Origin of the sequence: Sinorhizobium sojae CCBAU 05684, from assembly GCF_002288525.1 — a bacterium.
Classification (GTDB): Bacteria; Pseudomonadota; Alphaproteobacteria; order Rhizobiales; family Rhizobiaceae; genus Sinorhizobium; species Sinorhizobium sojae.
In genome coordinates this window covers 1,779,135-1,834,559 of the sequence record NZ_CP023068.1, presented here as the reverse complement: position 1 = coordinate 1,834,559, position 55,425 = coordinate 1,779,135, and the positions used below count along the sequence as shown (strand labels likewise).

The following is a 55,425-nucleotide window of genomic DNA, read 5'->3' as shown; positions in this document are numbered from 1 at the left end:
TCAGCAGGAACGGCAGGATGCGCGGAAGGCCAGCCAGCCGCTCCTTGATCGAATAGCGGATGAAACGCGCATCGAATTCGTAGCCCTTCCGTTTGCAATCGACGATCGCCCAGGCCATGAACAAGGTCGTCAGGAGGATGCCTGGGAGGACGCCGGCCATGAAGAGCCGGCCGATGGAGGTCTCGGTCGCAATGCCGTAGACGATCAGTGTCACGGATGGGGGAATGAGAATGCCAAGCGTGCCGCCGGCCGCGATCGAGCCGCTTGCGACCGAGGTCGGATAGCCCCGTCGCAGCATCTCCGGAATGCCCATCTTGCCGATCGCCGCGCAGGTCGCCGGCGAAGAACCGGTCATGCCGGAGAAGATGGCACAGGCGCCGATATTGGACAGGATGAGGCCGCCCGGGATGCGGTTCAGCCACCGGTCCAGGGAGGTGTAGAGGTCCGATCCCGCCGGGGACGAGGCGACCGCCGCGCCCATGAGGACAAACATCGGGATGGACACATAGGCAAGATTGGCGATGCCGGAGAACATCGTGTCCCCGAGCACGTAGAAAATGGCAGCGCCGCTCTGCATGTAGAGCGCCGCGAAGGCGGAAAGCCCCAGGGCAAACGCGATCGGCATGCCCGTTGCGAGCAGTACGAAGAGGCAGGCAACGATCATCAGTCCGGAAATGGTCGGGCTCATTGGATGATCTCCCGGGGATGAGAATTGGCGTTTGGCACCGATTCCGATTCGACATCGCCATGGCTGACTGTTGCCGGCGCTCCCGCAGCGGTCAGGAGGGTCAGGACCTGCGCGACATATTGCAGACAGAGCATGGCAAAGCTGACGGGAAGGGCAGCGAGCGGCACCCAAAGGGGCGGCGCCCAGACGCTGGAGTGTTTCCAGTTGCCTGCCCATGCGTCGTGAAACTGAATCCAGGTCGCTATGAGCATGATGATGCAGAAGAGGAGACCGAGCAGGCTTGCAACGACGCGCAAGGCCGATCGCGTGCGGTCGCCGACCATCACCTCGACGACATCCACCCCGACATGGCCTCCCTTGAGCAACACGTAAGGCGCGCCGAGAAACATGGCTGCGGTTGCGGAAAACACGACGAAGTCCGTTTGCCAGATCGTTGCCTGGCGAAACACATAGCGCATCAGGATCATCTGGCAGACGACGAGCATCGACGCGATGATCAGGGCCGTCGCAACGATCGCGAGCCCGCGCGAAGCATTGCCGACAGCCTGGATATAGGCCTTGAGCATGCACTTATCCTCAGGTTGCGGGACAGACGGCACGGCGCGCCAAAGCGCGCCGGTTTCAGTTCGCCTCACTCGACAGCCAGCGCCTTTTCGATCAGCTTGTCTCCGCCGCGTACGTTGGCGGCAAAGTTCTTGTAGGACGACTCCTTTGCGACCTCGAGCCAGGCGTCGTAGTCTTCCTTCGTCATCTCGACCACTTCGACGCCGGCCTTCTTGTAGGTGTCGATCATGACCTGGTCACCCTTGCGGACCTCCTTGTTGAAATAGGCCTCCGCCTTCTCGCCCGCGGCCAGGATCGCCTTTTGCTGTTCTTCCGTCAGGCCTTCAAAGATGCGCTTCGACACCAGCACCGGCTCGTACATGAACCAGAGGGCGTTTTCGCCCGGCGCGGTCAGGCACTTGGCCTGCTCGAAAAGGCGGTAGGAGACGAAGCTCGCCGATGAGGTATTGGCCGCGTCGAGCACGCCGGTCTGCATGCCCGTATAGATTTCCGACGAGGGCATGGACGAAATCGAAGCGCCCGCTTCCACCAACATCTCCTCGAAGGCGGGCCCGGCGGCGCGGATCACCTGACCCTTGATCGTCTCGGGCGAGGTGATGCAATGCGTCTTGGAAGCGAAGGCGCCGGACAGCCAGGCGTCGGCGATCACGATTGCGCCGGCATCCTCGATGACCTTTTTGATGTCCTGCATGAATTCTGAATCGTTGAGCCGCATGGCGCGGTCGAAATTGCCGACGAGCCCCGGCATCAGCGTGGCGGAGAATTCCGGATGGCGACCCGAAGCATAGTCGAGCGGAAACGACGTCATGTCGAGCAGGCCGCGCGTGACCGCATTCCACTGGTCGTTCGGCTTGTAGAGCGAGGCACCGGGGAAAACCTGGATTTCGAGGCCGACATTCGCCGCGCTGACTTCGCGGGCGATCAACTGCACCATCTCGTCGCGAATGTCGCCCTTGCCGCCCGGGAACTGATGCGAAGCCTTCAAGATAGTCTGGGCGGCCGCCGTCGAGACGATCAAGCTGCCGAGGGCTGCGACAGCGCAAGCTCCCAGCTTCCGTCGAAAACTGCTCATTTCTTCCTCCCTGATATTCCGGCCCTCCCGCCGGTCAGGTATATTAGTGTCGTTATCTTGCGCACAGTGTCAAGAGTTTTGTATACAAGATGAGATGACCTGCATATCGGGAATGGAAGCAATGACCGAGAACATTTTCCACAAGCTCCGCGATGACATCGAAAACGGCATCGTGACGGGCGAGTTCGAGCCGGGTGAACGCCTGGATGAGACGCAGTTGGCCAAGCGCTTCGGCGTGTCCCGAACGCCCATCCGCGAGGCCTTGATGCAGTTGAGCGCGACCGGGCTGGTCGAAATCAGGCCACGGCGCGGTGCCGTCGTCGTCGATCCGGCGCCGCAGCGCGTCTTCGAGATGTTCGAGGTGATGGCCGAACTGGAGGGCATGGCCGGCGCTCTTGCCGCCCGCCGGCATACGGAGGAAGACCGGTCCGCGCTCATCTCCGCCCACGAGAAGTGCAAGGAGGCGGTCGCCAGCGAGGACACCGACCGCTACTATTACGAGAACGAAATCTTCCACCGCGCGATCTACGCGGCGAGCCATAGCGGCTTCCTCGAGGACCAATGCACGGCGCTGCATCGCCGCCTTCGTCCCTATCGCCGCCTGCAGCTCAGGGTTCGCAACCGGATGAAGGTGTCCTTCAAGGAGCATGGAGAAATTGTCGAGGCCATTCTCGCCGGCGACGCGGAGGGGGCGCGGGAGCGCCTGCGCGGTCACGTCGCCGTTCAAGGCGATCGCTTCGGCGACCTCATCGCCAATCTTTCGAATCGCGAGCGCCGACTTGGCTAGGAGGTCGGCCCCCGCCAATGGAAGTCTAAAAATGACGACAAAGCGGGAGCTATGCTCCCGCCCGCCTATGGCAAGGCCGTGGTCGGATATCCAACCGTCACTGGAGCTCCAAGGGAACCGCAACACCGCGCCTGAAGGCCTCCTCTGCAAGGCGGCTTTTCGTCCCTGCGGCTATTGGAATACCTTCTTGAAGCCGCCTCTCAGCCAGCAGCAACCCGCGCTCCCCTGGCAGGAGCACGTGATCGCTGCCTGCGGCCGGGGGCAAGGACCTGATGGCACGGGCGAGCTGATCGACCTCCGCCTCGAACCTGCCCTTTAGCCCGAATGCTTGCGGGCTGAGCGCGATCACCAGGCCGTTGAAGCCGGCATCCCTGTTTTCCGTGAGCGCGGCCGAAATGAGCGGATTGCCGGCGAGGACGCTCACCAGAACTTCGATCATCAACGAAAGTCCGGAGCCCTTCGGGCCTGCCATGGGCAACACCGCCTTGACCTTTGCCGGGTCGGTTGTCGCAACGCCGTCGGCATCGACGCCCCAATCGGCGGGAATCGATCTCCCGGCATCCTTGGCCGCCATGACCTTGCCGAGCGCGACGGCCGCCGTCGACATGTCGAGCACGATGGGGTGGTTCGCGTCCTTGCCCGGCGCCGCGATCGACAGCGGATTGGTTGAAACGCCTTCGCTCCGGGATCCGTGATAGACCATCAGCGGTTTCGAGGCCGACATGGCGATGCCGATCATGCCGGCTTTCGCAACCTTCTCGGTGAAATAGCCGATTGCCCCGCAATGGCTCGTCCTGACGATCGAACACAGGCCGATGCCGAACGTCTCGGCCAGCGCCACGGCCTTGTCCGCCGCCATGGACATGCCGGTTGCCCCCGGCACCCGGTCGCCTTCGATGACGGCAACGGCTCCGAATTCTCTCGAAAGTTCCGGTCTTGCGTCTCCGTTGACGATGCCGAGCTCGGTCATCTCGATGTAGCGGGGGATGCGCAAGACACCGTGCGAGTCCGCGCCGCGCAGATTGGCCCAGACCAGAAGCTCCGCGGACTGCCGGGCATAGTCGCGCTTGAAACCGCCCGCCTCGAGGAGAGACGCGGAAAAGGCCTCCAGCGTTTCCTTCGCGATCACTCTCTTTTCCGCGATCCCATTCATGAAACGGCTCCGAGAGGGGAGGGGAAGAACTTGTCGAGCCAGCTCTTCACCATCATTTTCGTGCGCGTTGCATCATTGGGCGCCAGCGGGAAGTGGGCGGTCGTATCGACGAGCATCAGTTCCGTCGGCTGGCCTGCCTTTTCGAACATACGGATGGATTCGACCGTCGGCGTGATGATGTCGTTTGCCGTGTGGAACAGGAGCAGCGGCCGCGGCGCGATGTTGGCGACCACGTCGTCGGCGCGGAAGTTATACATCGACCAGGCCGTTTCCACGGGGATCTCCATGATCGCTTTCGGGGAGAGATTCTTGCGCAGCGGCTCCGGGATCGGCACGGCGTCGAAGCGCGACATCCACAGGCTCTCACCGGTCTCCTGCTTGTGCTTGCGGCCCTTCTCCAGGATGCCGATGAACTTCTCCCAGGATTCGGGCGTCGGATGCTGACCGCGGAACTTGCGTTCGCCATTGCCCCAGCCGCAGGAGGAGAGGCAGCAGGCAAAACGGTCGTCGATGCCGGCCGTGTAGACGGAGACGGCGGCGCCGAAGCTGTGGCCGGTGACGCCGATGCGCTGCGGGTCGACTTCCTCGCGCCCTGCCAGGAACGTCAGCGCGTTCTTGGCGTCGGCGACCTGATCGAAGCAGCGCACCTGGGCCCGCTCGCCTTCGCTTTCGCCGCAGCAGCGGAAGTCGAAGCGCAGCGCGACATAGCCGAAGGCTTCCATCATCTCGGCCTGGATCTGCGCGTGGCTCTCGTCTTTGGAGCCGACGAAGCCATGGCAGACGATGAAGGCCGGCAGCCTCTGGCCGGGCTTGCGGTTGTCAGGAACGTGCAGAACGGCGGAAAGCCTCAGCCCGTCGGACATGAAGGTCAGTTTTTCCTGCATCTTGATATCCTTTGCTTCAGGCGACCTTGGCGAAGGGGAAGTGATATTCGCGCCACTCCAGCGGCGCGGGTGTGCCCCAGACATTCATGGCGCGGACGTTGCCGGGGCGGTCGAGATTGGTGATGACATTCGGCGTGAAGTCGGCGTCGTCGGCGATATGGGCCATAACGCCGGAGCATTCGATCATCATGCCGCTCGCATCGGTGTAATAGGCGTAGGTATTGTCGCCGGGCCGATGACGGCCGGGCCCCCAGAGCATCTGCTTGTCGAACCGGTCGAGGATATCGCCGAGTCGCAGATACTGATTGAATTCGAGGAATTCGAAGGAGACGTGATGTAGCCCGACCTCGCCCTTGACTACGCCGATGATGTGGTGCTGGCGGTTGCCGCCATACATCCAGCTCAGGCTGTCATTGACCATGCGTTCGGAAAGTTTCAGGCCGCCGATGGCAGTCAATTGTTCGCGCGTGGCGGCCGGATCTGGTGATTTCAGGTTGATGTGGTCGATGCGGTTTGCGCCGACGCCGGTCGTCGGATAACGCCGGCCATAGGTGACGTTACGGACCGGCGTGTGGATCTCGAAACGCAGTCCTTCAGGCGTGGCGAAGGTTACGCCGTTCTGGATGCAATCGAGGCTCGGCTCTTCCGAAACGATGCGGCAGCCCGCCGCTTCGACGCGCGAGGCGGCTTCGGCGACCAGTTCGGGCGTCAGTGCCTCGAGTCCGATCGTATGGGCGGAGTTCTCGTCGGCGTGGATGAGCACCAGCTCCGCGGCCCGACCGTTGGAGCTCAGCCATGTCTGCCGGCCGTCCCGACTTGTGACTTGCAGGCCGAGAATCTCGGTCGCATCGCGGACAACGGCCTCTGGGTCAGTGACATTGACCTTCATGTGCCCGACGGCATGCACGATGTGCGTCATGAGTTCCTCCCTCGAATTCGCTCTGGACATCCATCCTTGATGTTTTGATACGCCAAATAACTGACGATCGCAAGATATTTCGAAATTTTTATGTTTATCGAAAATTGTCCTGGTTCTGGCTTTCATCTGCAACGACGTTGCGCAGGGTCCCGACCCTTTCGATCTCGATTTCGACTGTGTCGCCGATCTTGAGAAACTCGGGTGGCTGCCTTGACGACCCAAAGCCGGAGGGCGTGCCGGTGACGATGACGTCGCCGGGCTCCAGTACGGTGAACTGGCTGAAATAGGAAATCAGCCAGGCGATCGGAAAGATCATACGGCTGGTGTTGTTGCGTTGCCTCGTTTCGCCATTCACGCGTGTGACGAGGTCCAGTGCGCCCGGGTCCGGCAGTTCATCGCTGGTGACCATCCACGGACCGAAACCTGCAGTCCTGGCGAAGTTCTTTCCGGGCGTGAACTGGGACGAGTGCTTCTGCCAGTCACGCACGCTGCCGTCATTGAAACAGGAGTAGCCTGCCACATAGGTCATCGCCTCGGCCTCGGCGATCCTTCGCCCGGTCTTGCCGATGATGACCGCGAGTTCGCCCTCATAGTCGAATTTTTCGGAAACTTCCGGCTTCGGCAGCGGTTCCTCATGGCCGGTCTGCGAGATTCCGAAGCGGCTAAAGACCAGCGGATATTCCGGCCTCGCGGCGCCGTCGTCGCCCGGCTCCCGATAATTGGTCGCGACGCAGAGCACCTTGCGGGGATCTGGAATAACCGGCAGGTAGCGGATTGCCGAAAGGGAATAGTCCGGTGCGAGGTCCGCTTCCCATCCGAGAGTAGGAAACCGATCGGCAATATGGCTGGCAAGATCCGGCAGGCCGGTGCGCCTCCCGAGATCGCACACCGCCTGATCGACAATGCAGCCGTAGCTCACCCGTCCCTCATACGAAAAGCTCAGATACCTCATGGTGGCTCCAACGTTATTTCGAAAATATTATGTAATATCGTAAACAGGCAGGTAGTGCGCATTGCAAGTCCCCTCCGCCATTCCAGGCGGCTGAATTTTCAACAAGATTGATTTTTTTCGAAATTTTTTGTATTCAAAAACCTAAGTCGGCCTTCGCGCAGAGTGCTTCGCGACAGGCCCGTATCGGGAGGATTGTCTTTTGGAACAGCAGAAAGCGGGCAGCGAAACGAGAGCCGGCGACGTGCTGCAGCGCATGCGGCTCGACATCATCAATTGCGTGTTGAAGCCCGGCGAGAAGCTGCGCTTCGAGTCGCTGCGCAACAAATATGCGGTCAGTTTCTCGACATTGCGCGAGGCCCTGTCGCGTCTTGCCGCCGAAAACCTCGTCATTTCCGAAGGGCAGCGCGGCTTTATCGTGGCACCGGTCTCGATCGCCGATCTCAACGACCTCACCGATGTCCGGGTACTGATCGAACGGGAGGCGCTCGGCAGGTCAATTCGCTTCGGTGACGACCGCTGGGAAGCGAATATCCTGTCCACCTACCATCGCATGGACCGGCTGCAGCAGCGGCTCGGGCGGGAATACTATCTGTCGGAAGAGTGGAGCGCCGTCCATGGCGAGTTCCATTTCTCGCTCGTCTCGGCCTGCCGGTCTCCGACGCTGCTCGAAATTCGCAGCAAACTCTTCGAACGCGCCCATCGCTATCGGCGCATGTCTTCGCAGTTCCGCCCGCAATGGCGAGAAAAGGACGTCGAGCATAAGCAGATCGCCGACGCCGCGCTCGACCGCGACGCTGAAAAGGCGCTCCGCCTCATCGATCGGCATATCCGCGAAACCAGCGAGAATGTCATCGAACATGCCGGTCACCTTTTTGACGACGCTCCTGTAGCCGCCGGCAAAAAGCGCGCGATCACGAGCGCCGCTGAATAGCGGCGACCGACCCTGAACATCCGTCAAAGTCTCTCCTGTCCCGCTGAAATTTCTCCCGTTCAGCGTGTCGGGGCTTGTGCGCAGTAAGGAGCGTTTGTCTGATGACACGGTTGTTTTACGAAAACACTTGAAATTTCGAAAATCATGAGTTACGACTTTCATCAAGGCGGAGGAGCGCCCCACCCGCCTATGGGTGGCCCATTTAGGAAGTGGAGGAGGAATTCATGACCATTCCGCAGACAATGACAGCTGCGCGTATGCACACCGTCGGCGGCGAGCTGAAGATAGAGGAACTGCCCACGCCTGCGCCCGGCGATATGGACGTGCTGGTGCGCGTTCGAGCCTGCGGTATCGTGCCGAATCTCGGCAATATCCTCGCAAACTGGACGACCTGGTTCCCGCATATGCCGCTGCCGCCTTTGCCTGCGGTCTTCGGACTCGACCCCGCCGGCGAGATCGCCGCCGTCGGCAAGGGCGTTCATGCGCTGAAACCCGGCGACCGCGTCTATGTCAATCCGGGCCGCAGCTGCGGAACCTGCAGGCATTGCCGCCGGGGCGATTCCATCTCCTGCAGGCATTATGCCTTCCAGGGCTATTTCGGCTTCTCCGAACATGCGATGCAGACCTTTGCCGATTATCCGATCGGCGGCCTCGGCGAATACATGGTCGCCCCTGCATCGGCGATCGTGAGAATCCCCGACAACATGGCATTCGAACAGGCCGCACGCCTCGGTTACCTTGGGACGGCCTATTCGGCGCTCAAGAAGGTGAATGCCGGCCCGGGCGATACCATTCTCGTCAACGGCATCAGCGGCACGCTTGGCATCGGTGCGGCAATCTTCGGCCTCGCCATGGGCGTGAACAGGATTCTCGGCACCGGACGCGACAGGGGGCTGCTCGAGGAAATCAAGGCGCTCGCGCCGCACCGCATCGAAATCTTCTCGATCAATGACGGCAGCGTCACGGACTTCGCCATGGCTCATACGGATGGCGAGGGCGTCGACGCCTTCATCGATTGCCTTGGGCCGGGCGCTCGCCACGAGACCTTCCTCCAAGGGGTGAAGAGCATTCGCCGCGGCGGCATCATCGTCGATGTCGGCGCAGTCGCCGGCGAGGTGCCGATCGACGTGCACTGGCTGATGGACCGAAACCAGCGTCTCTATGGCTCCGCTTGGTTCACGACGGCTGAAGGTCAGGAAATGGCCGACATGGTCGCCTCGGGCGTCGTCGATCTCTCGCCCTTCGAGACCGAAAGCTATCCATTGTCCGAAGTGAACCACGCGATCTCTGGCATTGCCCAGCGCCATGGCGGCTTCTCGAACTACGTGATCTGCCCGTGATTTCCGGCGCCCGCCCCACACCGGGCGGGCGCTATTCGTTACCGAGGCTCTTGTGACATGGGGAGGATGTCATGACTTTCAGACGTGTGGTTACGGCTAAAAACAAAGACGGCAAATCGGTGGTGGTCAGCGATGGCGCTTCGCCGCGGGAAGTGGCGCTCAAGCACACGCCGGGCTTCGTCTCCGCCCCGATCTGGAGTATCTCCGGCGTGCCGTCGCTGCCCCACGACGGCCGGGACCCGATGGCGAGCGAGGGGACTTTGCTACAGCCGGCCGGCGGCTCGACATTCCTGGTGGTGACCTTTCCGCCGGACGCCGTGATGACGTCCCCGGATTTCCGGCCGGAACTCGCCGGGCCGGAGCATTTCGCGGCCGCGCCGGGTATCGCCGAGACCTTCGAGATGGACAATCCCGGCATGCACACCACGCCGACGCTCGATTACGGCGTCGTCGTCAGCGGCAGGATCACGCTCGAACTCGACGACGGCGCGACCGTGGACCTCAAGGCCGGCGACACTGTCGTCCAGCACGGCGCGCGCCATGCCTGGCGCAACCCGAACGACGAACCGGCCACCGTCGCTTTCGTACTGATCGGCGCCGAGACGCCTTAAGCATCCGCAAGGACCAACTCGTCAGCAGCTACCCGTATTACCGGCTCCGCCACATGGGAGCCGGCAGGGGAGGATTTTGCCTGGAAGATCCGATCTGAAGATCATGTTTACCGAGGGAGGAAGGTCATGGTTGAGATAACGAGACGCAACATGCTTATGGCGGCCGGAACGGCTGCGGCAGCCTTTTCGCTCGGATTGCCGGCGCGCGGCGAGGAACGAAAATCCGTCCGCATCGGCTACATCGTTTCCAAGACCGGCGTGAACGCGCCGGGTGCCGGAACCACCTCAATCCCGAATTACGAACTCTGGGCGGCGGACGTCAAAGCGGCGGGCGGTCTCGCCATGCCGGACGGAAGCAGGCTTCCGCTGGAGATCATCGCCTATGACGACCGGTCGCAAACGGAAGAGGTCGTGCGGGGTATCGAACGGCTCGCCCGGCACGACAAGGTGGATTTCATTCTTCCACCCTGGGGTACGGGCTTCAATCTGGCGATCGCGCCGCTGATGGACCGTTTCGGCTATCCCCAGCTCATCGGAACATCCTTCGTTCCGCACCGCATCGATGCAATTTCGAAATGGAAGCGCACCTTCTGGTTCCTGGGAACGGCCGACGACTACATGGGCGCCTTCACCAAGGTCATCTCCACAGCAGGCAAAGGCGTGACCAACAACAAGGCGGCAATCATCTCCGTTGCGGACGGGTTCGGCATCGAGCTCGTCGAGGAAGCGCGCAAGAAGCTGGAGGCGGCCGGCGTCGAGATCGTGATGGACAAGTCCTATCCCATCGGCACGCAGGATTTTTCCGCTTTGCTCAACGAGGCCTCCGGTTCGGGCGCGGATATCTTCATGGCGCTCTCCTATCCGCCGGATACGTTCGCCATCACCAAACAGGCGCGGCTGACGGGCTACAATCCGAAGGTTTTCTATACGGGTGTCGGCACCAGTTTCCCGATCTATTCCGATATCAATGAAGGCCAAGTGGAAGGCGTCATGAGTCTCGGCGGGATCGACAATTCGCGGCCGGAAATGCAGGCCTATGTCGAGCGCCACGAGAAGCTGATCGGCGCGCCGCCGGATTATTGGGCGAGCTCCCTCATCTATACCAGCCTTCAGATCCTCGAACAGGCGATCGCGCGCCGCGGGCTCGATCGCGACGCAGTGACCGAGGAGATCGCCACGGGCTCCTTCGAGACGATCGTCGGCGCCGTCAAGCTCACCGGCAATCGGATGAGCGATCTCTGGCTGCTGGGGCAGTGGCAACACGGCACTTTCGTCGGGATCGCACCCTCCGAACGGCAGGGCGCGCGCACGCCGCTGCTGCCGAAACCGGCTTGGGCATGAGTGAGACGGGAGGAGCCGTCATGTTGCTTTCGACCCTTATCGTCGGGCTGGTGCTCGGCGGAACATTCGCGCTGATGGCGCTCGGCCTGACGATACAGTACGGTGTCGCCCGCGTCATGAATCTCGCCTATGGCGAGCTGGTCATCGGCGGATCCTTCCTGACCTATCTCACGATAATGGCCTTCGGCCTCGATCCGTTTTCGGCACTCGCGATCGTGGTGCCGTTCGGCTATGCGGCATCCTACATGCTTTATGCCACCGTCATGCGGCCCCTGGAAAGGCGCTCCGGCGGCTCGGGGCGGCTTGAGGTGGATTCCATTCTCGTCACTTTCGGACTGATGTTTCTGCTGCAGGGCATCTATGCGCTGAGCTTCGGCAGCGGCTTCACCGGATACAGTTGGCTAGAACTGCCGGTCGACATCCTTGGAACCAAGGTTGCCGCCAGCCGTCTCATCGGCGCTTTGTTGGCGCTCGCAGTCGGCAGCGCTCTCTTCTTCGCCATGCAGAAGACCCGCTGGGGCATGGCCATGCGCGCCGTTGCCTCGCGGCCCGGCTTCGCTCCGCTTGTCGGCATCGACAATGAGAGGCACGCCCGCGCGGCCTTCGCAACCGGCGGCGCGCTGGCTGCTGCCGGTGGTGTCATCCTCTCCATGTTTCAACCCTTTACCCCGACCGACGGCGTCTTTGTCACGATGAAAGCGCTGGTCATCATCATCATGGGCGGGGTGGGCAATCTCGCGGGCGCCATTGCCGCGGCGCTGATGCTGGGCCTGATCGAAGCCGGCGTTTCGGCAGCCGTCGACCCCGGACTGACGCTCGCGGCCACCTACGCCATCTTCCTCGCCGTGCTGCTCTGGCGGCCGAACGGCCTGTTCAATCGAGGCTGACCCATGAAAGACCGTGTCTCCCCGCTCCTCATCGTCGTGGTCGTCGCCGTCCTTGCCCTGGTCCCATTGGCGGTCGAGGATTACGGCCTCGGGCTTGCCATCGGCGCGATGGGCTATATCGCGCTCGCCAGCAGCTGGGCGCTCTTCTCGGGGCCTACCCGCTACATCTCGCTCGCGACCGTCGCCTTTTTCGGCTTCGGCTCCTATACGGTGGCCGTGCTCGGTGACTACCTGCCTTTCCTGCTCATCCTCGCCATCGCGGCGCTGATCGGGCTGTTCGCGTCCTTCGTCGTCGGCTTTGCCACCCTGAGGCTCGCAGGGATCTATTTCGTCGTCTTCAGCTTCGGCCTTGCCGAAATGGTCCGGCAATTGCTCACCTGGTACGAGGTCAATGTCACGGGAACGCTGGGCCGATATATCTTCGTCGACGTCGATGGTTTCGACATCTATTACATGTTGCTCGCCGTGGCCGTTGCCGCTCTGGCCATACGCTGGTGGATCGACAGGGGCCGGTTGGGGCTCGCGGTCCGGGCGATCGGCGATGATGAAGCGGTTGCGCGCCATGCCGGGGTCGATGTCACCCGAGTCAAGCTCGCGCTGTTTGCGATGAGCTCGGTATTGATCACGCTGGTCGGTGCGATCCAGGCACCGCGCTGGACCTATGTCGAGCCCAGCATCGTGTTCAACCCGACCATTTCCTTCCTGACGGTAATCATGGCCTTGCTGGGCGGCGCCTCGCGCCTGTGGGGACCCGTCTTCGGCGCCGCGCCGCTCTTCTTCCTGTTCGAGTGGCTATCCGGCCGGTTCCCGGATCACTACTCCATCATTCTCGGCCTGCTGTTCATCGGCATCGTCTTCCTCTTTCCGGAAGGGGTGCTCGCACGGATCGAGGAGTTCCTGAACAGGGTAAGGGCGCAGCGGACAAGGGCCGCCAAGGAGGTGCCGAATGAGCGTCTTGCTTGAAGTGAAGAACCTGAAGAAGCAATTCGGCGGTCTCGTCGCCGTCAATGGCGTCGACATGAGGATCGCCGAGGGCGAAGTGATCGGCCTGCTGGGCCCCAACGGATCCGGCAAGACCACGGTGATGAACCTGATTTCCGGCGCGTTGACCGCGACAAGCGGCGAGGTCTTGCTCCGAGGCAGGCCCGTTCAGGCGATGGCCGCGCATTTGAGGGCGCGGGAGGGCATCTCCCGTACGTTCCAGCTCGTGCGGCTGGCTCCATCACTTTCGGCGGGAGACAATATCATCCTGACGCTCGCTTTCGGCCGGAAACCGATTTGGGGGCGCGCGGCTCGAGAGCGGGCCGAGCAGGTGCTGGCCTCGGTCGGTCTAGCCGGCCAGGGAGGCGCGACGGTCCAAAGCCTCAACTATATCGACCAGAAGCGGCTCGAACTCGCCCGAGCCATTGCACCATTCCCCGATTTGCTTCTGCTCGACGAGTGGCTCGCTGGTCTCAATCCGACCGAACTCAGGACCGGCATCGAACTCATCCGTTCGCTCGAAAGAACCGGGGTCACGATATTGCTGGTGGAGCACATCATGGAAGCCGTGCGCGAACTCTGCCCTCGCGCCATCGTCATGAGCGCCGGTGCCGTCATCGCGGATGGTCCGACGGCAGAGGTGCTTGCCGATCCCCAGGTCGTCGCCGCCTATCTCGGAGATTTCGAACATGCTTGAGGCCCGTCATCTTTCGGTCCGATACGGCAAGCATCTGGCGCTCGACGATGTCTCGATCCACGTCGACCGCGGCGAATGCGTCGTCATTCTCGGCGCGAACGGGGCGGGCAAGTCGACGCTTCTGCGCGGGCTCACCTCCATGGTCCCGCTTGCCGGCCATGGCAAGGTCCACTTCCACGACAGGAACATCACCGGCATCGCCCGGCATCGGGTCGTCGACCACGGCATCGCACATGTGCCGGAGGGGCGAGGGGTGTTCACCGAGATGACGGTCGAGGAGAACCTGCTGCTCGGCTCCAATCCGGCGAGGGCCCGAGCCGATTTCGAGGCGCGCCGCGAAGGCATACTCAAGCTCTTCCCGCGCCTGGCGGAAAGGCGCAAGCAACGCGTCGGCACCATGTCGGGAGGCGAACAGCAGATGGTGGCGGTCGCCCGCGCCATGATGTCGAAACCGGAGCTCCTGCTGCTCGACGAGCCGAGCCTGGGTCTTGCTCCCATCGTGGTCGGCGAACTCTTCCAGTCCCTGCGAAAAATCCGCGACACCGGCATGTCCATCCTTCTCGTCGAGCAGAATGTGCGCGCCAGTCTTTCGCTGGCGAGCCGAGGTTACCTCCTGGAGGCGGGACGGATCGTGGGCGAGGACGCGGCGGAAAATCTGCTGAACGATGCTGGCGTCAAGAAGGCATTCCTTGGGCATTGACGGTCCGCCATCCGATCTGTGCCTGACATTCGCAGAAGTTCAGCAATACAAAGCGACGATGGAAGCGCCATGAGCAATAGCGGTGTGACTGAACTCTCTGACACAGCAGTCGACGTCGTGGTGATTGGGCTCGGCCCAGTCGGCATAACGCTCTGCAACATACTGGGAAGTCTTGGCATCCGAATGCTGGGCATCGATGCGAGGGAAAGCATCTACGCATTGCCGCGGGCCATTGGCATGGATCACGAAGTGATGCGCGTGTTTCAGAACATCGGCGTCGCGGATGATCTTGCCGGCGTGGTCGCCGAATACAGGGATTCCGTCTATCGTGCGGCCGACGGCGCACTGTTGCGGCATTTCACCTCGCCGCCACCGCCTTACAGGCTGGGTTGGCCGGCCTATCTCACTTTCATTCAGCCGGAGTTGGAAAAGACACTTCGAGCAAAGGCCAACGCCTGCGAATGCATCATGCTTCGCACAGGTGTGGAAGCCATCGGCCTGACGCGCCCGGTAGCGCCGCGGCTTACACTCCGAGATACCAGCACCGGCGAGATTGCAGCCTTGGATGCGCGTTTTGTCGTTGGCTGCGACGGCGGAGCGAGCTTCGTCCGCCGAAGTTTGGAGATCAAGTTCGAGGACCTGATATTCGATCAGCCTTGGCTCGTCGTCGACGTGATCTTGGGTGACGCTGCAATCGATCTGCCGGAGACGAATGTACAATACTGCCATCCCGCCCGGCCTCACACTTTCGTTGTCTGCCCCGGCCGGCTACGCCGTTGGGAATTTATGCTGCTTCCCGGCGAGACGGCGGACGAGGTCAATCGCCCGGAGCGCGTCTGGACGCTGCTCTCTCCGTGGATCAAGCCGAGCGAGGCCGAGATCTGGCGCTCGGCAACATACCGTTTCCATGCGCTGGTGGCAGAGAAATGGCGCGTCGGGAATGTATTTCTTGCGGGCGATGCCTGTCACATGACACCGCCATTCCTCGCCCAGGGAATGGTCCAGGGCATAAAGGACGCCGCGAACCTCGGATGGAAGCTTGCTTACGTGTTGAAAGGCGCGCCTGATGCGCTACTCGATAGCTACGAACAGGAGCGACGGCCTCTGGTCCATAAGGTGATCTCCATCACCAAGGAACTCGGCGAAGTCATCTGTGAGATAGACGAGGAAAAGGCAAAGACGCGCGATGAGAAGCTCAAATCCCTGGTCCTCCAAGGAAAGGGCACGCAGGTAAGACAGGAGCTGTTTCCGCCGATTTGCGAAGGCTTGATTGCTCGCAATGCGGCAGGCGAACCGATGCCGGGAGCAGGAGAGTGCTGTCCGCAGCCCCACGTGCGCGTGGACGATCGCTGGGTCCGGCTGGATGATCTCGCCGGCTCCGGTTTCGCTCTGCTGACCTGCGGCTTCACAATCAGCCAGTCGAACAGGGAGCGCGGAAACCAGTTCGGCATTATCGTGCATGAATTCAGCGCGGAAGGCCTAACCGAAGAGGACGGCGTCCTTGGCGACTGGCTCTCCTCGGTCAATGCTCGCGCCGTGCTCATTCGGCCCGACCATGTGGTCTTTGGCGTTGCATTCGACGATGAGGGCCTGGGGGAATTGTTCGAGCAGCTTGAGCAGGGATTGCGGCTATTGTAGTTCGCGAGCAACGGTCGTCGCGACATCCGCCAGGAGCTGCCGTGCCCAGCGGTGCAGGCCCGAGCGGTGCGTCCGTTCGGTCCAGTACATGTCGATCTCGATCGGGATGTGAACCGGAAACGGCCGTACCGCCAGCGTGTCGGCATAGAGGCTTGCAAGCCGGTTCGGGATCGTCGCCACGAGATCGGTGTCGGTGATCATCAGATGCAGGCTGTCATGGCTCGGAAGCGTTAATCGCGTGTCCAGAAGAATGTCGCGCATCCGCAGTGTCTCGAAGTAGAGCGCCTGCCATTGGCCGTTATGGGTCACTGCTACATGTGCCGCGTTCCGGTAGCGGTCGAGCGTCAGCTCGCCCTCTGCCAGCGGATTCGCCAGATCCATCAGGCAGGCATAATGGTCGGAGAAAACATGTCGGCGGAAATAGCCTTCGCCGAGGATCCGAACCGGCCCCAGGACGATATCGGCGAGGTTTTCCTTGAGCTGCTGCTTGCCATTGACCGCTGATTCCAGAAGATTGAACGCCACATGGGGTGCCGCCCGCCGCATGGCCTTGAGAAGGGGAGGCGCAAGCAGAAACCGTTCGTGGTGGTTGCATGAGAGTGTCACGGTGCCCTCGGCCGTCGCCGGATCGAATTCCGCCGGCGCCGCAAGGGCGTGCATGCGGTTGACCGTTTCCCGCGCCTGCGAGATGAGGTTGCGGCACTTGTCGGTTTCGGTGACGCGGTTGCCCTGGCGCACGAAGAGCGGGTCCGCAAAGGCGCGCCGGAGACGGTCGATCGTGTAGCTCACCGTCGACTGGCTGATGTCGAGCTTCGCCGAAGCGGTCGAAAACGAGCCGCAATCGTGTACGGTCACCAGCACCTGCAATGACCGCAGGTCGATCTGCCCCAGTTCATCGGAAAGCAACTTATCCTCCGTCATCGAAAACTTCGATGACCTCGATCGTATCCATCCAATTGGCTGAAGGGAAGCCTTCCGTTAGCCTTCACGAATATCGAGTTGCTTGGGAGGGCAAGATGGCAGGCACATTTGCATTCAAGGCCGGTTCGACCGCGGTGCCGATGATATCGGACGTGGCCTTCGCGGAGCTTCTGAACGACCCCTATCCGACATTCAAGCGCGCCCGCGACATGGCGCCGATCGTTCGCATCGAGGCGGCCAAAATCATGGTTGCCACCCGCTATGACGATATCGTGGCGATGGAGCGCGACCCGGAGACCTTCTCCTCGGAAAACCCGCAGTCGCTCGTCAACAAGGTGATGGGCCATACGATGATGCGCAAGGACGGCGAGGCGCATCAGCGCGAGCGCCGGGCCATCGATCCGTCCTTGCGGCCGGGTGCGGTGAAGTCGTGCTGGGGGCCGAAGCTCGAAGCCGTTTTCGAGGACATCGTCGCCCGTTTCGAAAGGGATGGCGAAGCCGATCTCTTCCAAGCCTTGGCGGCGCCGATGGCCGGCCGTGCTCTCGCCGAAGTGCTCGGATTCCAGGATGTCGACTGGCAGACCATGGCTTTCTGGTCGCAATCGCTGATCGACGGGGCCGGAAACTATTCCGGCGACCCGGAAATCTCCCGGAAGGCCGTGGAGGCCGCCCGCGGCGTGGAGGACGCCATTGATCGCGCCCTGCCGTATCATCGGGCGAATCCGAACACATCGGTGCTTTCCTCAATGATCCACGCCGAGGACCCGCACGAGATCGATCAGATCTACGCCAATATCAAAGTCGCGGTCGGCGGCGGGCTGAACGAGCCGCGCGATTCCATCCTGACGCTGATCCTCGGCCTCCTGCAGAATCCAGATCAGCTCGAGCGCGTGAAAGCGAACCCGAACCTCTGGCCGGTGGCGTTCGAAGAAGCCGTCCGGTGGACATCGCCGATCGGCATGTATCCGCGCCGGGTGACACGGGACATCGTCTTTTCCGGCGTGCAACTGCGCGCAGGCGATCAGGTCGGCCTCTGCGTCGGCGCTGCCAATCGGGACGGCAGCCGTTTCGAAGATCCGGACCGATTCGACGTCTTTCGCGAGAAGAAGTCGCATCTCGCCTTCGGCGCCGGCGCACATTTCTGCGCCGGGACGTGGGTGTCCCGCCACATGGTAGGGCGCCTCGTCGTGCCGAGGCTCTTTGAGAGACTGCCGAATTTGCGTCTCAAGGATCCCGACGCGGTTCGCATCCAGGGCTGGGTCTTCCGGGGGCCGGTGACGCTCCCGGTCGTCTGGGGCGCTTGAGAGGAGAACATCATGCCCAAAATCACATTCGCCCTTCCCGACGGGAAGGAACGGACCTGCTCGGCCAATGAGGGTCTGAGCCTGATGGAGGTGGCGCTGCAGAACGCCTTGCCCGGCATCATCGCCGAATGCAACGGTTCGGCCGCCTGCGCGACCTGCCATGTCATTGTCGAGGATGCGCTCGCCGCAATGCTCGACCCGATCAGCGAGCATGAAAACGACATGCTCGAATTCACCGCCGCAGCGCGGCAGCCGGGCAGCCGCCTGAGCTGCCAGATCCGGGTCGACGACCGACTCGACGGTGCCATTGTCCGCATTCCGGCGGAGGCCTGATCATGCCGCGCCGGATCGTCATCGTCGGGGCCGGGCAGGCCGGCCTCGCGGCGGCCGCGAAGCTGCGCCAGGCGGGCTTTGCCGGTTCGATCACCATGCTCGGCGACGAGGGGCTGATGCCCTATCAGCGCCCGCCGCTGAGCAAGGCCTATCTCCTCGGCAAGTTGGAGGCGGATCGCCTGTCGTATCGAAACGAGGAATTCTATCGTCATGAGGAGATCGAAGTTGCGCCCGGCGAGGCGGCGGTCGAAATCGACAGAGCGGCCGGCGAGGTCGTGACGACGCTAAGGCGCATCTCCTACGATCACCTTGTGCTGGCAACGGGCGCTCGTCCGATCGAACTGCCGGCGCCCATGGCGGCCGGCATCTCCAACATCTTCTATCTGCGCAACAGGGCCGACGCGGACCGATTGCGTCCGAGCCTGAAGCAAGGCGCACGGCTACTGGTCGTCGGTGGCGGCTATGTCGGCCTCGAAGTGGCTGCCGCTGCCCGGCAGGCCGGCGCAAGCGTGACACTCGTCGAAATGGCGCCGCGCATTCTGAACAGGGTGGCCGCCGAGCCGACGGCCGCCTATTTCCGAAACTTGCACAGCGCCAAGGGTGTCGAAATTCGTGAGGGCACCGGGTTGACCGAACTCACGGTCGACGGCGCACGGGTCACGGCCTCATTGGCGGACGGCTCCCGCCATTCGGCCGATGCAGTGGTGGTCGGCATCGGAGTGAGGCCGAATGCAAGCCTTGCAATGCAGGCGGGTTTGGCCGTCGAGGGCGGGATCGTCGTCGACGCCTTCGGCCGTACCACCGACCCCCATATCTGGGCCGCGGGCGATTGCACCACATTCGAGTACGACGGCGAGATGATCCGCATCGAGTCGGTTCCGCATGCGATCGATCAGGCCGAACACGTCGCCCGCAACGTTCTTGGCGCGGGCAGGGCCTATCGTCCGCGGCCGTGGTTCTGGTCGGATCAGTTCGACACGAAATTGCAGATTGCCGGCCTCAATCGCGGCTATGATCGCGTCCAGTCGGCTGGTGGCCCAGCGGAAAGCAGCATGACGATTTCCTACTTCCTGGGCGAAAGGCTGTTGGCGGTCGACTGTCTCAACGACGCCCGTAGTTTCATGCAGGCGAAGCGTCAGCTGGGACTATAGCCGGGCTCTTCCTCAGCGGCTCGGTACCGGCATTTCGCCGCGATAGTCGTAGAAACCCCTGCCGACCTTTCGCCCGAGCCAGCCGGCTTCGACATATTTCACCAGCAGCGGGCACGGCCGGTACTTGGTATCGGCAAGCCCGCTATGCAGGACGTTCATGATGGCGAGGCAGGTGTCGAGGCCGATGAAATCGGCAAGTTCGAGTGGGCCCATCGGATGGTTGGCGCCGAGTTTCATGCTCTGGTCGATGTCGACGATCGAGCCGACCCCCTCATGGAGCGTGTAGATCGCCTCGTTGATCATCGGCATGAGAATGCGGTTGACGATGAAGGCCGGAAAATCCTCGGCCACCACCGCGGTCTTGCCGAGCCTTTGTACGACTACCTGCAGCGCATCGAAGGTTTCCTTGCTGGTGGCGATTCCCCGGATCAGTTCGACGAGTTGCATGACCGGAACCGGATTCATGAAATGCAGTCCCATGAATTGTTCGGGCCGTTTCGTCCGCCCCGCGAGGCGGGTGATCGACAGCGACGACGTGTTGGTGGTGAGGATCGTCTCCGGCTTCAGGCTTGGCGCCAGATCGTCGAATATCTTCTGCTTGACGGCCTCCTTCTCAGTTGCCGCCTCGATGATGAGGTCGCTCGCGCCGAGTTCAGGCAGGCTTACGGTCGTTCGTATGCGGCCGAGCGCGAGGCTCCTGTCCTCATGCTCTATCTTACCGCGCGCCACCTGGCGGTCCAGGTTCGCGCCGATCCTGGCGATCGCGGCCTCAAGTCTTTCCGCATCGACGTCCATCAGAGTGACGTCATATCCCGCAACCGCAAGCACATGGGCGATGCCGTTGCCCATCTGCCCGGCGCCGACCACTCCAATCGTCTCAATCGCCATCTCTATTCTTCCCCGGCGTTTTTCGAGAATCCCCAGCTTCCAGCCCCCAGAACCGGCGCGGCCTTATCAAGCGCCAAGGGGCTGCGTGATAGAATGATAGGCGTCCGTAAGCCAGGCAAGCCCTCGGGATCGATGCGCAGCTCCCGTGCCTGGATTTGCGGCTCGTTGATCGCTTCCGCCACCGTATTGATCGGACCTCCGGGAACGCCTGCCGTCTCGAGTGCGGCAATCAGCTCCGCCTTCGGCCTCAGCCTGGTCTTTTCCGCAATCAGCGCGCTGAGCGCTTCCCGGTTCGCCACGCGGGCCGGATTGGTCGCATAGGTCGGATCGTCCGCGATGCCGTCAAGACCGAGCATGCCGCACAGAGCCGCAAATTGCCGGTCGTTGCCGCAGGCGATGATCAGATGACCGTCGGAGGCGGGAAACACCTGGTAGGGCACGATATTGGGATGCGCATTGCCCATGCGGCGGGGCACCTTGCCGCCCGCAAGATAGTTCATCGCCTGGTTGGCAAGCACCGCAACGCCCACATCGAGTAGTGCCAGGTCGACAAGCTGGCCGAGGCCGGATCGCTCCCGCTCGGCAAGTGCCGCCTGGATGCCGATCACCCCGTAGAGGCCGGTAAACACGTCGATCCAGGCAACGCCCACTTTCTGCGGTTCGCCGTCCGGTTCGCCAGTCAGGTCCATGATGCCGCACATGCCCTGGATCAGGAAATCGTAGCCCGGCTGTTGCGCCCGCGGACCCGCTTGGCCGAAACCCGTCACGGAGGCGTAGACGATGCGGGGGTTGATTGCGGCGATGCTGTCATAGTCGAGGCCGAATTTCTTCAACCCGCCGACCTTGAAATTCTCGATCACGACATCCGCCTCCGCGATCAAGGATTTGACGCGGGCAAGATCCTCGGGGTCGCCGAAATCGCAGGTGACCGACGTCTTGCCGCGATTTGCCGCGTGGAAATAGGCCGCCACCTTTTCGGTGCCGCCCTTGCCGTCCGGCTGTTCGATGAAGGGAGGCCCCCATGTGCGGGTGTCGTCGCCCTGCGGGCTCTCGACCTTGATCACTTCGGCGCCGAGGTCGGCGAGCGTCTGTCCGATCCAGGGGCCGGCCAGGATGCGGGCAAGCTCGACGACCTTCAGGCCGGCGAGTGGGGCGCTGTTTGGAACAGCCATCAGAAGAATGCCTGAATGCCGGTCTGGGCACGGCCGAGAATCAGCGCATGGACGTCATGCGTGCCCTCGTAAGTGTTGACGGTTTCGAGATTCTGCGCGTGGCGCATGACGTGGTACTCGATCTGAATGCCATTGCCGCCATGCATGTCGCGGGCCTGCCTCGCAATGTCAAGCGCCTTGCCGCAATTGTTGCGCTTGACGAGGGAAATCATCTCCGGCGCAAACCTGCCCTCGTCCAACAGCCGCCCGACACGAAGCGAGGCCTGCAGGCCGAGCGTGATCTCCGTCTGCATGTCGGCGAGCTTCTTCTGGTAGAGCTGCGTACCGGCGAGCGGCTTGCCGAACTGGATGCGATCGAGGCCGTATTGTCGCGAACGGAACCAGCAATCCTCCGCGGCGCCGAGCACGCCCCAGGAGATGCCGTAGCGGGCACGGTTGAGGCAGCCGAACGGTCCCTTGAGTCCCGAGACATTCGGCAACAGCGCGTCCTCGCCCACCTCGACGCCTTCGAGCACGATCTCGCCGGTGATCGAGGCACGCAGCGACAGCTTGCCGCCGATCTTCGGCGCCGAGAGGCCCTTCATGCCTTTTTCGAGGATGAAGCCGCGGATCTGCCCGCCATGCGCCTCCGATTTGGCCCAGACCACGAAGACGTCGGCGATCGGCGCGTTGGAGATCCACATCTTCGAGCCCCGCAGGCGATAGCCGCCCTCGATCTTCTCGGCGCGTGTTTTCATCGAACCCGGATCGGATCCGGCATCCGGCTCGGTGAGTCCGAAGCAGCCGATCAACTCGCCCGAGACGAGGCCGGGCAGGTATTTGTCGCGCTGTTCTTCGGAGCCATAGGCGTAGATGGGGTAAATCACCAGCGACGACTGCACGCTCATCATGGAGCGGTAGCCCGAATCGACGCGCTCCACCTCGCGCGCCACGAGACCATAGGAAACGTAATTGGCGCCGGCCGCGCCATATTTTTCCGGCAGGGTCACGCCGAGAAGACCCGCCTGGCCCATCAGCCGGAAGAGGCCCGGATCGGTCTTTTCCTCAAGATAGGCCTCCTCTACGCGCGGCAGCAGTTCTGCTTGCGCGAAGGCGCTGGCCGCATCGCGGATCATGCGTTCGTCCTCGGCAAGCTGGTCGTCCAGGAGAAGGGGATCGTCCCATACGAAGGCGCTGCCTTGGGGTGACTGCATGGCGGGGGCAGTGGACGGGTTTGTGGTCACGGATTCTCTCCCGATAATCTCGAAACGGCCCCGATAATCTCGAAACGGCAAGCCGATTTCCTATGTAGATACCGATTGTTGCCGGGCGTAAAAAGCCGTATTTAGGCGTAATATCATTCATAGAGTGCATAGGTGGAGATGCGCCCGCGCCGGTTCCTTCCCTCGATAAGCCTTTTGTCCGCTTTTGAGGCCGTCCTGAAGACCGGCTCGACGGCGGCGGCTGCGCGCGACCTCAATCTGACGCAGAGCGCGGTGAGCCGCCTTGTCCAGAATCTGGAGCAGCAGCTCGGCCGCCAGCTTTTCGAGCGTCACCGGCAGAAGCTCATCCCCACGCAAGCCGCCCACGCCTATGGCCGGGATGTGACCCGCGCGCTCGATCTCATTCAGCGCGGCAGCATGGAAGTTGCCGCAAATCCGGGCGGCGGCACGCTGTCGCTGGCGATCCTGCCGGCCTTCGGCACGCGATGGCTGGCGCCGCGGCTCGGCACGTTCCTGGTCAAGCATCCCGGCATCACGATCAATCTAGCAACGCGCCTCAAGCGCTTCAACTTTGCCGTCGAAGGCTTCGATGCCGCCATTCATTTCGGCGCCGAGGATTGGCACGACGCCGGCCATATGAAGCTATTCGAGGAACGACTGACCGCCTGCATTTCGCCGGCACTGCTCAACGACCATCCGATCACCGGTGTCGATGACATGTCCGGGCTGCCGCTTCTGCAGCTGGAGACACGGCCGAATGCCTGGCTGATCTGGTTTGCCGCCCATGGCGCGGAACCAACAAGCGTGACCGGAATGCTCTTCGACCAGTTCGCCACCATGACTCAGGCTGCGATCTCCGGGCTCGGCGTCGCTCTTCTTCCGGACTATCTGGCATATGCGGAGATCGCGGAAGGGCGCCTTGTGCCCCTCTTGAAGAGGGGCGTGCCGGGGTCCGGATCCTATTGGCTGGTCTGGCCGCAAGCGCGCGCCAATTACCCGCCGCTCGAAGCCTTCCGCACCTGGCTTGCCGAGGAACTGTCGCCGGAGGCCTCATCGGTTTCCTGACCCGCGAAGCGGGCATGGACCTCCGGTAGGGAAGCAGGGGCCCGCCCTTGACCGGCCCGGGGCAACTATCTATGGAGTCTCTCGACGGTTCCCCGACGATGAAGCGAAGGGGATTAATAGGGAACACGGTGCGGGCGACCCAGTAGGGACCAAGGCCGTGGCTGCCCCCGCAACTGTGAGCGGATTGCCGTCCATCCTCGTGGCGCCTCCAGCGCCATGCCACTGTGCCACCCGGCACGGGAAGGCAGATGGACGACAGACATCCGCAAGCCAGGAGACCTGCCGTCATGTGTTCGCTCCAATGTCCACGGGCGGGGATGCCCGGAACAGGATGTGCCATGACAAATTCTCGCGCCTGGCTGCGCCTTCCTGCCTTCGTTCCTTCCCGCTCGAGCGGCCGCTCGCTCGAAACCGCTGACTGACGCGGCGCGATCATTCCTGCCGTCCGCGCAGTGCGGCCGGTATTTTTCCAATCGGGGAGATCAACCGTGACCATCATTCCCACCATTCGTGGCAGCTTTGTTGCCGTCGCTGCGCTGGTGTCGACTCTCACCGTCGACGCTCGGGCCTCCGAAACCACCTATCCGCTGACCATTACCAATTGCGGCCGCACGGTCACTTTCCAGAAGGCGCCCGAACGCGCCGTCTCGATCGGCCAGAGCAGCACGGAGATCATGTATCTGCTCGGCCTGCAGGACCGGATGGTCGGCACCGCCGTCTGGCTCGGCCCGGTCATCGGGGGTTACGAGGAGGCGAATGCCAGGGTGGAGCGTCTCGCGGACAACGATCCGAGCTTCGAAAGCGTCGTTGCCAAGAAGCCGGACATCGTCACCGCGCAGTTCCAGTGGCACGTCGGGCCCGAAGGCACCGTCGCCAAACCGGAGCAGTTCGAGGAACTCGGCATTCCCGTCTACACCTCGCCCGCCGATTGCGTCGGCAAGGACAATACGGGTGGCGGCGATGGCGTTCGCCATGCGGTTTTCACCATGGACCTGATCTACCAGGAGATCGCTGAACTGGCGCAGATCTTCAACGTCCAGGCTCACGGCGAGGCGCTGATCGCCGAGCTGAAGTCGCGCGAGGATGCGGCGAAGCAGAAGATCGCGTCGGCGAACGGCAGGCTCTCCGCCGTGTTCTGGTTCTCGAGCGCGGAGCTCGACATCGATCCCTTTGTCGCCGGCAAGAACGGTGCTCCCGGCTACATCATGCAGGCGCTCGGCATCCGCAATGTCATCGACAGCGAAGAGGAATGGCCGACCGTCGGCTGGGAAACCATCGCCAAGTCTGGCCCGACGATCATCGTCGCGGGCAGGATGGAGCGTCGCCGTTTCCCCGCAGACGACATCGCCGTCAAGCACCAGTTCCTGAAGTCCGACCCGGTCACGAGCCTCATGCCGGCCGTCAAGGAGGGCCGTGTCGTCGAAATGGACGCCCAGGCGATGAACCCGACGATCCGGACCATCGAAGGTATCGAGGTCCTGGCCGAGGCCATTGAAAAAGCCGGCCTGACCCAGTGATCGGCTTGGTGGGCTCCCTATCGAGGACAAGCGCCACAGTGCTGGCGCTTGTCCTGTTGTTCGCGGCGCTCTGGCTGGGTGCGGCGATCGGCGAGACCGCGATCCCGATGGATGTCGTCGCCCGGGCGGTCGCCAATCGGCTTTGGCATGCGGGCTATCCGCTCGATCCGATCAACGAGGGCATCATCTGGAACTACCGGCTGAGCCGCGCCGTGGTGGCGGCGTGCTGCGGCTCGGCGCTTGCGCTTTCCGGCGTCGTGCTGCAGTCGCTTCTGCGCAACCCGCTGGCCGATCCGTATATTCTCGGGATTTCGGCGGGTGCATCGACCGGCGCGGTCGCCGTTGCCATCCTCGGTTTCGGCGCCGGTCTGTTGACGCTGCCGCTGGGGGCCTTCCTCGGCGCGCTTCTCGCCTTCGGGCTTGTCAGCCTGCTCGCAATGCGCGCGGGCAGGGGGCATGGTGCCATCATTCTCGCCGGTGTCGCCGGCTCGCAGCTCTTCAACGCGCTCACTTCCTTCATCGTCACCAAGGCGGCCAATGCGGAGCAGTCGCGCGCGATCATGTTCTGGCTGCTCGGCAATCTTTCCGGCGTCCGTTGGCCTGATGTCTGGCTCGCGCTGCCGGTGGCGGTGGCGGGCCTCATTGCCTGCCTCTGGCATGCACGCGCCCTCGACGCCTTCACCTTCGGCTCCGAGTCCGCCGCTTCGCTCGGCATTCCCGTGCGCCGCGTCTATGTCGTGCTGATCGGCGCATCGGCCATGATGACGGCGGCGATGGTCAGCGTTGTCGGCTCGATCGGCTTCGTCGGGCTCGTCATCCCGCATGCGGCCCGGATGCTGGTGGGCGTCCGGCACGGGCTGCTGCTGCCGGCATCCGCTCTGATCGGCGCAATATTCATGATCGCCGCGGACGTGGTTTCACGCGTGATCATTCCGGGCCAGGTGCTGCCGATCGGCGTGGTGACGGCACTTGTCGGGGCGCCTGCCTTCGCGATCATTCTTGGCCAGCGGGGGGCGGTTCGATGATGCTTTCGGCGTGCAACGTTTCATGGTCCACGGGCGGAATTTCAATTCTCGAGAATGTCTCGCTCGACGTCGTCCCGGGTGAATTTCTCGGCATTGTCGGACCGAACGGTTCCGGAAAGACGAGCCTGATGTCGCTTCTTGCGGGTCTCCGGCGGCCGAAGTCGGGTCGTGTGCTGCTGGACGGCCGGCCGATCGACGGGCTCGGACGGCGTGAGGTCGCCAGACGCATCGCCCTCGTCGAACAGCAGGCCGAGACGAGCGAGCGCATATCGGCGCGCCAGGCCGTGGAACTCGGCCGCACCCCGCATCTCGGGCCGCTCGCACCATGGTCGGCAGAGGATGACGAGATCGTCGGCGCGGCGATCCGCAATGTCGACATGGAGCCATTAGCGTCGCGGCAGTGGCACACGCTCTCGGGGGGCGAACGCCAGCGCCTGCACATCGCCCGCGCCCTCGCGCAGCAGCCGAAAATCCTGCTTCTGGACGAGCCGACGAACCACCTCGACATCGGCCACCAGATCGGCCTGTTGCATCTCGTCCGCCAGCAGCAGCTGACGGCCGTGGCGGCGCTTCACGATCTCAACCACGCGGCGATGTTCTGCGACCGAATCGCCTTGATGAGCGGCGGCCGCATCGTAGCGTTGGGGCGCCCATCCGAAGTCCTCAGCGCAGAGCGGATCGGCACCGTCTTCGGGGTGGAGGCCGATGTCGAACAGGAGGGCGAGGGGCGCTGTCACATCCGCTACCGGCCACCCGGTTCGCCGGTCGCCGAACGACCCAGGCTGAGGAGGATTTCATGATCGTTGCCAGGCACTTGCTTGCGGCCTTCGTCGCCGCATTTTGCGAGCGCCGAAACCGTTGAGGGCAAGATGTTGAACCCCGGCGCAAAGGGCTCGATGGCCGGACTTCCTGGCATTGCAGCCGGGCACCGCGAGAAAGACGCCCCCCGCCAGGGCTGAAGAGCTGTGCGGCCATCCTCCGCCCGGGAACTGCCTGGCGACCGCGGAGTTAGGCCTTTGACCGCGCGCAACACCGCGTTGCGTGGTCCGCGACAGACGAGGCGAGCGATGACAGCCAAGCAACGCAAAGCCCCGCATGCGGCCTATCCGCTCTGGATTACCGTGCCGTACACGCTGTTCGTTGCCGTGCTTACGCCGGTCTACTGGCTGCGATACGGTCCCGGCAATTTCCTGTGGTTCTCGGACTTAGCGTTGTTCGCCTTGCTGATCGTGCTCTGGACCGGAAACAGGCTCATCCACTCGATGATGGCGGTCGGCGTGCTGCCGTTCGAAGTGGCATGGACTGTCGACTTCTTCACAGGCGGCAGGCTCATGGGACTTGCGGCCTATATGTTCGATCCCGATGAGCCGGCGCATATGCGGGCCTTGTCCGGCTTTCACTTCCTGCTGCCGGTGCTCATCCTGTACATGCTGTTCAGACAAGGCTACGACCGCCGGGCCTTGAAGACGCAGACCGTCTTCGCCTGGATCGTGCTCCTTGCGAGCTACTGGCTCACCCCTCCCGAGAAGAACATCAATTGGGTTCATGGGCTCGGCCCGGGAACGGAGGCGGAAAAGATCTTGTCGCCGCGCGTCTATCTCGGCCTCTACATGGTGTTGTTGCCCGTGGTCGCCTATCTGCCGACCCATCTCATACTGAGGCGGCTGTTTCGATCGTGAGCGCGCAGCCGTCGCTGACTGCCGCGCCACCGGGCCGGACGGCGCTCGCATCCGGGCTATCCCTCCGCAGGTGTGAGACGCAGAATTTTTCCGGATGGCTCGTCCGTCAGCGCGAGCACCGCGCCGTCGGAGGCCTGGAGAACATCGCGAATCCTGACGCCCAGCGAAAGGACTTCCTCTCCGGTCACCTCCTGTGCGTTCGTCTCGACCCGGACGATTCCTTCAGCCGAAAGACCCCCGATCAGGAGATCGCCCTTCCAGTCGGGGAACATGTCGCCGGTATAGAAGGTCATGCCCGAGGGTGAAATCACGGGTGTCCAGCTATGGATGGAGCCGGCAAATTCGGGCCGGGTCGGCGGATCGGGGATCTGCTCGCCCGAATAATGGCGGCCCCAACTGACGACGGGCCAGCCGTGGTTTTCTCCGGTCTCGGGGATGTTCAGCTCGTCTCCACCTCTCGGCCCCATCTCGGCTGACCAGAGCACACCCGTCTCGGGGTGAATGGCCGCGCTCTGAACGTTTCGGTGGCCGTAGGACCAGATTTCGTCGGCACCGTCCCGGTCTACGAACGGATTGTCGCTCGGTACGGACCCATCGGGATTGAGGCGGACGATCGTACCGAGATGGTTCATGGGATCTTGAGCCTGCCGCATGTGGAAGCGCTCTCCGAGCGTCACGAAAAGCGTGCCATCCGGCGCAAAAGCCAGCCGGGATCCGAAATGGTTCTCGCCCGAAACCGCCGGTTCCTGCCGGAAGATCACCTCGAAATCCGAGAGGGCGGTGGCGTCCTCGTTCAAGCGGCCACGCCCGACCGATGTCGCCGCGCCGCCTTCGCGCTCCTCGGCGAAGGAAAGATATATGGTTCGATTGCTCGCGAATTCCGGATCGAGGGCAACATCGAGGAGCCCGCCCTGGCCTTGTGCGAACACGTCCGGTACGCCCCGTACCCGTTCACCGACGGTGCCGTCGTTCGAAACATGGCGCAGCCGGCCGGGACGTTCCGTCACCAGCATGCCGCCGTCCGGCAGGAGGGCGGCGCCCCAGGGATGCTCAAGGCCATCCGCGAAGACCTCCACGCCGACGGGGCCGCTGTCGGTTTCGAGCGTGCGAGGTGAATCTTGCGCCACGACGGTATCGGGTCGCGTCAGGACGATCGCCATGGCAATCAAGAAGAAGGTAAACGCCTGCAACATGGTGAACTCCATCGATGATGTCCGGTGTAATGCCCGCTCTAATCGACCTCGCAGTCCAAGGTTCCGGAAAGATCGATGCTCACTTCCGTCAGACGCCTTCGTGAGCCTGCGCGAGCTGATCAGCAGCGAAAGCGGCGTCGATGAACGACTGAACTTCGCTTCGGCTTGTCATTGAGTATCCCTCGGAGGAAGCCGGGGCCGCTTTCGCGCGGCCCGCTTGCGGTCAGATGTCCTTGAGAAGGCGAAGCGCGTCGTAGATCGCCGCATGCGTGTTGCGCGCCGCCACCGCGTCGCCGATGCGGAAGAGCTGGAACTTGCCGTCCGGATTGCGGACGACAGATTGCCGCTCGCCTGCAATCAGTTGCTCGTGCGAAATCTCCCCGAGATTGCTGGAGATAGGCTTCAGCTCGAAATACAGGTCATCGAGCGGAATGGTGCCATGATTGACGACGATCTGGTCCACCGTCCGCTGCTTGCAAACACCGCCATAATCGCTGCCGACATGGGCAACAATCTCGTTGCCGCTCTTCTCGGCCGCTTCCAGTCGGTATGTGACGGTGAAGGTCACGTCGAGTTTCTGCAGTGAGCGCATGTAGGGAACGAGGTTCATGGCCATCACTTCCGGCGCGAAGGAGCGATCCGGCGTCATGATCTCGACCTTGGCACGGGCCTTGGCGAGGATTTCCGCGGCCTGCAAACCGGCATGATCGCCGGCGTCGTCAAAAATCAGAACATTTGTGCCGGGCTTCACATCGCCGGAGATGATATCCCAGGCGGAGACGACGAGCTCGTTGCCCTTAGACAGGACCTCCGTGTGAGGGTATCCACCGGTCGCGATGATGACGACATCCGGATTTTCCTCCTGAACGGTCTCCGCGTCCGCCCAGGTGTTGAAGTGGAAGGCAACGCCCAGTTTCTCGCACTGGCTCATGCGCCAGTCGATGATGCTGATCATCTCACGGCGACGCTCACTCTGCGCCGTCAGGCGGATCTGCCCGCCCGGGTCGTTCGCGGCTTCGAAGACGACAACGTCGTGGCCGCGCTCGCCTGCGACCCGCGCAGCCTCCAGGCCGGCGGGGCCTGCGCCGACGATGACGACCTTCTTCCGGCGATCCGCCTTCGCGATCGTGTGCGGCATCGTCAGTTCACGTCCGGTTGCCGCATTGTGAATGCAGTAGGCCGCTCCGCCCTGATAGATGCGATCGAGGCAGTAATTCGCGCCGACGCAGGGACGAATGTCGTCCTCGCGCTTCTCCATAATTTTGCGGACGATATGCGGATCGGTCATATGGGCGCGGGTCATCCCGACCATGTCGACCTTGCCGGACGCGATGGCGTGGCGCGCCGTCGCCACGTCCGGGATCTTCGCCGCGTGGAACGTCGGGAAGTCGGTCGCTGCGCGGATTTCGCCCGCGAAATCGAGGTGGGGCGAGTTCGCCATGCCCTGGATCGGGATCACGTCGGTGAGGCCCGCGTCGGTATCGATGTGGCCACGGATGACGTTCAGGTAATCGATGTGCCCGCTTTCCTTTAGGCGCTTCGAGATCTCGATGCCCTCCGCCTTGCCCGTGCCGCCGGGAAGACATTCGTCGGCCGTGTAGCGAACGCCCAGAATAAAATCGTATCCGACACGGGCCCGGATCGCCTTCAGCACATCGAAACAGAAGCGCATGCGGTTGTCGAGCGAGCCGCCGTAAGGACCATCTAGCTCATTCGTCAGTGGCGACGTGAACTGGTCGAGGAGGTGACCGTAGGCCTCCAGTTCGACACCGTCCATGCCGCCGGCCTTCATGCGCTCGGCGGCATCGGCGAAATCCTTGATGATCCTCTCGATGTCCCAGTCCTCGATTTTCTTCGGGAAGGCGCGGTGCGAGGCTTCGCGATGATGGGAGGGAGCGACAACCGGCAGCCACTCACCCTTGTCCCAGCGCGTGCGCCGACCCAGATGGGTCAATTGGATCATGATCGCCGCGCCCTCCTCGTGCACGGCGTCGGTCATCTGCCTGATCCACGGCACGATCTCGTCCTTATAGGCAAGGAGATTGTTGAAAACCGGAGGGCTGTCGTTGGAGACCGCTGCCGAGCCGGCCGTCATCGTCATGGCAACGCCGCCCTTTGCTCTTTCTACCGTGTAGGCGCGGTAGCGCTCCTTCGGCATGCCATCCTCCGGATAGGCCGGCTCGTGTGCGGTCACGATGATGCGGTTGCGTAGCGTGAGGTGCTTGAGCTGAAAAGGCTGGAGGAGGGGATCGTTCGACATGGGGCCGGGCTCCGAATTAGATTTGTTTCGAAGCGTAATCGGAAATGTACACATGTGTCAACTAAGGGGTCATTAAAGTCACTATCCGCGACATGAGTGTACATTATCCTTGCGAGAGCCCTTTTGATTTGATAGGAAAACGATCCATGGAGCAGACGATCAATGAGAGCGGTTGGCGCGGTTCCCCGGATGTCTGGTTGGGGGCGGCTTACGAATCCCTGCTCGAGGGCGGTGTCGACGCGGTGAAGATTCAGCCGCTGGCGAAGAAACTCAATCTGTCGCGGACGAGCTTCTACTGGTTCTTCAAGGATCGTGAGGAGTTGCTTTCGGCCCTGGTATCGCGCTGGCGCGAGAAGAATACGGGCAACCTCATCAGGCAGGCCGGGGCTTATGCCGAAACGGTCGCCGAGGCGATGCTGAACGTCTTCGACTGCTGGCTGAACCCCAAGCTCTTTGACTCGCAGTTCGAGTTTGCGGTGAGAAGCTGGGCTCTCCAATCGCCGGAGATTCTGGCGGAAGTCCAGGGTGCCGACCAGCAGCGTCTCGATGCCTTGTCCCGCATGTTCCTTCGGTTCGGCTTCGAGGCGGCCCACGCCGATGTTCGGGCGCGCACGATCTATCTCGTGCAGATCGGTTACATTTCGATGCAGACGAAGGAAGACATCGCCGTCCGCATGAAACGAATCCCGGAATATGTCGAAATTTTCACCGGACGAGCGCCGGAGCGAAGGGAGCTTGACCGCTTCTTCGCCCGACATGGCTACTCCGGATAGCGGCAAGAACGGGCGAAGATGAGCGATGCGTTGAAAATCGGCGTGATTGGGGGCAACGGATGGTTGGGCGGGGCCATCGTTCAGGCGGTTCTCGACGCCAGGCTCGCCCCGCCTGAAGAGCTCACGCTGTCATATCGAGGCGAACGGCCTGCACGTTTTCAGGGCGTACGCTGGACAACGGACAATCAAGAACTCGCCGACCGGTCGGATCTGATCATCGTTTCGGTGCGCCCGGCTCACTGGCCGTCGGTCGCAATCTCTGCCACTGGCAAGCTCGTCGTGTCCGTGATGGCAGGCATTCCGCTCAGTCGATTGACCGTCCAGCTGAGGACTGACCGTGTCGTCCGTGCTTTGCCGAATGCGGCCGCGGAGGTTGGCAAATCCTACACGCCCTGGGTCGCGTCCCCGGCTGCGAGCGAACGCGATCGCTCCATCGTACGGCGCATATTTGAAGCTTGCGGCAGCACGGACGAAGTGACGAGCGAAGCCGACATCGACTATCTGACCGGCCTGTCGGGTTCCGGGCCGGCCTTCCCCGCCCTCCTCGCGAATGCGATGATGCAGAATGCGCTGACGCACGGGCTGGGCCCGCAGGTCGCCCGTCGTGCTGTCGCGGCCGTCCTGATCGGAACCGGCCGCCTGCTCGAACGTCATGGGGAATCTCCCGTGGAGACGGTCAAAACATTTCTCCGCTATCAGGGCACTACTGCGGCAGCCATCGAAGCAATGCGGGCTGCCGGTTTTGACGCCGCAGTCGCCGGCGGGCTTGCTGCCGCGTTCAAGAAGTCGGTGAGTATGGGACAGAGCTCCTGACCCGCCGTCCGGAGCGGGTTAAGGCGGCACCCTGCTCCTGAAATAAAACGCCGCAAGAAAGAGGGAACGTTAATGAAGAAGCTGTTTGCGTCTACATGCCTGGTGTTTGGCCTCATCGCCGGAGCATCGGTCTCGAACGCCGCGGAGTGCGGGAGCGTCACTATCGCCAGCATGAACTGGCAGAGTGCCGAGGTTCTGTCGAACCTCGACAAGTTCATTCTCAACGAAGGCTACGATTGCAGTGCCGAGATCACCATCGGCGACACCGTGCCGACGATCACCTCCATGGCGGAAAAGGGCCAGCCGGACATCGCACCGGAAGCGTGGGTCGACCTCCTGCCGGATGTGGTGAAAAAGGGAACGGAAGAAGGACGGATCGTTCAGGCCGGGTCTCCGCTGCCAGATGGTGGCGTGCAGGGTTGGTGGATCCCGAAATACATCGCGGACGCTCACCCGGAAATCAAGACGATCCCGGATGTGCTGAAACATCCGGAACTCTTCCCGGATCCGGAAGATCCCAGCAAAGGCGCCATCTATAACGGACCTCAGGGCTGGGGCGGTACCGTGGTGACTTCTCAGCTTTACAAGGCCTACGACGCCGAGAAGGCGGGCTTCACGCTGGTCGACACGGGCTCTGCTGCCGGCCTCGACGGCTCGATCGCCAAGGCTTACGAGCGCCAGCAGGGCTGGGTGGGGTACTATTGGGCGCCGACTGCGCTGCTCGGCAAATATCCGATGGTCAAGCTCGACCACGGCGTGCCCTACGATGCAGCCGAATGGAAGCGCTGCACCACGGTGGCCGATTGCCCCGATCCGAAGCCGAACGCCTGGCCGGTCGACACGGTCGTGACGCTGGTTGCCAAGTCGTTCTCCGAGAAGGTCGGTCCCGAGGTAATGGACTATCTGGAGAAGCGTTCCTGGAGCAACGAGACGGTCAACAACCTGATGGCCTGGATGACCGACAACCAAGCGACCGGTGAAGAAGGCGCGAAACACTTCCTCGAGGAGAACGAGGATACCTGGACGAAGTGGGTTACTCCGGAAGCCGCGGACAAGATCAAGGCGGCGCTCTAAGCGGATTGGCCGGAAAATCTTTCGGAGAGCTCGATGCGCAAGGAGTTATCGCCACCGTCGCGCGTCTGAAAAGACGCGCGGCGCTGTGGCGCGTTGCCTCGCACTCAATGACTCAGCGCTCGCACTCAGCTCTCGCCGGCCTTTTCGCCCGCTGGCGTCACCAGATACCATTCGCCGCCAAAGCTCTCGACATCCTGGCCCTTGGTCTCGCCTGCAGCCGCATCCTGGGCGAAGTAGTAGAGCGGCCAGCCATTATAGGTGACCATCATCTTGCCGGCATGTTCGGCGGTGCCGAGCTTCGCAGCGTCGGCGCCATCGCCGGCTTGCGGTGCGCCCTCGCTGTAAAGAGGGGGCCAGGCTTGAAGGCATTCGCCGGAACAGGAAACGGTGGGTTTCTGGTCCGCTTGTCCCTGCGTGTCGGCGGTGAAGAGATAGAGCGCGCGCCCTTCGCCATCCGTGAGATATTGCCCATGTTGTTCGCTTTCGGCGACCTTGACTGTTGCAGCTTGCTGCGACAGGGCCGAATTGGGCGACAGGGCGACGACACACGCGATCGCGCTCACGAAAACTGCGGTCCTCATCATTGACTCCTTTTAGGCTCGCATCCACCGGGGGGTGATGCACGGATGGCCGAGTAGTGCCCGCGCGGCGCGGGCACTACTGACAACAAAATGGGAGACTTTGTGCTCCGGATACGCGGGAGCAGTGATCCAATCCGCAATTCAGTCACTTGTTCCCCGATTTGCGATTAAAAATGCAAACTCGCTTGCGGGCGCAACGCAGGTAATCGCGGCATGTCTTGCCGCCCTGCGTCCGGATGTCTCTGGAACTTGAATCGCCAGGCGCCAGGCCTAATTAGGCGCAGACCGGATGCAGGCCCAGGCCGTCTCATGATCCCGATTTACGATACCGCTCCGCGTGCCCGCCATCCCGTCATCGTCTACGCGATCATCGGGCTGAATTTCCTGATATTCCTATGGATGATCGGTCTTCCCGAACCGGGCCTCTATTGGGTTCTGACCCGTTTCGCCCTGATCCCGCTTCGCTATTCGGAGCCGCAACTCGCCATGGCCGCGGGGCTGGACCCGGATAGTTATTGGCCGCTGCTCACCAACGCCTTTCTTCATGGCGGCTGGCTGCACATCATTCTGAACATGTGGAGCCTGTGGATATTCGGCCCGGCCATCGAGGCGCGTTGCGGGCGCCTGGGCTTCATCCTCCTCTATCTGGCCGGCGCGGTGGCGGCGAGCGCGGCCCATCTCCTTGCGAACTGGACCTCGCCCGTGCCGGCGCTTGGCGCATCCGGAGCGATCGCTGCAATCATTGCCGCCTATGCGGTGACCTACCCGCGCGCGAAAGTCATCCTGCTGGTCCCGGTATTCTTCCTGCCGCTTTTCATTCCGGTATCGGCGCTGTTTTTCGCGGCATTCTGGTTCCTGATCCAGATCCTGCAGGGAACGCAGGACCTGTTCGCCAGTTCCATGGGCTCGGGCGTCGCCTGGTGGGCGCATATCGGGGGGTTTGTTTTGGGGGCCGTCTTCGCGAAGTTTGCCCATGCATTGGGGCTTGGCCGCGACATCGAAACGCGGCAATGGACGGGATCGGTGCCGAAAATCCCGCGGCGCTAGTAGCCTGTGGCGGCGAGCCAGGCCGCGATGCCGTGGGCCGCGGCGCGGCCGGTGGCAAGGCAGGCGGTCAGCAGATAGCCGCCGGTCGGTGCTTCCCAATCGAGCATTTCGCCGGCAACGAACAGGCCAGGCATTGCGTTCAGCATGAAACCATCGTCCACGGCGCTCAGGTCTATACCGCCGGCCGCAGAGATCGCCTCGGCGATCGGGCGAGGACCAATGAGCGGGACCGCTAGCGCCTTGATTTCGGCCGCAAGGCTTTCGGGGCGGGCCCTTGCCGCCTGCGGTGCGATCTCGCGCAGCAGGGCCGCTTTGGCGCCGTTGATCCCGGCACCCTTGCGTAGGCGATTGGCAAAGCTTGCCTTTCCGTCCTGGCGAGCAAGGTCGCGGGTAAGCCGTTCGATGCTTCGCCCGGGTGCGAGATCGACGAGGAGAGCCGCCTTACCCTCGCGCTCCAGACGATCGCGCAGGACTGCCGCATGGGCATAGACGAGGCTTCCCTCGATGCCGTGACGGCTTAGCACGAACTCGCCGGGAAATGCACCCGCCTCGGAGGAGGCGACGACGGATTTCAGCGCTTCGCCGGCAAAGCGATCGCGAAAGCCCTCGCTCCAGGCGACATCGAAGCCGCAATTGGCAGGGCGGAATTTTTTCACCGTGACGCCTTCGGCGCCTAGCCAAGGCACCCAGGCGGCGTCGGAACCGAGCCTCGGCCAGCTTGCGCCGCCGAGTGCGAGCAGTGCCGCAGCGGGGCGAACGATTTTCCGCCCGTCCGGCGTCTCAAAGACGTAGCCGTCTCCGGCAAAGCCCGACCAGCGGTGGCGGGTGAGGAGGCGGGCGCCTTGCGCTTCCAGCCGCCTGAGCCAGGCCCGCAGCAGCGGCGAGGCCTTCATTGCTTTTGGAAAGACACGGCCCGACGAGCCGACGAATGTTTCCGTTCCGAGTTCCGCCGCCCAGGAACGCAGGTCATCGGGCGTGAACGCGTCGAGCGCCGGGCGCAGCCGGTCGGCGGCGGTTCCGAAGCGGGTGACGAAGCGGCGATAGTCCTCGGCATGAGTGATGTTGAGGCCCGATTTGCCGGCGAGCAGGAACTTGCGGGCAGCGCTCGGCATCGCCTCGTAGATGGTCACCGAATGGCCCTTGGCCGAGAGGACATCGGCCGCCATAAGGCCGGCGGGGCCGCCGCCGATGACCGCGATCTCCTTCGGTTCCAATGCCTGCCCGTTCAAGACCTTGCTTCCGCAGGGGCCGGTCCGGTGGACTCGCGCAGGATGAGTTCGACGGGCCAGAGCTCTTGAATCTCGGCCGCAGCTCTTCCTCCCAGCAATTGCAGCGCGAGGTCTGCCGCTCGCGCCCCGGCGGAGCGCATGGAGGAACGGGTCGCCGACAGCGATGGAACCATGTTGTCGGCCGTCAGATACGGGAAAACATCGTCATGGGCGATAACGGAAATGTCGCGGCCGACAACGAGCCCACGCGAGCGCACCGCCCGATAGACGCCGAGCGCGGTCATCATCGAGCCCGCGACGAAAGCGGTGGGGCGCGGCGACTGCTCGAGCAAAGACCGAGCAAAGCGGAAGCCGAGCTCATCGGTGAAGTGGCCGTGGACTAGAAGGCGCGGGTCGAAGACAATTCCGCGTTCTTCCAGCGCGTCGCGGTAGCCCTTGTCACGATGGATCGAGAAGGTGAAGCCGGCGCCGCCGTTGATCATCGCGATCCGCCGGTGGCCGAGGTCAAGGAGATGCGACGTCGCCCTGCGAATGGCCCCTTCATTGTCGATGTCCAGCCAGGCATGCGGCACCTCAGTTTCCGACCGCCCGTGGACGAGGAACGGAACGCCGAGCTTCTGAAGGAGGCGGATGCGCTCGTCATCCGGCCTCGGTGAATGGACGATGATGGCGTCGACCCGGCCGCTCGTCACAAGCCTGCTGTAGATCTGGATCTCGTCGCGGGTTTCCTGCTCGGCAATGGGGCTGACGAGGATGTCGATGTCCTCGCCGTCTAGCCGCTCGGCCATGCCGCTCATGAATTCCGAAAACTGAAATTCGCCCTTTCGCCCCATGACGACGCCAATGGCGCCGGCCCGGCCCGTGACGAGCCTTACGGCATTGATGTTCGGACGATAGCCGAGCCGCACGGCCTCTTCCACCACCCGTTGGCGGGTCTTCTCGCTCACCTCCGGATAGCCGCTGAGCGCGCGGCTCACCGTCGTCGGCGAAAGACCCAATTGGCGGGCGAACTCCTTGAGCTTCATGTGGGCTTATCTGATCCCTGACCCCTGCTTGCCACGAGGAATATACGGCTTTGGCACGTGGAACAACCGACCGCCGGCCATTCGACATGCAACTGACCAAGCCAAAGCGATTTAAATTATCGCAAGACAACACGAATGCCGTTGTGCACTCGAATAAGCAAAAAACTTGGTAACTAAGGTGTTAAACCATTGTAAGTGAAGAGTAAAAACAGGATCCATGACAATTTTGGCGCTCGCAGCTCCGAGTGTATTGACATTCGGCTTGGCTTCTGAGAGCTTTTTTAGCCAAACCGTTTTCGAATTGTCGAGGAGCTGCCGAGCGGTCTGCGATTTGGAGGAGCCATCGAACATGACATTGCTTCTGAGGACGCTGACGATTTGCGCCGCGCTCGGCATTGCCGATCTCGCCGCTGCCGCCGAGCTCTAATTCAACTGCTACAGCGACCTTTTGTGCGTCTGAAAGACGCATCGCGCTGTAGGGCGAGGAGACGCTCATGCTTTCCCTCGCCCTGCAGCCGTCGCCCGGGATGGCGGTCCACCGCGGCCGCCCTCCCTCCTGTCGAACCGCGAAAGCCGGATGGCAAAGGGGAGCCTTCTTCATGGCCGATCTGACCGGATCCGCCGGCCGCATCCGCGAGCCGCACGCACATCATTCAGACCTCCGCGCGCAGCGCGTGCGCTCCGCCTGGGTGTTCCTGGCGCCGGCGCTCCTGGTTCTGGCACTTGTCGCCAGCTGGCCGCTCATACGGACCGTCTATTTCAGCCTGACAAATGCGTCGTTGACCAATCTCGCAGGCGCCGAGTTCATCGGCTTCGACAATTATCTCACCTGGATCACGCTGAAGAGCGGGCGAACCATCTATTGGGGCCTGCTCGCCGACCCCTCCTGGTGTTGTTTCCGTGAGCGTGGAGACGGTTCTGGGGCTGGTCGTCGCTCTGGTGCTGAACGCGCATTTTCCGGGCCGCGGCCTGGTACGCGCGGCTATCCTCATTTTCTGGGCGATCCCCACCATCGTCTCGGCGAAGATGTGGGCCTGGATGCTCAACGACCAGTTCGGCATCCTCAACGGCCTACTGCATGTCTCCTTAAATCGACCTCGATTCAAGGACAAGACATGCAGCAATTCAAATTTCTACAGCGACCTTTGCGCGTATGCGCGGCGCTGTGGAGCCAGTGAATTGCGGATCATTTCCAACCGCCAAACGTTAGACCGGAATGGGTGCTACGCCAGCCCCAACTCCGCGTCGACAAAGTCAAACAGGGCACCCCGTCGGGTGCCCGAGCCACGAGGAGAACGACCTTGTCCATCAACGCCATCGTGTGGGGCGAGAACGTCCACGAACAGAAGAATGCCACTGTCCAGGAAATCTATCCGGACGGGATGCACAATACGATCGCTGCAGCGCTGAACGCCGATCCCGCCATCGAGGCAGCGACGGCGACTTTGCAGGAGCCGGAACACGGGCTGAGCGAGGAGCGGCTCGCCGCAGCCGACGTGCTCCTGTGGTGGGGCCACGCCGCACACGGAGACGTCGACGACGAGATCGTGGAGCGGGTCGCCCGAAGGGTCTGGGAAGGCATGGGGCTGATTGTGCTCCACTCCGGCCATTTTTCAAAGATCTTCAAGCGTCTCATGGGTACGCCCTGCGCGCTGAAATGGCGCGAGGCGGGCGAGCGCGAGCGGGTCTGGGTGGTCAATCCGCGCCATCCAATCGCCGAGGGTCTCGGCGAAAACTTCGTGATCGAGTACGAGGAGATGTATGGCGAAGCGTTTTCGGTGCCGGAACCGCTCGAGACCGTGTTCATCTCTTGGTTCGCCGGCGGCGAGGTCTTCCGCTCGGGGCTCACCTGGCGGCGCGGCGCGGGCAACATCTTTTATTTCCGCCCCGGGCACGAGACCTATCCGACCTACCACGATGCCACGGTACACAAGGTGCTGCGCAATGCGGTGAAATGGGCCTACAACCCGCAAAGCACCTATAATGCGATCCACGACGCACCGAACGTCCCTGTCGAAAAAGCGCTGGAGCCGATCGTCGAACGCGGGCCGAAGCTGCACCGCGCCGGCGAAGCCGGCTATCGCTAAAAGGGGGTCCCGATGCGTCTCCTGGTACTCGGAACCGGCGGCATGGGAAACAGCCATGCCAATGCCTTTGCCAAGATAGACGGCGTCCAGATGGTGGGCGCCGTCGACGTCGACCCGGCGCGTGCCAGGGCCTTTGCCGCCCGGCACGGCATCGATCACGCCTTTACCTCGCTCGAGGAAGCGATCGCCTGGGGCGAATTCGACGCGGCGACGAACGTCACGCCGGACAAGGCCCACCACCCGACGACGCTGGCGCTGATCGCCGCCGGCAAGCATGTGCTCTGCGAAAAGCCGCTGGCGGAGAATTACGACAAGGCGGCGGAGATGGCCGAAGCCGCCGAGCGCTCCGGCCTCGTCACCATGGTCAATCTCACCTACCGCAATGTCGCGCCGCTGCAGAAGGCACGGGAACTGGTGCTCGCCGGTGAGATCGGCCGGCTTCGGCACCTCGAAGCCTCCTATCTGCAGAGCTGGCTCGTATCCAAGGCCTGGGGTGATTGGGCGAGCGAGTCCACGTGGTTGTGGCGGCTGTCGACCAAGCATGGGTCGAATGGCGTGCTCGGCGATGTTGGCATCCATATTCTCGACTTTGCCGGCTATGGCACGGGCAGTTCGGTGGAGCGGGTGTTCGCACGGCTCAAGTCCTTCGAAAAGGCGCCGGACAACCGGATCGGCGAGTACGACCTCGATGCCAATGACAGCTTTGCCATGACGGTGGAACTGGAAAATGGGGCGATGGGCGTGATCCATGCCAGCCGCTGGGCGACCGGCCATCTGAACGAGCTGAGATTAAGGCTGCACGGTGATCGGGGTGCTCTCGAGGTGGTCCATACGCCGCAGGGCTCAAGCCTGCGGGCGTGCCTCGGAGAGGACGTGGAAACGGCCGTGTGGCGTGATATCGATGCCGGAATCGTGCCGACCAATTACGAGCGCTTCGTGGCTGCGGTCGAGAAGGGCGAGACGGTCGAGCCGGGCTTCCGCCATGCAGCAAACCTGCAGAAGGTTCTGGATATGGCAATGGAAACCGAAAACGAACGATGCGAACTGGCGGTGTGAGTTCGCCATCCGTTGCGTTGAGTGCTCCCAGGCTGCGCGGTGGGGGACGAAGGTGATCCAAGCAGACTTGCCTGGCTTCGCCTGCTAAGTCTGCTTGGTTCATTTTGACGTGGGCCACCTGTCAGAGCGTCACGGCAGTGGCCCGCTACAGCCCCGATGTGTTAAACGTGTGAATGATGGCGATAGTCCCAGACCGCCCAGGCTGATATCGCGGCGACGAGCAGACCCAGAATGACATGGGTCCACATGGCGTTCACGTTTGCCATGAAGCCGAGGAGCCAGGGAGATACGATCAACCACAGGCCGATCACCATATTCGCCCATTCCTCCCATTCGGCGAAGGCCGAAAGGGTTGCTACCGCGAGGGCGCCGAGCACGATGCCGGCTATCCAGGCGTTCCAGGTCGGAGCGGCTTCAGATGCAAAACCAATGACCCAGGGTGAAAGGAACAGGCACACCGCCAGGACCAGATTCGCCCAGTCCTGGGCTCTTTTTCCTGCCATGAGAGTGCTGGGCATGACAACCTCCACTGAAGTTGGCCAAAGCGTCACCTCTCGCTGGAATACCCGCTCCGGTCGATTGAAATCGCGCGGACGCTGTAACGCTTTGAATTGCTGGTGATTTTATCCAAAATACACCGAAGATTCAAGAAATCCGTTACCGGGGCGCCTTATGGCTACTCGCCCGAGGCCCGGATCGTGAGCGTGGCCTTCAGGCCGCCTTGCTGTGCGCACGCGACGATTGCGTGAGATAGGCGTCGAAGGCGGCGGCAACGGCGCGGATGAGAAAGCGATCGTCCCCGCGAAGCCCGACCACGCCGCCGTTGTTTTCCAGGATTCCGTCGTGTTCCAGCATTGCAAGCCGGCTATTGCCGTCGAGGAGTATTCCGGGATCGAGGCCGTGCTCGGCGGCCACGGCGGGGACGTCCTCGTGAAAGTCGCACATCAGCCGCTCGATGATCTGCGCGCGCAGACGATCTTCCTCGGTCGACCGGTAGCCTCTCTTCGTCGCCAACTGCCTGCCGGCGATCTTCTGCGCGTAGAGGTCGGCGGGATTTCGTTTTGCACGTAGCCCTCCGGCAGACCATTTCGAGGTTCACATGCTGAACAAGGGCGCGGAAGGCTCGATGGTGTTCGAGCCGGCCTTTGTCAAGGTCAATCCCTGCGACACGGTGACTTTCATTCCGACCGACAAGGGCCACAATGTCGAGACGATCAAAGACATGATCCCGGATGGCGCCGAGCCCTTAGTCCGCGCCGGGAAATTTCGTCCCCTCTACTCATAGCGCAGGGCCTCCATGGGCGACTTCCGCGCCGCGCGCATGGCCGGGTAGAGGCCGAAGACAAGCCCAACGAGCGCTGAAAAGAGAAAGGCGAGTACAACCGGTTCGCCGGTCAATTCGACGCGCATGTCGAAATAGGATTCGGCGACGACGGCGCCGGCGAAGCCTGCCGCAGCCCCGGCGATGCCGCCGGCGAGCGAAAGGATGGTCGCCTCGGCGAGGAATTGCGCCAAGATCGTCGCGGGCCTGGCGCCGATCGCCATCCGCACACCGATCTCCCGGGTGCGCTCCGTCACCGAAACGAGCATGATGTTCATGATGCCGATGCCGCCGACGAGGAGCGATATGGAGGCGATCGCGGCGAGAAGCTGGGTCAGGGCGGCGGAAGACTGCTCCTGGAGCTTCAGGCTTTCGGTGATGTTGTTTATCCTGAAATCGTCGCTCTGGTTTGCTGAGAGACGATGCTGGAAACGGAGGATGTCGCGAACCTCCTCCATCGACTCGTTTATTTTCGTGTCATCGGCTACCTTGACGGTGATCATCGAGACCGAGCCTGCCTTGGCGAAGCTCCTGCCGAGGACTTGGTTACGCGTGGTGCCGAGCGGAATGAGGACGATGTCGTCGAGATCGGAACCGTCCAGCATCTCGCCCTTGCGTTCCAGCAGCCCGATCACCTCCATGGGAAGATGATTGACCCGGATCGTCGCCCCGATCGGGTCCGCATCCTTGAAGATCCGCTCCGCCGTGGTCATCCCCAGCATGACGACTTTCGATTCCGATTTGAGGTCGCGCTCATCGATCGACCGGCCTTCTGCCAGGCGGCGGTCGCGGGCGGCAAAATAATCTTCGGTGATGCCGATGACGCCCGAAGACCAGTTGTCTACCGCTGTCGCGAGGTGGGCGGTGCCCGCCACGGTGGGCGCGGCCGCGATGATGCCTGCTCCCTCCGAGCGGATCGCCTCCGCATCCGCTTCCGTCAGTGATGGACGCGTGCTCGCGCCTAGCCGAACGCCGCCGGACGTGGCATAGCCCGGCGTCACGATGAAAACGTTGGTGCCCAGACGTGCTATCTCTTCCTTGATCCGCGCCTGCGTTCCCGCACCGACCGCCACCATCACCACGACTGAGGCGACGCCGATGATGATGCCAAGCGTCGTCAACGCGCTGCGGAGTCGGTTGCCGCGCAGCGACCGCGCGGCCGTGCGCATTGTGTCGATCGCCCTCATAGGACCGCCGCCGGCAGGAGGGGCAGGCGGCCGGCTGAGAGGTCGCGGTTCGTATCCCCGGCGATCCGCCCATCCGATAGCGAAATCGTCCGGCGCATGTTGGCCGCCACCTTCGGATCGTGGGTCACGACGATGACGGTCGTACCGTCCGAATTCGCCCCGTTCAGAAGCGACAGGATCTCGTGGCCAGTGGTCGTGTCGAGCGCGCCAGTCGGTTCGTCGGCAAGGATCAACTCCGGCTGGTTGACGAGCGCGCGGGCGATCGCGACGCGCTGCTGCTGACCTCCGGAGAGCTGGCTCGGATAATGCGACATGCGGTTCGAGAGGCCGACGCGGTCGAGCATTTCCGCCGCCTTCGCCCTGCGCATTGTCGGCGCCTGCCGGGCGTAGGCAAGTGGCAGTTCAACGTTTTCGAGTGCCGTCAGCCGTGGCAACAGGTTGAAGTTCTGGAAGACGAAGCCGAAGCGGCGGCAGCGCAGATCCGCGAGCTCCGCCGGCGAAATGCCGCCGACCTCCTCGCCGGCGAGGCGATAGCTGCCGCTGGTCGGCGTATCGAGGCAGCCGAGAATACCGAGCAACGTCGACTTGCCGGAACCGGACGGACCGATGATCGCCACGGAACTGCCGGCGTCGAGCTCGAACGAGACGTCTGAGAGCGCGGGAACCGGGACCTCGCCGAGGTCGAAGCGCTTGCTGATTCTCTCCAGGCGAACGAGCGGCATCAGAATATCCCGATCAGGCGCCGCCCATCCTGCGCACCGCCCTGGCTGGCGCCGGCGGCAAGACCGGTAATGACAATATCTCCTGGGCTCAGCCCCTCCGCCGTGACCGCGGTGAAGCCGCCATCGGACGCGCCGAGCTTCACCGGAACGGCCGTCACCTGTCCGCCCCGCGCTACAAGGACGCGGTTCTCGCCGCCGCGAGGTTCGTTCGGCAGGCGGAAGCGAAGGGCTGCGGTCGGCACCGCCAGAGTTGTTCCCGTTTCGTCGACGATGATCCGGGCGGTCGCGGTCATGCCGGGCAGGAGCGAGAGGTCCGGATTGGGAGCGGCAGCGATCACCGTGTAGGTCACCACGTTCTGGGTTGTTTGCGGCTGCAGGCGGATCTGCAGTACTTTGCCTTGAAACAGCTGGCCCGGATAGGCATCGACCGTAAACTCCATGCGCAGGCCCGGGTGAATGCGGCCGATCTCAGCTTCCGGCACCGAAACATTGACCTGCATTTCGCGGAGGTCCTGCGCGATCGTATAGAGCACCGGCGCATCGAGCCCGACCGTGACGGTCTGGCCGACTTCGATATTGCGATGGATGACCGTGCCATCCACCGGCGAGCGGATCCCCGTGCGCTCAAGGTCGCTCTTCGCCTTCTTCAGTCCCGCCTCCGCCGAGGCAAGCGCATAACCCGCGTCCTGCCGTTGCGCTTCGGCAAGGTCGCGCGCGGCCTCCGCCTTGGAGAGATCGACCTGGGAACCGGTTCCGCGCGCTGCGAGCGACTTCTTGCGCTCGAACTCCTCTTCAGCATCGCGGAGCGACACCTCCGCCTTGAGTACATCGGATTCCGCAACGCCGACCTGCGCCTGCGCCTGCTCGACCGCGATCTCGAAGAGGCGCGGATCGATCAACGCAAGGACGTCGTCACGCCGGACCTCGTCGTTGAAATCGGCCCGGAATTCCTTGATCTGGCCGGAGAGTTCGGAACTGACATTGACAAGTGCCACGGGCCGGACGGTGCCGGTCACCTCAATCCGGTCGACGATCCGGCGCACTTCGATTTCGGCCGAGCGATAATGGGACGCTACGAATGGAGAGCTGTTGGCCTCGGCAAGTATAGAGCCTGTTGTAGCAAGCCGATTGCCTTTGGCGGCGTTATCCCACCCCGGGATCTCTGCGAGATAGCCAGTCTCTGCCCCTGCCCATGCGAGCCCAGCCAGAATGGTAACGGAGAAAACTCCACGAGAAATTCTACGCACTTCCGTTACTCCGCATGTCACGCGCAAAGGCCAAAGGGACCCTTGCGCGCTGAACACTCATGCGACGGCTCGGTAGCCGTTGCAAATCGCAATCAGATTCCGCATTGCGCGCTGGGATATGTGTCGACAGGCACGCTGGACTGGCCATCTTTCCCGCCTACGTTCTGGCAGACTTTTTGATCCTCGAGCACGGTAGGCTCGCCAACGACGGTCTGGTTCTGACCCTCTACGGGATTGCCGCTCTTGACGTTGATCGCAATGCACGTCGTAACTGTGTACGTCGTGACATCAGCGAACCCGTTGCCGCTCTTGCCGGAATAGGAAATGTCGCCGATTTCCGTTACCGTGGTGCTCGGGCCCGGGACATAAGAAATGTTTTTATTTGGGCTCGTCAGTCCGTCACAGGCGCCGGCGAACGCCGTGTTTGCAACCGTCATAGTAACAGCTGCAGCCGCCGCAAAAGTCATCAACTTACGCATTCAGTAACTCCATGTTGGTAACGCGTGCGTCCGGGCGCCGACTGCGCTCTTGCCGCGTATTTTCCACAGCATCAACAAACAGGAGCACCCCACCCGCTGCCGTGCTGGTTGAAACCTCTGCGCCGGCGCAATGTAAAATTCAATATATCCGCAGGATATACCGATCGTTAACCATAGTGGCGACTCGGCACTTGCCAGTGGTGAGTGAGAACATGGCCGCAGTTGGCTTGCGCCTGGCTCGGGCTGCATGGGAGCCCCGCGTGTCCGCGGGGGCTCCGCTTGCCGGTTAGCGGCAGAGGTCGCCAGCGAGATCTGTGCCGTTTGGGCTGTTCTCGCAGACCTTGACGCCTTCTTCGACCGAAGTTGTGGTTGTAGTGACCGAGGTGCTCTTATCGTCGACCACGTTACCGCCGGGGTTGATCGCGAGGCAGATTGTGGTTGTGGTTGTGGTCGTCGTTACGTCGGCCCAGCCATTGCCGCTCCCGCCGGCGTAGCTGATGTCGCCGAAGCTGGTCGAGGACGATGTTGAACTGCCGCCGTCGGCCCACGACCACTTAGAGTTCGGCAGGCCTTCCGATCCAGAGGGACATTCAGCCATCGCCATCCCGGAGACCATAGTCATCGCGGCCGCGGCCAGCAGCATGTTGACGTGACGCATTCGTGTTACCTTTCTCTCTGTTGTGCGCCTGCGGCGCGGTTTGTCCCTCCACGTCCGCAGACGGTAGGCCCCGCTGCTGTCGTAATGGGTGCCCCCTTGTTGTTCCGTGCGTGGCCGGTGACGTGTCCGCGCGCGTCCGCCGACCACTCTGTTTGCTGTGGTCCGTCGGCTCTTGCCCACAAGTGGTGATTAGGTGGTCTCGCTCCCCCGCCTGTGGTTCACAGTCGGATTTCTCTGCTGATGCAGGGAAGGATGCGCTAAAATAGGAGTTGATTCTATATTCCGTGAAGATATAAGCTGAGTTGTAAATTTTGAAGTAACCAATAATTCTTTGTAATTAGGGTTTAATATAGAATAGTTATGGCAGATGGTTCGCTATGGCGAACATTGCGGGGATGCGTCTCAATTTATCCGGGAGGCAGCCCTGGTGAGCTTCATAAGAGAAATTACTCTCCATCTACTCAAGCTCAGGTTTGGGGGGAATTCAGTGAGTTATATGCAAAGTATAGATCGCGCGTTCCAAGCGGAAGCGGTGCATGAGTATTTTGATCACACAGTTTGGCCTCATGGCGTAAAGGCCATCAGCGCCCGGCGATTGGTTGCTGTTTCGCGCCTGGTCCTGGCGATATTTGCATTGCTGGCAATCTATATCGATCCGACACAACCGGCCCGCAACAGCGAGATTGCATACTTCATCCTGGCGGCATACGTCATCTATTCCGGTGCGCTGGTGGTAATGATGGAGCGGTTTGTGGTCAGTCGCCCAGCCGCACATCTCGTCCATGGCATCGACATTCTCACATTCGGCGTGGTCCTCCATCTGACCGATGGCCCGACGAGTCCTTTCTTCGTGCTGCTGACCTTTGCCTTGTTTGCTGCGACCATTCGCTGGGGCTGGCGCGGTGCCGCCTTCACGACGCTGGCGACAGTCAGCATTTACGGAATGTTGGGCGCCTTGTCCGACGACCTTATGGATGACCTTAACCGCGTTGTGATGCGCGGCATCTATCTCATCGTCGCCGGCGTTCTGTTCGCCTATTTCGGGCACATCATCGAGCGGATGCGGCTCGGCGTCGCCAGCCTGACAGGATCGTCGGCACAGGCATGGCTCGGCGGCGACACGCCAATCGCGTCGGTCCTGCGCCGGGCGGCCGCGATCACCAGGGCAACGCGGGCACTGGCAGTCTGGCGGGACGAGGCGGGGTCGCTTGCGAGGGTCGTCGCTCTCGATCACGGTATCGCCAGATATGAGGAGAGCGCGAACGGTCTGCCCGAGGTGATGGGCAGCCGGGGCGGGGCGGAATTCTGGCGCGGGGGCTCACAGAGGCTGCCAGACTGGCTCATTGGCGGCAAGGCGGAGAGCATGATCATGGCTCCTCTTCCGGGGGGCTCGGCGGAAGGCTTTGTGCTCTTCATAGACTGCGAGGAAACGGGAGAGGACCTGCTTCCGCTGGCAAGCGTCGCGGCTGCGCGCATCGGCTATGAAATCGCCGAGCAGGACTTGAGGCAGCGGCTGATTGAAGCTGCGAAAGCCGAGGAACGCGAAAAGCTGGCACGGGACATCCACGACGACCTGCTGCAAAGCATGGCGGCCGTGTCGATACAATTGGCCACGCTTCCGAAGAAGAGCGAGGGCGAAACGGAGGGGCAGCTCGCCCAGATACGCGCCATCATTGGCGAGCAGCAGGACAAACTGCGAACACTCGTAAGAGAGGCTACCGGCGAGCGGCCGGCGCAGAAGACATGCCGTGTTGCCGGGCGTCTCAGGAAATTGCTTGTCGAACTGCAGGCGCAATGGGCCTGCAGCATCGCTCTCTCGGTTGCGCCTCTCGATCTCGTCATGTCGGAGAAGGCGGTGAAAGGTCTTTTCATGCTGATCTCCGAGGCGATCGCCAATGGGGTTCGGCACGGTCGCGCGAGTCGTTTTGAAGTGCACCTCGAAAGCACACGCACGTTGTTTACGTTGACGATCGGGGACGATGGGGTGGGTCTCCAGGAGCCTCCCGGCACATTCGAATACGAAACCGTGCTTGCCGAGGAGGTCGGGTCGATCTCGCTGCGCAGGCGAGTGCAGGCACTCGGCTGGCGGCTCTCGCTTGACAATTCTCCTCAAGGCTTGTCGGTGACGATCAGGGGTGCTCTAGAATGAACGTGGCGGCGATGGAGAAGGGGAGAATGGTGGACACCCGGCCGACGACGATCCTGTTTGCGGACGACCATCCGCTCGTCCTCAATGCGCTCAAGGGGTTGGTTGGCGGCGACGAGACGCTGCAGCCGATCCATTTCGTCGGGGATGGTCTGGCGGCAATCTCGGCCGTCGAGAAGGATGCGCCGGACGTGGCCGTGGTCGATATGAGGATGCCCGGTCTCTCCGGGCTGAAATTTCTCGAAGAAGTCCGAAGCCGAAGACTGCCGGTCCGGGTCATCCTTTTCACGGCCGAAATGAATGATGAGGAGATTTGCGACGCGGTGTCGCTCGGGGTCGACAGCATCCTGTTCAAGCGGTCGGCGCCCGAAAACCTGCTCGACTGCATTCACAAGGTGGCGGTGGGGAGCCGCTGTTTTCCCGATGCAAGCATAGCGGCTGCGGTCGATCGGCAACGGCAACAGCGCGAGAGAATGGATCAGTTGCTTCCGCGCTTGAGTCCCCGGGAAACGGACATCGCGATGATGGCGGCGAAGCGCATGTCCAACAAGGAGATTGCGAAAGCCCTGGACATCACCGAAGGAACGGTCAAGGTCCACCTCCACAACATCTTCCTCAAGCTCGGCCTCTCCGACCGGTTGGCACTGAGAACATTGCTGTCACCCATCGTAGAGCCGTCCCAACCGGTTTCGGACGGCTGACGGGAGATTATCGACACGACCTGACGTCGGAAGACCAATTCATTTTCGTCCCGAGCCTGCTCCCTCTCCCATATGCTGGGACCATTACATGCGCTACGTTATGAAACGGTGGGTGCGTGTCCAGCAACTTCGACAACTCATGTTGGGAAAGATGGATTGGAACTCGGTACAGATTGCCATTGTCCTGGTCCTCGTCGTCGTGGTGTTCTTCGGCTTCATCCGGGAGTTGGTGCCGCCTGACGTCGTTGCGATGAGTGCAGTGGCTCTCCTGCTCGCGCTCGGCATTCTCAATACGGACGATATTTTAGGCGTTTTCGGCAATAGCGCCCCGGTGACGGTGGGGGCGATGTTCGTGCTCAGCGCCGCCTTGGAGCGGACCGGCGTCATCGACGGTTTGGGCCGGGTCGTCACCCGCGCGGCGAAGTGGTCGCCGCTGATGGCGCTCGTGACGATGATGGTGAGCGTGATGATCATGTCCGCCTTCATCAACAACACGCCCGTGGTCGTCATCCTCACGCCGGTGGTGATCGGTCTGGCAACCACCGTGAAGCTGTCCCCCTCGAAATTCCTGATTCCGCTGTCTTTCGCCAGCATCTTCGGCGGGACGACCACGATCATCGGCACTTCAACGAACATACTCGTCGATGGCGTCGCCCAGAAGCAGGGGCTGGCCCCCTTCGGGATGTTTGAAATAACGGCTGCGGGCGTCATCATGGCCGCTGTCGGTGTTGTCTACCTGGCTGTCGCCGGGCGTTGGCTCCTGCCGGACCGCGACAGCCTCGCCGGGCTGCTTCCGAAATCGGAGGACCGGAAGTTCCTGGCCGAGGTGCTCGTGCCCGTCGGGTCGACGCTCACCGGCAAGAGGCTGAAAGAGGCCGGATTTACGGCGGAGCGCGGTTTTCGCGTCGTAGATCTGGTGCGAAACAACATTTCCTATCGATGGAGCCTTGAGAATGTGGAGCTGAAAGCGGGCGATCGGGTCGTGGTGCGCAGCAAGATCGGCGACATGCTGGCCCTGCGGGAGGCAAGCGACGTCGCCTTTGGCGGCGGAGCGATCCATGCCCTCGAACCAATCGGCGCCCAGGAGACCGTCGTCATGGAAGGCGTGGTGGGGCCGCAATCGCGCTTTATCGGCCGCCGTGCGGCCGATCTCAACCTGAGACGCCTTTATGGCGCCTACGTGCTCGCGGTTCATCGCCAGGGCGAAAACATCAGGGGAAACTTCAATGATGTGCGGCTGCAGATGGGCGACACGATCCTGCTCGAAGGGCCGGCGGAGAGCATGCGCCGGATGTTCGACTATCGGGAACTGGTAAACCTTGTCCAGCCGAGCGAGAAGCCGCTCAGGCGCAACAAGGCGCCCATCGCAATCGGCGCCATCCTTCTGGTGATGGGGCTGGCGGCCTTCGAGGTCCTTCCGATTGCCGCACTCGCCCTGATGGCGGCGATTATCGTCGTGGCTTTCGGATGCCTCGAGGCCGAGGACGCCTACACCTCGATACGCTGGAACATTCTGTTCCTGATCTTCGGCATGCTGGCTCTGGGCATTGCCATGGAGCGAACGGGTGCCGCACGCCTCGTCGTCGACGTTTTTGCCGGTCTCATCAGCTCGTTCGGCCCGCTGGCGGTTCTTTCGGCCGTCTACCTGATAACCTCGCTTTTGACCGAGATGATGAGCAATAACGCAGCCGCGATCCTGTTGACGCCGATTGCGGTGGGGCTTGCCCAGACACTCGGCGTCGATCCGAGACCCTTCGTTGTTGCGGTCATGTTTGCGGCAAGCGCTAGCTTTGCCACCCCGATCGGCTATCAGACGAATACCTTCGTCTACAATGCCGGAGGCTACCGGTTCACTGACTTCATTCGGATCGGTGTCCCGCTGAACCTGGTCATGTGGGTGACCGCAACGATCGTGATCCCGATCTTCTGGCCGCTGTGAGTCGAATGGTGAAGACTTGATGCAAGAAGAAATGACAGGAGCTGCCCGCCAACCGCGCTGCCCGATCTGCGGAGGCACGACCTTCGAGCCGGGCCCGCGCGGCCGCATGGCCTTGAGCGGCGTCCTGCCCCGTTGCGCCGGCTGCAAATCGCTGGAACGCCATCGTGTCGCGCGGGTTATGTTCGACAGGCTCGGCCCCGAACGTTTCGCCGGCTGGTCGGCAATCCAGTTCAGCCCCGATCCAACGGTCGATCCAGCATGGTTCGGCTCTTTCGAGCTCTCGGTCTATAGCGCCCCGGGCGGTATCGACATTCAAATCATTGACCGCTCCGACTGCGCCTACGACTATGTCGGCTGCTCGCATGTCCTGGAGCATGTCGGCGACGACCGGGCAGCCCTGAACGAACTGTTGAGGATCACCGCCCCGCGCGGTTTCGTTTATCTCAATATTCCGGATCCGTTTGCCGAGGAGGTGACGCGGGATTGGGGCTTTCCCAAACCGGAAAAGCATGGACACTGGCGTGTCTACGGCCGGGATGTGACCCTCCGCTTCGATCGCTATATCCCGCTGCAGCCGGTCTTGGCCTATCGCGGAACCGATCCGGTTACGGGTGAGGCAACGGGCGCGTTCCTTCTGCCCAGGTCGGCGGAAACCTACCGATGGATCGTCGATCGGTTGGGAAGGGACGTGGAGCTCTTTTCCGGTCCGCCCCTCGTCTGAGGGCACGCCAGCCGGCATTTTTCTCGTCGTTCTGCCGCGGCTCAGCCGGCGAGGGCCGATCGATCGGACGGAGATTCCTCCGTATGTATTCGATCCCGGCCGGCAAGCTTTGCCCTGTAGAGAGCGGCGTCGGCGCGGGCGTAGAGGCTGATGGCGGTGTCGCTGGCTTTCGCGAAGGCAATGCCGGCCGAAAACGTGTAGCGGAAGTCCGGGTGCTCCTGCAAAGGCCTGGACATGCGGACCGAGGCGAGCATCCTTTCGACGATCAACTGCGCCTGCTCAAGCGAGGTGGCGGGAAGGGTGAGCACGAATTCCTCGCCACCGACCCGACCGAAGCAGTCCGTGCGCCGAACCAGGCTGTGGATCCTCTTCGCGAAGTCCCGCAGGACCACGTCGCCGATCTGATGGCCGAACTGATCGTTGATGGACTTGAAGCGGTCGATGTCGAGAACGCAGAGGCAGCCGAAAGACGGCTCCTTGCTGCCTTGCGGCTGCAACATGTCCTCGATCCGGGCGGTTACGAACCGGCGGTTGGCAACTCCGGTGAGCTCGTCGGTATAGGAGGCCTTGATCGCCAAATCCCGGTCCTGCCGGACCGCCCTGGTCTTGGCCTTAAGGCCGGTCACGTCTGTGGCGACGCACAGCATCCAGCCGTCCTTCCGCATCGTCTCCGTCATCCAAAGCCACCGCCCGTCGCAAAGATCGGTCTCAAAGGCCCTGAAGCCGATCTTGCCCCGGCGTGATTGGGTGGACCGGAGCCACTCTTCGAAGTCCGTTGCGCTGATCACGGTGCCGCGGCGAGCATGGAAATTCCGCCGCATCAGGTCCGGCCAGAGCGGCGTCTCGTCCGGCTCGATGAAGTAGGCCGAGCGAAAGGCCGGGTTGGCGTAATGCAGCCTGTCGAACTCGTCATAGGCGGCGACGAGCACAGGGGAAGATTCGAACAATTCGTACAGTCGGCTGATGTCCTTCTCCATGGCCCGACTTTAATCGACTCTCGTTAATGCAAGCGCTAGATTGGCGGCGAGATTTCAGAGGTTGTCTGCACCATCATCATGTCGAGAAAACGGCTGTAATGCACTCCAAAAATGCCCTCATAGCGTGCGGACTTCGGAGCTGACGCCAGACGATGTCACCCGACTGGAAAATAACGCTACAGCCGCCGACCTTGCTTGTCGAAACTATGCAGGCTTTCCGGTCTTGCGACGACTTCGACCTCGTCATCTATGCCCATGCGCGAGCGGCCCGGCACCCGGAAAACAAGTGGCTCGCCATTGGCCAGGGTGCCGTGAACGTAGCTCTCCGCGCCGACAAGCTCGACGGCCCCCACGCGGACTTTTCCCCGGAAGTGATCGCCGCCCGCCTTCTCGTCGGCGAGCGTGATGTCTTCCGGCCGGATGCCGAGTGTCGCAATACCGGGTCGTCGGATGACAGCCTCCGGAGCCGACCAGACCATATGGCTGTCGCCCATCTCAAGCAAATTCATTGAGGGAGAGCCGATGAAGGTCGCGACGAAAGCGGTCGCGGGCTTTTCGTAAAGCTCGATCGGCGTACCTACCTGTTCGATCCTGCCGCCGTTCAGAACGACGAGCCGGTCGGCAAGCGTCATGGCTTCCAGCTGGTCGTGGGTGACATAGACACTCGTGGTGCCGAGGGTGCGCTGCAGGCGCTTGATTTCCACGCGCATCTGGACCCTCAGTTTTGCGTCGAGATTCGAGAGCGGCTCGTCGAACAGGAAAGCCGCCGGTTCGCGAACGATGGCCCGACCCATGGCGACCCGCTGGCGTTGGCCGCCGGAAAGCTGCCGCGGCTTGCGATCCAGAAAGGCCTCGATCTCCAGCGATTGCGCCGCCTTGGCAATCCGGTTCTCTATTTCCTCCTTCGGCGTGTTCCGGTTCTTCAGCCCATAGGCAAGATTCTGCCGGACGGTCATGTGCGGATAGAGGGCGTAGTTCTGGAAAACCATGGCTATGTCACGCTCGGAAGGCTCAAGCGCGTTGACGACGCGGTTTCCGATCGCGATTTCGCCGGATGTAATGCTCTCCAGACCGGCGATCATCCTGAGCAACGTCGATTTTCCGCAGCCGGAAGGGCCCACGAGTACGATGAACTCGCCGTCGGCGATGTCGAGCGAAACGCCGCGAATGGCATCGATATTGCCGTGATAGGTCTTTCGAACCTCTTTGAGAGTGATCGTTGCCATTATTTCTCCGTCTCAACGAGGCCTTTGACGAACCACTGCTGCATCAGGACCACCACCACCACAGGGGGGATGATTGCAAGGATTGCGGTCACCATGACGTAGTTCCAGGGGGTGGATGCGTCCGCGAAATCCACCATCTTCCTGAGCCCGATGATGATCGTGTTCATCCGGCTGTCGTTGGTGACGAGGAGCGGCCAGAGATATTGGGTCCAGCCATAGATGAAGAGGATCACGAACAGAGCGGCAATATTGGTCTTGGACAGCGGCAGCAGTATATCGCGCATGAAGCGGAAGGGTCCGGCATTGTCGATGCGGGCGGCCTCCACCAGTTCGCCCGGGATCGTCAGGAAAAACTGCCGGAAGAGGAAGGTCGCGGTTGCCGACGGACTACGCTGACCATTGCTATATAATGCAGCCGTATGGTCGGGAGACCGTATGGATGGGAGGATTTCATGGCAGGGAGCGGCAGCTACAAGGGAAAATGTTTCTGCGGTGCGGTCGAGCTCGAGACGACAGGGGTGCCAGCTGCTATGGGATTTTGCCATTGCAGCTCATGCCGGG

The 55,425-nt window shown here is 62.2% G+C and carries 52 protein-coding genes, 5 pseudogenes and 1 riboswitch (2 of these 58 running past the window's edge); of the genes and pseudogenes, 31 read left to right on the top strand and 26 right to left on the bottom strand.

The window, feature by feature from the left end; translation table 11 throughout:
* The 3 genes from SJ05684_RS26250 to SJ05684_RS26240 all read right to left on the bottom strand — a co-directional run.
* Positions 1–688, bottom strand: partial view of a TRAP transporter large permease gene (locus SJ05684_RS26250; RefSeq protein ID WP_034856359.1) — the 5' portion only. The gene continues 629 nt to the left of window position 1, outside the view; the window shows 688 of its 1,317 coding nt (coding positions 1–688); its start codon is at positions 686–688; its stop codon lies beyond the left edge, outside the window.
* Positions 685–1,254, bottom strand: coding sequence for a TRAP transporter small permease subunit (locus tag SJ05684_RS26245; RefSeq protein WP_034856358.1), 570 nt, complete (start codon positions 1,252–1,254; stop codon positions 685–687). Before SJ05684_RS26245 ends, SJ05684_RS26250 begins: the two co-directional genes overlap by 4 nt.
* A 65-nt stretch (positions 1,255–1,319) precedes the next feature.
* Positions 1,320–2,324: a TRAP transporter substrate-binding protein gene (locus SJ05684_RS26240; RefSeq protein ID WP_034856357.1), complete on the bottom strand. Its 1,005-nt coding sequence runs from the start codon at positions 2,322–2,324 to the stop codon at positions 1,320–1,322.
* Between the two features lie 121 nt (positions 2,325–2,445).
* Here SJ05684_RS26240 and SJ05684_RS26235 point away from each other — a divergent pair, with 121 nt between their 5' ends.
* A complete protein-coding gene (locus SJ05684_RS26235; RefSeq protein ID WP_034856416.1) occupies positions 2,446–3,111 on the top strand; it encodes a GntR family transcriptional regulator in 666 nt (221 codons plus the stop codon).
* Positions 3,112–3,208: 97 nt separating this feature from the next.
* Here the strand turns inward: SJ05684_RS26235 and SJ05684_RS26230 are convergent, their stop codons facing one another.
* The 4 genes from SJ05684_RS26230 to SJ05684_RS26215 form a co-directional block, all read right to left on the bottom strand.
* A complete protein-coding gene (locus SJ05684_RS26230) occupies positions 3,209–4,264 on the bottom strand; it encodes an Ldh family oxidoreductase (RefSeq protein ID WP_034856355.1) in 1,056 nt (351 codons plus the stop codon).
* Positions 4,261–5,148 carry an alpha/beta hydrolase gene (locus SJ05684_RS26225; protein ID WP_034856354.1) on the bottom strand — a complete coding sequence of 296 codons (888 nt, stop codon included), beginning with the start codon at positions 5,146–5,148 and terminating at the stop codon, positions 4,261–4,263. The genes SJ05684_RS26230 and SJ05684_RS26225 overlap by 4 nt, the downstream gene beginning before the upstream one ends.
* Positions 5,149–5,164: 16 nt before the next feature.
* The gene (locus SJ05684_RS26220) at positions 5,165–6,067 is read right to left on the bottom strand and encodes a VOC family protein (protein ID WP_034856353.1); all 903 of its coding nucleotides are present in this window, start codon (positions 6,065–6,067) and stop codon (positions 5,165–5,167) included.
* Between the two features lie 94 nt (positions 6,068–6,161).
* Entirely contained in the window at positions 6,162–7,019 is an 858-nt protein-coding gene (locus SJ05684_RS26215; protein ID WP_034856352.1) for a fumarylacetoacetate hydrolase family protein, read from the bottom strand.
* Positions 7,020–7,218: 199 nt separating this feature from the next.
* Here SJ05684_RS26215 and SJ05684_RS26210 point away from each other — a divergent pair, with 199 nt between their 5' ends.
* The 9 genes from SJ05684_RS26210 to SJ05684_RS26170 all read left to right on the top strand — a co-directional run bounded on the left by SJ05684_RS26210 (position 7,219) and on the right by SJ05684_RS26170 (position 16,145).
* Positions 7,219–7,950, top strand: coding sequence for a GntR family transcriptional regulator (locus tag SJ05684_RS26210; RefSeq protein ID WP_034856350.1), 732 nt, complete (start codon positions 7,219–7,221; stop codon positions 7,948–7,950).
* Positions 7,951–8,174: 224 nt separating this feature from the next.
* Complete coding sequence (locus SJ05684_RS26205) at positions 8,175–9,290, top strand: alcohol dehydrogenase catalytic domain-containing protein (RefSeq protein ID WP_034856349.1); 1,116 nt, start codon at positions 8,175–8,177, stop codon at positions 9,288–9,290.
* Positions 9,291–9,361: 71 nt separating this feature from the next.
* The gene (locus SJ05684_RS26200; RefSeq protein WP_034856348.1) at positions 9,362–9,901 is read left to right on the top strand and encodes a cupin domain-containing protein; all 540 of its coding nucleotides are present in this window, start codon (positions 9,362–9,364) and stop codon (positions 9,899–9,901) included.
* Between the two features lie 126 nt (positions 9,902–10,027).
* Positions 10,028–11,242 (top strand): amino acid ABC transporter substrate-binding protein, encoded by a 1,215-nt coding sequence (locus tag SJ05684_RS26195; RefSeq protein ID WP_034856347.1) that lies wholly within the window; start codon positions 10,028–10,030, stop codon positions 11,240–11,242.
* Positions 11,243–11,262: 20 nt separating this feature from the next.
* Positions 11,263–12,129, top strand: coding sequence for a branched-chain amino acid ABC transporter permease (locus SJ05684_RS26190; RefSeq protein WP_034856346.1), 867 nt, complete (start codon positions 11,263–11,265; stop codon positions 12,127–12,129).
* 3 nt (positions 12,130–12,132) lie between these two features.
* Complete coding sequence (locus SJ05684_RS26185) at positions 12,133–13,092, top strand: branched-chain amino acid ABC transporter permease (protein ID WP_034856344.1); 960 nt, start codon at positions 12,133–12,135, stop codon at positions 13,090–13,092.
* Entirely contained in the window at positions 13,076–13,807 is a 732-nt protein-coding gene (locus SJ05684_RS26180) for an ABC transporter ATP-binding protein (RefSeq protein ID WP_034856343.1), read from the top strand. The genes SJ05684_RS26185 and SJ05684_RS26180 overlap by 17 nt, the downstream gene beginning before the upstream one ends.
* Entirely contained in the window at positions 13,800–14,507 is a 708-nt protein-coding gene (locus SJ05684_RS26175; protein ID WP_034856342.1) for an ABC transporter ATP-binding protein, read from the top strand. The genes SJ05684_RS26180 and SJ05684_RS26175 overlap by 8 nt, the downstream gene beginning before the upstream one ends.
* A 69-nt stretch (positions 14,508–14,576) precedes the next feature.
* A complete protein-coding gene (locus SJ05684_RS26170) occupies positions 14,577–16,145 on the top strand; it encodes a bifunctional 3-(3-hydroxy-phenyl)propionate/3-hydroxycinnamic acid hydroxylase (protein ID WP_050980078.1) in 1,569 nt (522 codons plus the stop codon).
* Here SJ05684_RS26170 and SJ05684_RS26165 read toward each other — a convergent pair.
* Positions 16,137–17,066 (bottom strand): LysR family transcriptional regulator, encoded by a 930-nt coding sequence (locus tag SJ05684_RS26165; RefSeq protein WP_050980077.1) that lies wholly within the window; start codon positions 17,064–17,066, stop codon positions 16,137–16,139. The genes SJ05684_RS26170 and SJ05684_RS26165 overlap by 9 nt on opposite strands.
* A 95-nt stretch (positions 17,067–17,161) precedes the next feature.
* On the opposite strand from SJ05684_RS26165, the gene SJ05684_RS26160 reads away from it, so the two are divergent.
* Genes SJ05684_RS26160 through SJ05684_RS26150 form a run of 3 tightly spaced genes read left to right on the top strand, consistent with a single transcriptional unit; the run spans position 17,162 to position 19,854 of the window.
* Positions 17,162–18,370: a cytochrome P450 gene (locus tag SJ05684_RS26160; RefSeq protein WP_050980080.1), complete on the top strand. Its 1,209-nt coding sequence runs from the start codon at positions 17,162–17,164 to the stop codon at positions 18,368–18,370.
* Positions 18,371–18,382: 12 nt separating this feature from the next.
* On the top strand, positions 18,383–18,703 hold the full coding sequence (locus SJ05684_RS26155; protein WP_034856340.1) for a 2Fe-2S iron-sulfur cluster-binding protein: 321 nt from the start codon (positions 18,383–18,385) through the stop codon (positions 18,701–18,703).
* A 2-nt stretch (positions 18,704–18,705) separates the two neighbouring features.
* Positions 18,706–19,854 (top strand): NAD(P)/FAD-dependent oxidoreductase, encoded by a 1,149-nt coding sequence (locus tag SJ05684_RS26150; RefSeq protein ID WP_095694390.1) that lies wholly within the window; start codon positions 18,706–18,708, stop codon positions 19,852–19,854.
* Between the two features lie 12 nt (positions 19,855–19,866).
* Here the strand turns inward: SJ05684_RS26150 and SJ05684_RS26145 are convergent, their stop codons facing one another.
* The 3 genes from SJ05684_RS26145 to SJ05684_RS26135 are packed head-to-tail and all read right to left on the bottom strand — an operon-like array spanning position 19,867 to position 23,107.
* Positions 19,867–20,742, bottom strand: coding sequence for a 3-hydroxybutyryl-CoA dehydrogenase (locus SJ05684_RS26145; protein ID WP_034856326.1), 876 nt, complete (start codon positions 20,740–20,742; stop codon positions 19,867–19,869).
* A 2-nt stretch (positions 20,743–20,744) separates the two neighbouring features.
* Positions 20,745–21,914, bottom strand: a complete 1,170-nt coding sequence (locus SJ05684_RS26140) for a CaiB/BaiF CoA transferase family protein (protein WP_034856325.1) — start codon at positions 21,912–21,914, stop codon at positions 20,745–20,747.
* Positions 21,914–23,107, bottom strand: a complete 1,194-nt coding sequence (locus SJ05684_RS26135; protein ID WP_034856324.1) for an acyl-CoA dehydrogenase — start codon at positions 23,105–23,107, stop codon at positions 21,914–21,916. The genes SJ05684_RS26140 and SJ05684_RS26135 overlap by 1 nt, the downstream gene beginning before the upstream one ends.
* 168 nt (positions 23,108–23,275) lie before the next feature.
* On the opposite strand from SJ05684_RS26135, the gene SJ05684_RS26130 reads away from it, so the two are divergent.
* The 5 genes and pseudogenes from SJ05684_RS26130 to SJ05684_RS26110 all read left to right on the top strand — a co-directional run bounded on the left by SJ05684_RS26130 (position 23,276) and on the right by SJ05684_RS26110 (position 28,402).
* The gene (locus SJ05684_RS26130) at positions 23,276–24,181 is read left to right on the top strand and encodes a LysR family transcriptional regulator (protein WP_034856323.1); all 906 of its coding nucleotides are present in this window, start codon (positions 23,276–23,278) and stop codon (positions 24,179–24,181) included.
* Positions 24,182–24,249: 68 nt separating this feature from the next.
* Positions 24,250–24,482: riboswitch (cobalamin riboswitch) on the top strand.
* Between the two features lie 265 nt (positions 24,483–24,747).
* Positions 24,748–25,698: pseudogene (locus SJ05684_RS26125) on the top strand (ABC transporter substrate-binding protein); the annotation flags it as partial.
* A complete protein-coding gene (locus SJ05684_RS26120; RefSeq protein WP_050980075.1) occupies positions 25,695–26,723 on the top strand; it encodes a FecCD family ABC transporter permease in 1,029 nt (342 codons plus the stop codon). The pseudogene SJ05684_RS26125 and the gene SJ05684_RS26120, both read left to right, overlap by 4 nt.
* Positions 26,720–27,523 carry an ABC transporter ATP-binding protein gene (locus SJ05684_RS26115; RefSeq protein ID WP_034856318.1) on the top strand — a complete coding sequence of 268 codons (804 nt, stop codon included), beginning with the start codon at positions 26,720–26,722 and terminating at the stop codon, positions 27,521–27,523. Before SJ05684_RS26120 ends, SJ05684_RS26115 begins: the two co-directional genes overlap by 4 nt.
* A gap of 267 nt (positions 27,524–27,790) precedes the next feature.
* Entirely contained in the window at positions 27,791–28,402 is a 612-nt protein-coding gene (locus SJ05684_RS26110) for a hypothetical protein (RefSeq protein WP_202947467.1), read from the top strand.
* A gap of 56 nt (positions 28,403–28,458) precedes the next feature.
* Here SJ05684_RS26110 and SJ05684_RS26105 read toward each other — a convergent pair whose 3' ends face one another.
* Complete coding sequence (locus SJ05684_RS26105; RefSeq protein WP_034856331.1) at positions 28,459–29,595, bottom strand: PQQ-dependent sugar dehydrogenase; 1,137 nt, start codon at positions 29,593–29,595, stop codon at positions 28,459–28,461.
* A 223-nt stretch (positions 29,596–29,818) separates the two neighbouring features.
* Positions 29,819–31,855, bottom strand: a complete 2,037-nt coding sequence (locus tag SJ05684_RS26100; RefSeq protein WP_034856316.1) for an NADH:flavin oxidoreductase — start codon at positions 31,853–31,855, stop codon at positions 29,819–29,821.
* A gap of 146 nt (positions 31,856–32,001) precedes the next feature.
* Between SJ05684_RS26100 and SJ05684_RS26095 the strand changes: the two genes are divergently transcribed.
* The 3 genes from SJ05684_RS26095 (at position 32,002) to SJ05684_RS26085 (ending at position 34,515) form a co-directional block, all read left to right on the top strand.
* On the top strand, positions 32,002–32,628 hold the full coding sequence (locus SJ05684_RS26095) for a TetR/AcrR family transcriptional regulator (RefSeq protein WP_034856313.1): 627 nt from the start codon (positions 32,002–32,004) through the stop codon (positions 32,626–32,628).
* Positions 32,629–32,646: 18 nt separating this feature from the next.
* Positions 32,647–33,441: a pyrroline-5-carboxylate reductase family protein gene (locus tag SJ05684_RS26090; RefSeq protein ID WP_034856311.1), complete on the top strand. Its 795-nt coding sequence runs from the start codon at positions 32,647–32,649 to the stop codon at positions 33,439–33,441.
* Positions 33,442–33,513: 72 nt separating this feature from the next.
* A complete protein-coding gene (locus tag SJ05684_RS26085) occupies positions 33,514–34,515 on the top strand; it encodes an ABC transporter substrate-binding protein (protein WP_034856309.1) in 1,002 nt (333 codons plus the stop codon).
* 125 nt (positions 34,516–34,640) lie between these two features.
* On the opposite strand, the gene SJ05684_RS26080 is transcribed toward SJ05684_RS26085, so the two are convergent.
* Entirely contained in the window at positions 34,641–35,096 is a 456-nt protein-coding gene (locus tag SJ05684_RS26080) for a COG4315 family predicted lipoprotein (protein WP_162098817.1), read from the bottom strand.
* 309 nt (positions 35,097–35,405) lie between these two features.
* Here SJ05684_RS26080 and SJ05684_RS26075 point away from each other — a divergent pair, with 309 nt between their 5' ends.
* The gene (locus SJ05684_RS26075; protein WP_050980073.1) at positions 35,406–36,143 is read left to right on the top strand and encodes a rhomboid family intramembrane serine protease; all 738 of its coding nucleotides are present in this window, start codon (positions 35,406–35,408) and stop codon (positions 36,141–36,143) included.
* On the opposite strand, the gene SJ05684_RS26070 is transcribed toward SJ05684_RS26075, so the two are convergent.
* Positions 36,140–37,357, bottom strand: a complete 1,218-nt coding sequence (locus SJ05684_RS26070; protein ID WP_034856328.1) for a TIGR03862 family flavoprotein — start codon at positions 37,355–37,357, stop codon at positions 36,140–36,142. The genes SJ05684_RS26075 and SJ05684_RS26070 overlap by 4 nt on opposite strands.
* Before the next feature lie 11 nt (positions 37,358–37,368).
* A complete protein-coding gene (locus SJ05684_RS26065) occupies positions 37,369–38,397 on the bottom strand; it encodes a substrate-binding domain-containing protein (RefSeq protein ID WP_034856307.1) in 1,029 nt (342 codons plus the stop codon).
* 599 nt (positions 38,398–38,996) lie between these two features.
* Between SJ05684_RS26065 and SJ05684_RS26055 the strand changes: the two are divergent.
* The 3 genes and pseudogenes from SJ05684_RS26055 to SJ05684_RS26045 form a co-directional block, all read left to right on the top strand.
* Positions 38,997–39,489, top strand: a pseudogene (locus SJ05684_RS26055) (ABC transporter permease family protein); the annotation flags it as partial.
* Positions 39,490–39,698: 209 nt separating this feature from the next.
* The gene (locus SJ05684_RS26050; protein WP_095694389.1) at positions 39,699–40,484 is read left to right on the top strand and encodes a ThuA domain-containing protein; all 786 of its coding nucleotides are present in this window, start codon (positions 39,699–39,701) and stop codon (positions 40,482–40,484) included.
* Positions 40,485–40,496: 12 nt separating this feature from the next.
* Positions 40,497–41,540, top strand: a complete 1,044-nt coding sequence (locus SJ05684_RS26045) for a Gfo/Idh/MocA family protein (RefSeq protein WP_034856267.1) — start codon at positions 40,497–40,499, stop codon at positions 41,538–41,540.
* Positions 41,541–41,701: 161 nt separating this feature from the next.
* On the opposite strand, the gene SJ05684_RS26040 is transcribed toward SJ05684_RS26045, so the two are convergent.
* Positions 41,702–42,058, bottom strand: coding sequence for an SPW repeat protein (locus SJ05684_RS26040; RefSeq protein WP_034856265.1), 357 nt, complete (start codon positions 42,056–42,058; stop codon positions 41,702–41,704).
* A 193-nt stretch (positions 42,059–42,251) separates the two neighbouring features.
* Positions 42,252–42,622 (bottom strand): annotated as a pseudogene (locus SJ05684_RS26035) (coproporphyrinogen III oxidase); the annotation flags it as partial.
* Here SJ05684_RS26035 and SJ05684_RS26030 point away from each other — a divergent pair.
* A pseudogene (locus SJ05684_RS26030) lies at positions 42,619–42,783 on the top strand (plastocyanin/azurin family copper-binding protein); the annotation flags it as partial. The pseudogenes SJ05684_RS26035 and SJ05684_RS26030 overlap by 4 nt on opposite strands.
* 32 nt (positions 42,784–42,815) lie before the next feature.
* Here the strand turns inward: SJ05684_RS26030 and SJ05684_RS26025 are convergent.
* The 5 genes from SJ05684_RS26025 to SJ05684_RS26005 form a co-directional block, all read right to left on the bottom strand.
* Complete coding sequence (locus SJ05684_RS26025) at positions 42,816–44,048, bottom strand: ABC transporter permease (protein ID WP_034856262.1); 1,233 nt, start codon at positions 44,046–44,048, stop codon at positions 42,816–42,818.
* Entirely contained in the window at positions 44,045–44,770 is a 726-nt protein-coding gene (locus SJ05684_RS26020) for an ABC transporter ATP-binding protein (RefSeq protein ID WP_050980072.1), read from the bottom strand. The genes SJ05684_RS26025 and SJ05684_RS26020 overlap by 4 nt, the downstream gene beginning before the upstream one ends.
* Entirely contained in the window at positions 44,770–46,017 is a 1,248-nt protein-coding gene (locus SJ05684_RS26015; RefSeq protein WP_157211986.1) for an efflux RND transporter periplasmic adaptor subunit, read from the bottom strand. Before SJ05684_RS26015 ends, SJ05684_RS26020 begins: the two co-directional genes overlap by 1 nt.
* Positions 46,018–46,109: 92 nt before the next feature.
* Positions 46,110–46,496 carry a hypothetical protein gene (locus SJ05684_RS26010; protein WP_034856260.1) on the bottom strand — a complete coding sequence of 129 codons (387 nt, stop codon included), beginning with the start codon at positions 46,494–46,496 and terminating at the stop codon, positions 46,110–46,112.
* A gap of 286 nt (positions 46,497–46,782) precedes the next feature.
* Entirely contained in the window at positions 46,783–47,154 is a 372-nt protein-coding gene (locus SJ05684_RS26005) for a hypothetical protein (protein WP_034856259.1), read from the bottom strand.
* Between the two features lie 634 nt (positions 47,155–47,788).
* On the opposite strand from SJ05684_RS26005, the gene SJ05684_RS26000 reads away from it, so the two are divergent.
* The 4 genes from SJ05684_RS26000 (at position 47,789) to SJ05684_RS25985 (ending at position 52,661) form a co-directional block, all read left to right on the top strand.
* Complete coding sequence (locus SJ05684_RS26000) at positions 47,789–49,303, top strand: sensor histidine kinase (protein ID WP_034856258.1); 1,515 nt, start codon at positions 47,789–47,791, stop codon at positions 49,301–49,303.
* Positions 49,304–49,329: 26 nt separating this feature from the next.
* Positions 49,330–50,001 (top strand): response regulator, encoded by a 672-nt coding sequence (locus SJ05684_RS25995; RefSeq protein WP_034856257.1) that lies wholly within the window; start codon positions 49,330–49,332, stop codon positions 49,999–50,001.
* A gap of 88 nt (positions 50,002–50,089) precedes the next feature.
* Positions 50,090–51,940: an SLC13 family permease gene (locus SJ05684_RS25990; protein WP_309568594.1), complete on the top strand. Its 1,851-nt coding sequence runs from the start codon at positions 50,090–50,092 to the stop codon at positions 51,938–51,940.
* A gap of 19 nt (positions 51,941–51,959) precedes the next feature.
* On the top strand, positions 51,960–52,661 hold the full coding sequence (locus SJ05684_RS25985) for a methyltransferase domain-containing protein (RefSeq protein ID WP_050980070.1): 702 nt from the start codon (positions 51,960–51,962) through the stop codon (positions 52,659–52,661).
* A gap of 41 nt (positions 52,662–52,702) precedes the next feature.
* Here the strand turns inward: SJ05684_RS25985 and SJ05684_RS25980 are convergent, their stop codons facing one another.
* The 3 genes and pseudogenes from SJ05684_RS25980 to SJ05684_RS25970 form a co-directional block, all read right to left on the bottom strand.
* Positions 52,703–53,638 carry a sensor domain-containing diguanylate cyclase gene (locus SJ05684_RS25980; RefSeq protein ID WP_034856237.1) on the bottom strand — a complete coding sequence of 312 codons (936 nt, stop codon included), beginning with the start codon at positions 53,636–53,638 and terminating at the stop codon, positions 52,703–52,705.
* A gap of 176 nt (positions 53,639–53,814) precedes the next feature.
* Positions 53,815–54,864, bottom strand: coding sequence for a sn-glycerol-3-phosphate import ATP-binding protein UgpC (locus tag SJ05684_RS25975; RefSeq protein WP_034856234.1), 1,050 nt, complete (start codon positions 54,862–54,864; stop codon positions 53,815–53,817).
* Positions 54,864–55,247, bottom strand: a pseudogene (locus tag SJ05684_RS25970) (ABC transporter permease subunit); the annotation flags it as partial. The gene SJ05684_RS25975 and the pseudogene SJ05684_RS25970, both read right to left, overlap by 1 nt.
* Positions 55,248–55,316: 69 nt before the next feature.
* Here SJ05684_RS25970 and SJ05684_RS25965 point away from each other — a divergent pair.
* Positions 55,317–55,425 carry the beginning of a GFA family protein gene (locus SJ05684_RS25965; RefSeq protein ID WP_034856282.1) on the top strand. Its footprint extends 326 nt past the window's final position, so only the first 109 of its 435 coding nucleotides appear in the window; it begins with the start codon at positions 55,317–55,319; the stop codon falls past the right edge of the window.

Coding starts and splice junctions, on each gene's coding strand:
- SJ05684_RS26245 (WP_034856358.1), bottom strand. CDS start 1,254: ATGCTCAAGGCCTATATCCAGGCTGTCGGCAATGCTTCGCGCGGGCTC.
- SJ05684_RS26240 (WP_034856357.1), bottom strand. CDS start 2,324: ATGAGCAGTTTTCGACGGAAGCTGGGAGCTTGCGCTGTCGCAGCCCTC.
- SJ05684_RS26235 (WP_034856416.1), top strand. CDS start 2,446: ATGACCGAGAACATTTTCCACAAGCTCCGCGATGACATCGAAAACGGC.
- SJ05684_RS26230 (WP_034856355.1), bottom strand. CDS start 4,264: ATGAATGGGATCGCGGAAAAGAGAGTGATCGCGAAGGAAACGCTGGAG.
- SJ05684_RS26225 (WP_034856354.1), bottom strand. CDS start 5,148: ATGCAGGAAAAACTGACCTTCATGTCCGACGGGCTGAGGCTTTCCGCC.
- SJ05684_RS26220 (WP_034856353.1), bottom strand. CDS start 6,067: ATGACGCACATCGTGCATGCCGTCGGGCACATGAAGGTCAATGTCACT.
- SJ05684_RS26215 (WP_034856352.1), bottom strand. CDS start 7,019: ATGAGGTATCTGAGCTTTTCGTATGAGGGACGGGTGAGCTACGGCTGC.
- SJ05684_RS26205 (WP_034856349.1), top strand. CDS start 8,175: ATGACCATTCCGCAGACAATGACAGCTGCGCGTATGCACACCGTCGGC.
- SJ05684_RS26200 (WP_034856348.1), top strand. CDS start 9,362: ATGACTTTCAGACGTGTGGTTACGGCTAAAAACAAAGACGGCAAATCG.
- SJ05684_RS26195 (WP_034856347.1), top strand. CDS start 10,028: ATGGTTGAGATAACGAGACGCAACATGCTTATGGCGGCCGGAACGGCT.
- SJ05684_RS26190 (WP_034856346.1), top strand. CDS start 11,263: ATGTTGCTTTCGACCCTTATCGTCGGGCTGGTGCTCGGCGGAACATTC.
- SJ05684_RS26185 (WP_034856344.1), top strand. CDS start 12,133: ATGAAAGACCGTGTCTCCCCGCTCCTCATCGTCGTGGTCGTCGCCGTC.
- SJ05684_RS26180 (WP_034856343.1), top strand. CDS start 13,076: ATGAGCGTCTTGCTTGAAGTGAAGAACCTGAAGAAGCAATTCGGCGGT.
- SJ05684_RS26175 (WP_034856342.1), top strand. CDS start 13,800: ATGCTTGAGGCCCGTCATCTTTCGGTCCGATACGGCAAGCATCTGGCG.
- SJ05684_RS26170 (WP_050980078.1), top strand. CDS start 14,577: ATGAGCAATAGCGGTGTGACTGAACTCTCTGACACAGCAGTCGACGTC.
- SJ05684_RS26165 (WP_050980077.1), bottom strand. CDS start 17,066: ATGACGGAGGATAAGTTGCTTTCCGATGAACTGGGGCAGATCGACCTG.
- SJ05684_RS26160 (WP_050980080.1), top strand. CDS start 17,162: ATGGCAGGCACATTTGCATTCAAGGCCGGTTCGACCGCGGTGCCGATG.
- SJ05684_RS26155 (WP_034856340.1), top strand. CDS start 18,383: ATGCCCAAAATCACATTCGCCCTTCCCGACGGGAAGGAACGGACCTGC.
- SJ05684_RS26150 (WP_095694390.1), top strand. CDS start 18,706: ATGCCGCGCCGGATCGTCATCGTCGGGGCCGGGCAGGCCGGCCTCGCG.
- SJ05684_RS26145 (WP_034856326.1), bottom strand. CDS start 20,742: ATGGCGATTGAGACGATTGGAGTGGTCGGCGCCGGGCAGATGGGCAAC.
- SJ05684_RS26140 (WP_034856325.1), bottom strand. CDS start 21,914: ATGGCTGTTCCAAACAGCGCCCCACTCGCCGGCCTGAAGGTCGTCGAG.
- SJ05684_RS26135 (WP_034856324.1), bottom strand. CDS start 23,107: ATGCAGTCACCCCAAGGCAGCGCCTTCGTATGGGACGATCCCCTTCTC.
- SJ05684_RS26130 (WP_034856323.1), top strand. CDS start 23,276: ATGCGCCCGCGCCGGTTCCTTCCCTCGATAAGCCTTTTGTCCGCTTTT.
- SJ05684_RS26115 (WP_034856318.1), top strand. CDS start 26,720: ATGATGCTTTCGGCGTGCAACGTTTCATGGTCCACGGGCGGAATTTCA.
- SJ05684_RS26110 (WP_202947467.1), top strand. CDS start 27,791: ATGACAGCCAAGCAACGCAAAGCCCCGCATGCGGCCTATCCGCTCTGG.
- SJ05684_RS26105 (WP_034856331.1), bottom strand. CDS start 29,595: ATGTTGCAGGCGTTTACCTTCTTCTTGATTGCCATGGCGATCGTCCTG.
- SJ05684_RS26100 (WP_034856316.1), bottom strand. CDS start 31,855: ATGTCGAACGATCCCCTCCTCCAGCCTTTTCAGCTCAAGCACCTCACG.
- SJ05684_RS26095 (WP_034856313.1), top strand. CDS start 32,002: ATGGAGCAGACGATCAATGAGAGCGGTTGGCGCGGTTCCCCGGATGTC.
- SJ05684_RS26090 (WP_034856311.1), top strand. CDS start 32,647: ATGAGCGATGCGTTGAAAATCGGCGTGATTGGGGGCAACGGATGGTTG.
- SJ05684_RS26085 (WP_034856309.1), top strand. CDS start 33,514: ATGAAGAAGCTGTTTGCGTCTACATGCCTGGTGTTTGGCCTCATCGCC.
- SJ05684_RS26080 (WP_162098817.1), bottom strand. CDS start 35,096: ATGAGGACCGCAGTTTTCGTGAGCGCGATCGCGTGTGTCGTCGCCCTG.
- SJ05684_RS26075 (WP_050980073.1), top strand. CDS start 35,406: ATGATCCCGATTTACGATACCGCTCCGCGTGCCCGCCATCCCGTCATC.
- SJ05684_RS26065 (WP_034856307.1), bottom strand. CDS start 38,397: ATGAAGCTCAAGGAGTTCGCCCGCCAATTGGGTCTTTCGCCGACGACG.
- SJ05684_RS26045 (WP_034856267.1), top strand. CDS start 40,497: ATGCGTCTCCTGGTACTCGGAACCGGCGGCATGGGAAACAGCCATGCC.
- SJ05684_RS26040 (WP_034856265.1), bottom strand. CDS start 42,058: ATGCCCAGCACTCTCATGGCAGGAAAAAGAGCCCAGGACTGGGCGAAT.
- SJ05684_RS26025 (WP_034856262.1), bottom strand. CDS start 44,048: ATGAGGGCGATCGACACAATGCGCACGGCCGCGCGGTCGCTGCGCGGC.
- SJ05684_RS26020 (WP_050980072.1), bottom strand. CDS start 44,770: ATGCCGCTCGTTCGCCTGGAGAGAATCAGCAAGCGCTTCGACCTCGGC.
- SJ05684_RS26010 (WP_034856260.1), bottom strand. CDS start 46,496: ATGCGTAAGTTGATGACTTTTGCGGCGGCTGCAGCTGTTACTATGACG.
- SJ05684_RS26005 (WP_034856259.1), bottom strand. CDS start 47,154: ATGCGTCACGTCAACATGCTGCTGGCCGCGGCCGCGATGACTATGGTC.
- SJ05684_RS25995 (WP_034856257.1), top strand. CDS start 49,330: ATGGTGGACACCCGGCCGACGACGATCCTGTTTGCGGACGACCATCCG.
- SJ05684_RS25990 (WP_309568594.1), top strand. CDS start 50,090: ATGCGCTACGTTATGAAACGGTGGGTGCGTGTCCAGCAACTTCGACAA.
- SJ05684_RS25985 (WP_050980070.1), top strand. CDS start 51,960: ATGCAAGAAGAAATGACAGGAGCTGCCCGCCAACCGCGCTGCCCGATC.
- SJ05684_RS25980 (WP_034856237.1), bottom strand. CDS start 53,638: ATGGAGAAGGACATCAGCCGACTGTACGAATTGTTCGAATCTTCCCCT.
- SJ05684_RS25975 (WP_034856234.1), bottom strand. CDS start 54,864: ATGGCAACGATCACTCTCAAAGAGGTTCGAAAGACCTATCACGGCAAT.